Source organism: Leminorella grimontii (assembly GCF_039789245.1).
GTDB lineage: Bacteria > Pseudomonadota > Gammaproteobacteria > Enterobacterales > Enterobacteriaceae > Leminorella > Leminorella grimontii.
The window spans coordinates 3,383,357-3,440,816 of record NZ_CP146357.1; the positions used below are offsets into that span (position 1 = coordinate 3,383,357).

Here is a 57,460-nt window from a genome sequence, read left to right on the forward strand (position 1 = left end):
CTCGTTCGCCGAAGCGGAAATTTTCATGAGGCATTCGCTCAACGACAGACGCCGCGCCGTTTAAAGGAAAAACCACTGCGGGCCGTTCGGATTGAGCCGTCTGAACTATCTTGGCTCTCTCTTCGGCTGCGACTACCTTGGTTACCTTACCCACGTATTGCGCGCCTTTTCGAGGAATTGTACGTATCAGCGTTTCACGCAGGCCTACCTGGGAGAAGGCCTTTCTTAACGTATACAGCTGACCGTAGTAGCTACTTTCGCTGATAGCGCCGCTTTGCTCTTTCCAAACCTGATGAATCAGCTTTTCTTTTTCGGTTACGCCGTCCAACAGCAGGCTGAGAAAACGCAAGCTGTTCTCAGTCAGCTCTAGTATCGTTCCATCCGAAGCAATTAGGCATCGCTGTGAGGGAGAAAATTCAACGCCATTCTCCAGTTTAAATTTAGTATCCATAGGCCTGTCGTCCCTTGTTTTCATGCCTGAAACTATCTGTGTCTATATGCACACGCTTCCGTTCAAAAACAGTGTTAAACCGTTTTATTTATTCATTTATCAGAATTGTTATTGCGTATGCGTCCCCTTTTTACAAAGATAGAAAGGAATATCAGAATATTTATCCGAAATTTCTTAACAAGAATTAAGCCTGCCATATTGGTTAAAAACTAAACTCAATCTCAAAGTATAAGTGAAAACTATTTCCATCATCCTAATGGCGTTCTTCTATTAAAAGATTGTCAGTCCCTGACTCCTCCTCTTTCCCTTGAAACTTAGCCTATGCTTTTATCACTTTAATTTATATAGCATTCTATATATTAGCTTGTTAAGGCCTATACTATGTGAACTCTCTGTAACAATGAACTCTATTCTCCTCAATTAATCTCAATAATCCTCAAAAAGATATAATAACAACGTCAATGAAATAGAAAATTTATACATAAAAATCATATAATTAAAATAAATCCACACACATGAGAGTCAAGCCCTAAATGTCTTATGTGAAAATAAAAAAAGAGTTACTAATGCTTATAACAATAAATTATAACTATACGATAAGAAAGCTGTAGCCACCCTTATATAGAAAAGATAGTGTAATTTAATTTTAGTTTACCAATAAAGACGTTGTGATAAATATAATTGATTAATTATTAGTCATCACATGAAATTGACTATAGCATAGAGCATTAAACTGTAAAGAATGAAATTTTTATTAGAATACAAAAATCAAATCAGAATCACAGAATAATAAACAAAAAACTCAAATGCTCCATAAAGACATAAAATTCAATGCAAAAATGTGGGAGTCCGGATATTAAAATGTTTTATAAAAATAATATGATTTTTTAAGGATCCGCAAGGCATACGCTCTCGGTGCGCTAAGGAAAAAAGAGAGAAAAAGAACTGAAAAACGATGGTGGACGATCGCCGCTAATGAATCCGACCGAATGCCTAAAAGGCAAAACCTCACTTTTTGTTAATGAATACACAAGAATCAAACAATCAAGTAACAATAACCAACGGGGCATCGAGGCTGCCGGCAAAAGGCAGTGAGCAAAGAATGCAGATACGGTCATCATTCTCACGATGACTGTATCTGCAACGTTCCCAATTCACGTTTAGCGACGCTTCTTTTTACCCTGTTCGCTCGCCGAGCGCTGATGCGCCATCGGCGTGTGCTTGGTTAACGCCGGGCGCGTATTACGCTGGCTTCTGCGTGCGGCGCGCTGCTCTTCAATCGTCGCCGCTGGCACCAGGCACTCTCGACGGCTGCCGATCAGATGCTTAAGCCCCATCTCCTCAAGCGCGGTGCGAATCATCGGCCAGTTGGCGGGATCGTGATAGCGCAACAGGGCCTTTTGCAAACGACGCTGGCGATCGCCCTTAGGTACCGCCACCTCTTCGCTCTTGTAGTCCACCTTCCCCAGCGGGTTCTTGCCGGTGTAATACATGGTGGTCGAGTTGGCCAGCGGCGAAGGATAGAAGTTCTGCACCTGATCCAAACGGAAGCGGTGCCTTTTCAGCCACAGCGCCAGATTAACCATGTCCTCGTCGGTGGTGCCGGGATGCGCGGAGATAAAGTACGGGATCAGATATTGCTCTTTACCGGCCTGTCTGGAATAGGCGTCGAACAGCTCTTTAAACCTGTCATAGCTGCCCATGCCCGGCTTCATCATCTTAGACAGCGGCCCCTGCTCGGTATGCTCCGGCGCAATTTTCAGATAGCCGCCCACGTGGTGAGTCGCCAGCTCTTTAATGTAGCGCGGATCCTGCACCGCTAAGTCGTAACGCACGCCGGAGGCGATCAGGATTTTCTTGATGCCCTTCAGCGCCCTCGCCCGCCGGTAAAGCTTGATCGTCGGCTCATGGTTGGTATCCATGTGTTGGCAAATCTCTGGGTAAACGCAGGAGGCGCGTCGGCAGGTTTGTTCGGCTTTCGGCGACTGGCAGCGCAGCATGTACATGTTGGCCGTCGGCCCGCCGAGGTCGGAAATAATGCCGGTAAATCCGGGTACCGTGTCGCGAATGGCTTCGATCTCACGCACGATAGAGTCTTCAGAACGGCTTTGGATAATCCGCCCTTCGTGCTCGGTAATAGAACAGAACGCACAGCCGCCGTAGCAGCCGCGCATAATATTGACGGAAAAGCGGATCATCTCATAGGCCGGCAGCCGAGAGCCCTCATAGGCCGGATGCGGCACCCGCTGGTAGGGCAGCGCAAAAACGCTGTCCATCTCTTCCGTCGACAGCGGAATAGCCGGCGGATTAATCCAAACGTAGCGGTCGCCGTGCTTTTGCAGCAGCGCTCTGGCGCAGCCAGGGTTGGTTTCGTGGTGAAGGATGCGCGACGCGTGCGCGTACATCACCTTGTCGTTTTTGACCTTTTCATAGGAAGGCAGCAGCACGTAGGTTTTCTCCCACGGCTTGGGCTTGGCGGGCTGCACCACCACCTCTTTGGCCTTGGGCTGCTTTTCCGGCGCAAACGGGCTGTCTTCGTCAACGCAGGGCAAATCCTCGCCATAAGGATGTGGGATAGGGTCAATGCGCCCCGGTTTGTCCAGCCGGGTTGAATCGACGCCCGACCAGCCCGGCAGCGGCCCTTTGGTCATAATTGCCGTGTTGCGAATATCCCTGATAGCGTCAATCGGTTCACCGGCGGCCAGGCGGTGCGCCAGCTCCACCAGCGGACGCTCGCCGTTGCCGTAGATAAGCATATCGGCCTTGGCGTCCATCAGCACCGAGCGGCGTACGGTATCCGACCAATAGTCATAGTGTGCGATACGCCGAAGGCTGGCTTCAATACCGCCCAATACGACCGGCACGTCCTTATAGGCCTCTTTACAGCGCTGGCTGTAAACCAGCGTCGCGCGGTCGGGGCGCTTGCCGCCGACGTTATCGGGCGTATAGGCGTCGTCGTGGCGCAGGCGCCTGTCGGCGGTATAGCGGTTAATCATCGAATCCATGTTGCCCGCAGTCACGCCGAAAAACAGGTTCGGCTTGCCCAGGCGCATGAAGTCTTCTTTGTTTGTCCAGTCCGGCTGGGCGATGATGCCGACGCGAAATCCCTGCGCTTCCAGCATGCGGCCGATAATCGCCATGCCGAAGCTGGGATGATCGACGTACGCGTCCCCCGTTACGACAATCACATCGCAGCTGTCCCAGCCCAGCGCGTCCATTTCCTGTTTGGACATCGGTAAAAACGGCGCGGTGCCGAAACACTCCGCCCAATAGGGCGTATAGGAAAACAGCGAGCGTTCTGGCTGAATCAGGCTTACGGGGGTACTCATACGGGGTTCATCACTATTTTATCGGGTTATCTTGCAGGGCCGCGATTATACCCGTTTCCCCACGCGAAGAGCGAAGAAATTTTCAGCAACCGTTTTCTGAAGACTTCGATAAAAAGCAAAATCTTTGCTCTTCGTCAAACAAACGCGCTTTTCTTTGTAGCGAATACAATATATAGTGCCTACCATAAAAATACACGCCTATATGTAGTGATTTTATCCACCTTTCATCCACAAGATCTCCCCTGTGAAAAGGGGTTTTCTTGTGGATAACTTGGAATAATGCAGTAAAAACCGAGAACTTATTGAAGGAGCCAATAGTGAAACCTGTGGTGATTAAGCGAGATGGCTGCAAAGTGCCTTTTGATGAAGTACGCATCAAGGAAGCGATCGTACGGGCCGCCACCGCCGCAGAAATTAACGATGACGCCTACTGCGCCAGCGTAGCAAAAGCCGTCGCCGACCAAATGGAAGGCCGCACGGCGGTAGATATCAACGAAATTCAGCAGGCGGTTGAAAACCACCTGATGAGCGGTAACTACAAAACCTTGGCCCGTACCTACATTGAATATCGTCACGATCGCGATATCTCTCGCGAGAAGCGCGGTCGTTTGAATCAGGAAATTCAGGGTCTGGTAGAGCAAAGCGATCTTTCTCTGCTGAATGAAAACGCCAATAAAGACAGTAAAGTCATTCCAACCCAGCGCGACCTGCTGGCAGGGATCGTTGCCAAACACTACGCCAAGCAGCACCTGCTGCCTCGCGACGTGGTGCTGGCTCACGAACGCGGCGAGATCCACTACCACGATCTGGACTACTCCCCCTTCTTCCCGATGTTCAACTGTATGCTCATCGACCTTAAGGGCATGCTGACCAACGGCTTTAAGATGGGCAATGCGGAAATCGAGCCGCCGAAGTCCATTTCTACTGCGACGGCGGTAACGGCGCAAATCATCGCGCAGGTGGCCAGCCACATCTACGGCGGCACCACGATTAACCGCATTGACGAAGTGCTGGCGCCGTTCGTTACCGAAAGCTTCAAGAAGCACCGCAAGGTGGCCGAAGAGTGGCAAATCCCCGACGTTGAAGGCTACGCTCACGCCAGAACGGAAAAGGAGTGCTACGACGCGTTCCAATCGCTGGAATATGAAGTTAATACGCTGCACACCGCTAACGGCCAGACGCCGTTCGTCACCTTTGGCTTCGGGCTTGGCACCAGCTGGGAGTCTCGCCTTATCCAGCAGTCTATTTTGAAAAACCGCATTGCGGGCCTGGGCAAGAACCACAAAACCGCGGTGTTCCCGAAGCTGGTGTTCGCCATTAAAGACGGCGTAAACCACAAGTTCGGCGACGCCAACTACGACATCAAGCAGCTGGCGCTGGAGTGCGCGACCAAGCGCATGTATCCGGACATCCTGAACTACGATCAGGTCGTGAAGGTTACCGGCTCCTTTAAAACCCCGATGGGCTGCCGCAGCTTCCTCGGCGTCTATGAAGAAAACGGCGAACAGATTCACGACGGCCGCAACAACCTCGGCGTCATCAGCCTGAACCTGCCGCGCATCGCTATCGAAGCGCGCGGTGACGAAGCCCGCTTCTGGCAGATCCTTGAGCAGCGCCTGGCGCTTGCCAAGAAGGCGCTGATGACCCGCATCGCCCGTTTGGAAGGCGTGAAGGCTCGCGTCGCGCCCATCCTTTATATGGAAGGTGCCTGCGGCGTTCGCTTAAAGCCTGACGACAACGTGGCGGAAATCTTTAAAAACGGTCGCGCCTCTATCTCTCTGGGCTATATCGGCATCCATGAAACTATCAACGCGCTGTTTGGCAATAAGGAACATCCTTACGACAACCAAACGCTGCGTGAAAAAGGCGTCGAAATCGTTCAGCGCCTGAAGGTCGCAGTCGAAGAGTGGAAGAAAGAGACCGGCTACGGCTTTAGCCTGTACAGCACGCCGAGCGAGAACCTGTGTAACCGCTTCTGCCGTCTGGACACCGCCGAGTTCGGCGTCATCGAAGACGTGACCGACAAGGGCTATTACACCAACAGCTTCCACTTGGACGTGGAGAAAAAGGTTAACCCTTACGACAAGCTGGACTTTGAAGCGCCGTATCCTCCGCTCGCTAACGGCGGCTTCATCTGCTACGGAGAATATCCGAACCTTCAGCACAACGTGAAGGCGCTGGAAGACGTTTGGGACTACAGCTACACCCGCGTTCCGTACTATGGCACCAATACGCCGATTGACGAATGCTACGAGTGCGGCTTCTCCGGCGAGTTCGAATGCACCAGCAAAGGCTTTACCTGTCCGAAGTGCGGCAACCACGACTCGTCGAAGGTGTCCGTTACTCGCCGCGTGTGCGGCTACTTAGGCAGCCCGGACGCCAGGCCGTTTAACGCCGGCAAGCAGGAAGAAGTGAAGCGTCGGGTGAAACACCTGGGCGCAGGGCAGCTGGGTTAATCCCCTTTTGCCGCTGACCGAAAGCCGCTTGATGCGGCTTTCGGTATCTTTAAACGCTACACGACCAATCGAACCCGCTATGAATATCCACCAGTATTATCCCGTCGACGTCGTCAACGGCCCCGGCACCCGCTGTACGCTGTTCGTTTCCGGCTGCGTCCACCAGTGCCCCGGCTGCTACAACCAAAGCACCTGGCGTCTCAATTCCGGCGTGCTTTTTACGTCGGAAATGGAAGATAAAATCATTGCCGACCTTAACGACGCCCGCATCCCGCGCCAGGGGCTAACCCTGTCCGGCGGCGACCCTCTCCATCCGCAAAACGTGCCGGACGTACTCAAGCTGGTGCAGCGCGTGAAGCGCGAGTGTGAAGGAAAGGATATCTGGGTCTGGACCGGATATAAGCTGGATGAATTAACGCCGGAGCAAATGGAGGTCGTGGATCTCATTAACGTGCTGATTGACGGCAAGTTCGTTAAAGAGCTGGCCGACCCGGCCCTGCTGTGGCGCGGCAGCAGCAATCAGGTGGTTCACAGGCTGCGCTAGGCTATATGAAAACCCCATAATTCAGGAGGAAACATGGCGATTTACGTCACCGCACAGGATGAGCTTATCGTCGGCAACGAGCTGGTGGTAGAAAGCGAGGCCCCCGAAGGCGCTTTCGCCGCCGTTTTTGAAGACGACGGCCAGACCGGCTATTTCTACGCGCTAGACCACTCGATTGAAGGGAATCCTATTCAGGACGCCGTACACATCTATAACGTTGAAGACGTTACCGACGGCGATAAGCCGTCCGACGTACAGATTGGCTGGTCGGAAGACGGCCGCAAGTGCGTTCTGCTAATTAACGGCTATCCGCACGGCGCGTTCAACTTTGAAAGCCAGCGCGGCTACTGCCGAACCGGCTTTCCCGACGCTTTTGGCGAGTGGTCTAAAGAAGGACACCAGTGGGACGACGACGCCGTCGAGCGCTTTTTCTCTACTCCACACTAACGGGCCCGGACGCTTGCGGCGCGCGCCGCCACAGCCGCTTGGCGCCAAACCCCGCGCGGTTGTCGGTCATTTTTACTTCGTCGAGGCTCAGCCGCCAAAGCGGTGCCGACGCCATTCTGGCAATGGGGAAGCGCTTAAGATAGAGCGCTCGCGCCCGCTGGGCCTCTTCTCCTTCTAATAACGTCAACCGCCCACGGTACTGAATTCCCTGAATCAAAAGCACGTTGCGCGTTTGCGCAGTTATCGCTCCCGCCGTTCTTTCATCATTCAGCGCCGCCCGCCCGTGACGAGTCGTCGCTTCCGTCATTAAAAGCAGCGACATCGATTCCGCGTCAAACGCATAAAAGCAGCTGGCGCACCAGGGAAAGCCGTCGTCTTCAGTAACGCACAGCGTCACGACGTGCTGTTTGCTCAAATAGCGGCAGATGGCCTTCAGGGCCTGTTCGCTGTTTTCGTTCACGGGGCCTCAACGTCAAGGAAGAAAAGAGAGAAGGGTCATCACGTTATCACAACCGCTTTTGGTCAGAAAGCTGATAACATAGCGGCCAGCGCAACTTTACGGAATCACCGAGTGGAAAACGACTCTCCGGCCGCGCTAGCGGCCGTTTGGCATCTGTACATCATAGAAACGGACGACGGCAGGCTGTATACCGGCATCACCGTGGACGTCGAGCGGCGATTTAAGCAGCACCAGTGCGGCAAAGGCGCTAAGGCGCTGCGGGGAGCGGGGGAACTCAGACTGGTTTATCGGTGCCTCATCGGCGAACATTCGCTGGCGCTTCGGCTGGAATACCGCATCAAGCAGCTTAATCGCAGGCAAAAAGAGAGGCTGGTGCAAGACCAGCCTTCGCTTTCTGAACTTTCTAACCTATTAGGGTGTGTCGCGTAGTTCGCGCCTGAATTAAAAGCGATCGAACGGCGTAGAGTAGGACACCAGCCCGGACGCACTCGACAGCGCGTCGTCCGCCAAAGGATAGACCTGAAACGCCGCTTCGGTTCCAGGCCACTTGCAGTATAGCCCTGCTGCGGCGGCGTTTTTAAATCCCAGTCCGCCGTAGTAGCCAGGATCGCCCAGCGCCACGACGGCCGCATAGCCAAACTCGTTGAGCGAATCCAACCCTTCATACACCAGCTGCTTGCCGATCCCCTGCTTACGATAGCCTTCCGCTACCGCCAGCGGCCCCAGTCCGACCCACTGTAGCTCTTCGCCGTTTACCATCACCGGGCTAAACGCCGCGTAGCCAATTACGCCGCCCTCATCGTCGGTCGCAACCACGCCCAGCGTAATCAGGCCGTCTTCCCGAAGGCTATGCACCAGCTCGGCCTCTTCGCCGCCGGGAAATGATGCCTCAAGCAGCCGAGAAATACCGGCTGCGTCGACGGGGATCTCGACGCGGATCAGCATGATGCGGGCGCGTGCGAAGCCGCTTCGCCGCCCTCTTTCAGGCCGGCCTCAACGAAGTCGGCAAGCTGCAGCAGGCCAATGCGCAAAGGCGCGGGCATGCTGTCCAGATCGATAGAATCCATCAAGTTTTTAACGTAAAGCCCCAGCTCCGTATCGCCCTCAATCACCAGGCGGCGTTGGAAAAACAGCGTATCCGGATCCTGCTTGCGGGCGGCGATCAGGATTAAGTCATTGGCTTCACCGCTAAAGCTGACGTCCTCCTGCTGGTTCTCGCTCACCAGCAGCGCCCCGCCGCGCACGGTAACGAACCAACGCAGCTCCAGATCCCGCACTTCGACCTTCAGCCAGCGGCCTTCCAGAAAGTCCAGCTCCCCTTCCGCCAGCGCCTGCTTGAACTGCCAGCTCAGGAGCTGCTGCAACACCTGCTTTTGTAACGCAAACGGCGTCAGCCTGATGGGTAAACGAAGGAAGGACGGCCCCTGACGGACCAGACGTGCTCTTAACTGTGCTAACACGGGCTTACTCCTGCAAAAAACGATTGGTGCTATTGTGCCACAACGCAGGGGAAAATCGTGTGGGTAGCTCAAAAAATTGTCACTACCTTACCATAGCCGACGATGCGCCCCATTTCTCTCACTTCAAACTCATCTCCCACGTTCAAGCTCATTTTCATGTACTCCCAGCTGGCAAAAGTGATTGTGACAAAAAGATCTTCCCCAGGGTAATGGATCTCATCATCTTCATACTGGTGCCGGCCGCTAACCAAATACTCGACATTTTTAAACTTATGGTGTGGCGAATAGCTGCTCTTTATTCCCATTTCTTTAGGAAAAGGCACGTCATTAGAAATAGTGAATATCGCCAAAATATTCCCAGCCATCAATGCCCCCACTTACAGATAATAATGAGGCAATTAGCTAAAGGATTTTGAGTTATAAGCAATTTCCCAAACCTCATTTTTTACGCATTCATGCGTGAATGGCACAGGGCCAGTGACTTCAATCGCTCTATAGTCGTTTATTTCATACTTTTTTATCAGCATTTCTCTCATAACGTGGAGCGGCTGCGCGTAAAGGCCATTTCTGAGCAGATCGCAGCGGCAGTCGCTAATCATTCCCTCATTTTCCGATATATATCCCAAAAAAACGGTTCGGCCATCGCTTAGCTCAAAATAATCTATTATTTTCATTTTGAATTTCACCTGGCCATGTCTCCATAGAAATTACTGCCCTCGACTTAATACAAAATATCAAGCCTCGGAATTTTTTGTTATATTTTCCGGCACACTCCAGTAGGTCAGGGTGGAATAGTATAACTATTAACATTGGACACGGAACGTTATGGGAAATAATCTCTCTCGTGATGGCGACAACTCTAGAAATATCATCAATACGCCGGACATAAAAAAGGCTGCCCCTCAGTACAGCTGGCTGCATAACGACGGTGGAACCATTAAACAATGGCTCATCAACCATTTTTCTAAGATTTCCCTAATTACCTCAGCGGCCAGTTATACCTCCAGGTATTGCACCGAAAACTGGCAAAATACGCCGTGGAATGAATTTAACATTTTCGCCCCCCATTAACAGGACGGTTTATGGAACAGGATGCTCGCCTACATACGGCCATGCAGGCTATGTGCAATAATAAAATGACGGAAAACGGCCCGCAGCGCGAATGGTTTATCGCCGATATAGCGGGTTTTCTGCGCGATGAGCGTTATGACGAACTGGATGCGCTCTACAACCAGGCGCTGGCTGAAAGCTTCACCTGCCGCGAAGCGGAAAAGCGCTATTTCCGCTCCTGGTGGACGAACATGACCGATTTCTATGATATGGACGCTCCTGTTAAAGCTGGACCAGACGGTCTGGCGCTTATTAAAAACTGGCAGCGTGCACGTCCGCACTCCACTCACGCCTGGCTTGCCGAGGCGCAATACTGGAACAATTACGCATGGCTATATCGCAGCTACGGCTGGGCAAGAGAAACCACCCATGCGATGTGGATCTGCGCGGCGGCCTGTAATGAACAAATGGTGATTGCCGCCCTTAATGCCATTCACTGCGAGCCGCGCCAATGGATGGCCGCCGCGCTGACCAGCACCAACTCAAAAGTTTTTGGTCAACCGACGTGGCTGGTTGCGTTCTTGCAGGGTGAAGAAGTGACAGGACAGCCGATAATGCAAGAGCTTGCCCGCTATCGTCAGTCTTCACCGCAAGAAACGGACGCGCTGATGGCGCATTCCGGGCTGTCGTTCGATAACGCGATTTGCCCTTCTCTGCCTCGTCCTTCCTGGCTACCGGCTTGCAAAGGCGATGCCGGGCAGAAATACTGGCTCTCCGTCTGCCAGCGTATTTTCCCCACGGCGTTTTACGCGCTGGATGAATACATACCGTTTCGAATGCCGCGCTGGAGAGGCTCGCATGAAGAGATCCGCGAGTTTCTGGCCTCGTCCGTTTGCGCGCATCTGTCGCCGGAGGAACGGGAGCATCTGGAGCTACTTATCTGGTGGGATGACTACCGCGATCTGCGCATCAAGGAAATCGATTCCTCCGAAGAGCAGGAACGCGTCATTGCCAAAGCCAGAGAAATAGCCCTGCACGCACGCAGCCGAGAGGCTCGCCATAATGCGCTGGGGTGGCTCATGAACTGCTATGACGATCTGGAAAACGAAGACGCGCTGTGGCGCTGCATTCAGCTAGCCGTCATGGAAAAGAGAAAGCTGAATAACTATTTTACCTATCGAGCAGTGGCGTTTGCACTGCGTGATTTTCCCGACACGAACTGGATTTATAATTTTATCTGTCAGAACTCGCAGCAGACGTTATATTCAGGCGTGGAAATCTATCGCGGCTATTTTCAGTACGCCGGGCTGTTCGGCTTTGAGAAAAACGAGAAACGGGCTAAAGCGTGGTTGGACAAAGAGAGCGTTAATAGTATCGAGTGTAGCCCCACCTGGAACTGGACTATTCGCTCGTTGCACTGGCTCAAGCTCACGGAACACTGTGTGCCGCTAGCGGAGCTTGGCGCGCAGAGAAATATTCCCGGCGCAATGAAATGGTTGGGCCAGGAACACGAAAGCAGCGACGATAACAGTTTGTTGCCGTATGAACCCGCCACCGCGTTGGACTATTACCAGCGAGCGGCGGAAATCTTGCGTAAACAAATAAGCCTGCGTGACAGCATCGCATATCCGCTGGTGAGTAATGGCGAATACACACAGTACGAAGACGACCTGGGACATATTTATGTCAGAATAGCCATGTGTTACAAATGGTTAATTCGGGAGGAAACCTCTCAGCCCAAGCGCTTTGCCGATGAAAAAAAGATGCTCGATTACCTGTATCAGGCGCACCAACTCGGGCGTGAAGGCGCCTGGCGGTTATACCTGCTCAATATTTTTGAGGTGAAGGATTACACGTTGGCGCACGCACGACTGGATATGTTGCATGAGGAAGCTGACAAAGGCTCGATGGAAGCGATGGTTACGCTGTCGCGGCTGTATGGCAACAAGCAGGACAAAAAGCTGTTTAATATGAAACAAAGCGCGCGCTGGTATCATTTTGCCAAAACGCTCTATCCAGACAGTGACGTCGTGTGGGATTGTCTTGCCCATCTACACGGAGATGCTTTCTGGAAGCGATGCCGCTATGCCTGGCTAACGTTGAAACTCTCGGATGCAGAACTGCCTGGCCGGGCTACCCCTAAGCCCACGCGACATTAACTAACCTGAGAGCGGGTTAAGCCGTCATCAATATTGCCATGTCTGAACGGGACATATTGACTGACGGCTTATGCTCTTTAAGACAATACGCGAACAAACCACGCATCGTATTCAACATGAAGCTGTTAGTGGCTATCCCCCCAGATACGGTAGACAACGATTTTGTCGTCATAGCATACGCCGTACCGCAGTAACCAAACGATAAATCTGGCAGATACCTCGAACGCATAAGCCAGATAGATTATCCCAATCTACAAATAGCTGCCTCAAATCAAAATTCGTTATCAAAAGGTTAACTACAATCGGCACCAATCGTTTTATGTGATGATTTTTCAGGAACTCTTGATGGAACTGCTTTGCCCAGCCGGTAACCTGCCGGCGCTGAAGGCGGCCGTAGATAACGGCGCCGACGCGGTGTACATCGGTTTTAAAGACGACACCAACGCCCGCCACTTTGCGGGCCTTAACTTTACCGACAGCAAGCTTGCCGAAGCGGTGGACTACGTTCACCGGCGCGGGCGCAAGCTGCACGTGGCGATCAACACCTTCGCCCACCCGGACGGCTTTTCCCGCTGGCAGCGGGCGGTCGATCAGGCCGCGGACATCGGCGCGGATGCGCTTATTCTGGCGGACATCGCCATGCTGGAATACGCAAGCCTGCGCCACCCGCAGCTTGAGCGCCACGTTTCGGTGCAGGCGTCGACCACTAATGAAGAAGCCATTCGTTTCTACCACCGCAACTTTGACGTCGCCCGCGTGGTGCTGCCTCGCGTGCTCTCGATGCATCAGGTCAAGCAGCTTGCCCGCGTGAGCCCGGTTCCACTGGAGGTATTCGCCTTCGGCAGCCTGTGCATTATGTCGGAAGGACGCTGCTACCTTTCCTCCTACCTGACCGGCGAGTCGCCCAACACCGTCGGCGCCTGCTCGCCCGCCCGCTTCGTGCGCTGGCAACAGACGCCGCAGGGGCTGGAGTCGCGCCTTAACGACGTGCTGATTGACCGCTATCAGGACGGCGAAAACGCCGGCTATCCGACGCTGTGCAAAGGCCGCTACCGGGTTGACGGCGAGCTTTATCACCCGCTGGAAGAGCCCACCAGTCTCAATACCCTTGAGCTTTTGCCAGAGCTTTTGGCCGCCAACATCGCCTCGGTGAAAATCGAGGGCCGCCAGCGCAGCCCGGCCTACGTCAGTCAGGTCGCGAAGGTATGGCGACAGGCGATTGACCGCTGCCTGGCCAACCCGCAGGCGTTTACCGTTGAGCCGGCCTGGAGAGACGCGCTGGGCGCCGTCTCGGAGGGTACGCAGACTACCCTCGGCGCTTACCATCGTCAATGGCAGTAGCAGGAGAAAGAGATGAAATACGCACTGGGCCCGCTGCTGTACTATTGGCCTAAAACCGACACCGAAGCCTTCTATCGCGCGGCGATGGAGAGCAGCGCCGACGTGATTTATCTGGGCGAAACGGTGTGCAGCAAGCGCCGTGAGATGAAAGTAGCCGACTGGCTGGCGCTGGCGAAAGAGCTTGCGCAGTCGGGCAAGCAAATCGTGCTGTCCACGCTGACGCTCATTCAGGCGCCGTCGGAGCTGACCGAGCTTAAGCGCTACGTTGAAAACGGCGACTTTTTGATTGAAGCCAACGACTTCGCGGCGGTCAACATGGCCGCTGAAAACAACCTGCCCTTCGTCGCCGGCCCCGCGCTTAACTGCTATAACGCCTACGCGCTGCGCCTGCTGTTAAAGCAGGGCATGGCGCGCTGGTGCATGCCGGTCGAGCTTTCCCGCGACTGGCTGGCCAATCTGCTGATCCAATGCGAAGCGCTGGATATCCGCAATCGCTTTGAAGTTGAGGTCTTCAGCTACGGCAACCTGCCGCTGGCCTACTCCGCCCGCTGCTTTACCGCCCGTTCGGAAAACCGCGCCAAGGACGAATGCGAAACCTGCTGCATCAACTATCCCAACGGCAGGGAGGTGATTTCTCAGGAAGAGCAGCGCGTGTTCGTACTTAACGGCATCCAGACGCAGAGCGGCTACTGCTACAACCTCGGCAACAACCTGAAGGATATGGAAGGGCTGGTCGACGTAGTTCGCCTGTCGCCGATGGGGCTCGATACCCTGACGCTGCTTGACGACTTCCGCCGAAACGAACGCGGCGAAGCGCCGCTGGCGCTTAAAGGGCAGGCTGACTGCAACGGCTACTGGCTGCGCGTGGCGGGGCTGGAGCTGGTGACGGAATAGGCTTAACCGCACGCCGCCGCGATAGGCCTATCGCGGCGGCGATTTTATTTAAGGCCGCTGGCCAAAACCCAGCCTTCGGTAACCTCGTGCGTCACCGGATGGACGTAGCGTACAAACGTAAAGCCTGCGAACGACTTCCCGTTCAGCGCCTGCACGCTGTCGCCGTCAACGATGAACGTTTTATCTTCACGCACGCAAACGCCGTTCGGCGCATCGTAAAAATATAGCCGCTGGCGGTGATTCGCTACCCGGCGGGGGCTGAAGTTACTTTCCGGCCAGGTACTTACGTTGGTCTGTCGAAGGGCGTCATCACAAATATCATCCACCGAATCCAGCCTGTCGGCGCGCACCCAGCCCATCACGTCTCTAAACTGAACCAGCAGATAGCCGTTTTGCTCATCTCCCGCCTCTTTGTCTAAAAGACGCTGCGAAGCCTCATCGCGCACGCCCAATCCCACCACCTGAACGATATCGCCGGGAATAACGAAAACGGACTCGCTGCAACATTGTTCTACCGGTGCGGAATAAAACCCGGCGCGCGATTTCCCTTTCACGACCCAGCGGGGAGATTCAACCATAATGGCGTCAAGCTTTAGGCGACTAAACAATGACTGGCATTTTTTCGCCCGCTGAAGGCACTGCTGATAGCGCTTTCCCGCTTCCTGGTTAAACGTCAGCGGGCTGTCGTTGATGTCCGTCAACACGTTGCGCGTCGGATCGTAAGTCACCCAGCCCAAGTCCCCTGCGCCCGGCGTTTCCGGCGTTTGCGTTTTCCGTCGGTCATAGAGATGGAGCGCTATTTTACCGCCCTGCTCTTCGGCCTCAATGCGCAGGTCTTTCTCCGACACGCCTTCCGCCGCCATAAGCGCCTGATTGCTGCCGGCGACCATGCTTAATTGTGAAGCCGAACAGTCAAACAGCGGCGCCATCATGTCGTCCGCTGCCGATGCGCTGAAGAAGCACTGCGCCGCCAGCAGGATTAGTGCGGTCAGCCCCGCTCGTCCTTGATAAATATTCATCTACTCTACTCGGTCAATGGCCGAACTTCACATCGCCACGCTGGCGATATCCGGCCTCTCATGCACGCGATAAAGCGGCAGCCGCAGCGAATCATCTTTAGAAGCCTCTTTAGCGGCGCTCGCCTTGGCCTTTTTCCCCTTTTGCGCCTTTGGCGAAGCCGGCGTTTTCATCACGCCGCTCGCCAACATGCTGTCGGGCGCGTCCGGCTCCAGCAGCGTCACTACCAGGTTGGCCAGCGGCTGGTTCAGCGGCACGTAGTAGTACCCCGGCGCAAGCTCCAGCGACACGCTCTCCAGATGGCTTAACAGACGGCGAGCCGCTTCCGGCGCTTTTATTGTCTGCGCCGACTTGCTTAACGGAACCAGCGCATACTGCTGCGCCTTAATCGTCTGCTTTTCGCTGACCTGGTAAACGTCAACGCCCAGCGCCTTCAGTCGGGCGACCGACGCTTTCTCAGAGGGCGGCAGCAGATAGGCGTAAGGTCGTGGGCGGGTAAGCACCGGCATGACGTCCAACGCCGACTCCACCTGAACGTTGACCTTGACGTTGTCCGCCGTTTTAGCATCCATCATCGACAGCGTCATCGGGCTTGGCAGCGACTTCCCCCGCACGACGATCGCGCCCTGCCCGGCCTGAGCGTTAATCTCCTCGCGAACGCCGCGGCGCTGCGCAATAACGTCGTCATGGTTCTTCGCCGCCGCCTTCACCAGGCTTTGTATGGATAAATACTGGGTGTAAACCCGGCGAGCAAAATGCGCCTTTCCAAGCCCAACGCCGCGCGTCGCGAAAGAGAGCGAAACGGCGTTACGTAAGCCGGCCGCACTGCGAAAGGTATTGGCGTCAATGCTGCCCATATTGACGAGCCCCTTATCGGCGCCGTCACCGTCAAGAGTCAAGTAGCCGCTGTGGCTCAGCCCGTTCGACTCCAACGTGTTAATCAGGCTCTGGCGGAAAGTGCGTTCACTCAGCGTCGTCACCTTGATCGACAGGTTGGGCGCGGTGGCGTACTGAATCATCGCGTCATAGCGCGCAAGCGCGCCAAACTTTTCCAACCAGCGGCCCGCCGGCTGGTATTCACGGCTGTCCAGCACGACGTCCGGCTGATATTCGTTCATCACCGAGGCCAGCGCCCTACTTTCCGGCGAGCTTAACGCAAGGTGATCCTTATTCAGGTCTACCCCATTGGCCAAGGTTTCGGTAAACGCGTCGGCCCCGTCCGGGTTAGCCCTTGGCACAATCAGCACGTTAACCCACGAGAGCACGTCGCCCTCTTTTCCCTGTGCAAGGCTCTTGGCGTAAGCCAACGCGCCCTCGCCGGAAGCGGGTTCATCCCCGTGCTGCATCGCTACGATAAGCACCGTCGGCTTACCGTTCTTTATCAGCTGCTGGGCGGAAACGTCCTGCGTCTGGGAGAAAACCAGCATCGGGATATCTTTGCCCTTCTGCGATTTGCCGATAGTGGTCACGCGCAGATTGAGAGAGGTCTTGCTCAAGCCGGCGATAAACTCGGTCAGTTCGTCCTGGCTGGTGAAGTCCTTTTTATCCGCGGCAAAGGCCGGCGTTCCCAGATCGAGGCTGGGCGCGGGAAACTGCTTAACGATAGAAGGAACTTCCTGATAATCCCTGGCGGGATCGTACTTCGCATAGGTACTGGTCGAAAATAAAGACAGGCCAAACAGGCAGGGGAACAGCGCAACGGCCGCCGTTCTGGACAACTTTCTCATGACGCATCTCCAAAGAAACGCCGGCAAGGCTTCATCTTCTCGCCGGTAAACTGCGGCTATTATTCCACTAAGCGAGCACAGAATCTCTCCTCTCGTTGTAAATCCGCACGAAAAAGCGAGCGCTAAGGTTCTCCCTCTTACTTCATGCGCGCTTCACACGACGCGGATAGCATTAAAAAATAGACAATAGATTTCATAACAGGACGTTAGCCATGCCAACCGTTGTCACGCACGCCGCCGTTCCCCTATGTATCGGCCTTGGGCTGGGGAAAAGAGCGATTCCCCCCTCTTTACTGCTGGCCGGCGTCGCCTTTGCCGTCATTCCCGACCTTGACGTGCTCTCCTTTAAGTTCGGCGTTGCCTACGCCAACGCCTTTGGCCACCGGGGATTTACTCATTCACTGCTGTTCGCCTTTGCGCTGCCGACGCTGGCCCTGGCGCTCAAGCGGTGGTTTAAGGTTGGATACTGGAGAATATGGTGTTTTCTCACGTTGTCCTTACTGTCGCACAGCGCGCTGGATTCGTTGACCACCGGCGGCATGGGCGTCGGCTGGCTGTGGCCGTGGTCGCAGGAACGTTTTTTTGCGCCCGTTCAGGTCATCAAGGTGGCGCCGTTTAGCTTGGCAAAATATCTGGAACCAAGCGGCATCGCCGTCATCAAGTCAGAGCTCGTGTGGGTGTGGCTACCAGGGATCGTCATGATGCTGTCGATGATGGTCGCCAGAAGAATAGACCGGGCCGAAGTTCAACAACCCTCATAGAAATAATCGATTACAGCAATAATCCCTACCTTACGCCGGGATAGTGGGTTATTGCTGCGTTAACCGCTAAATATCCCGGTTTAGTCGCTGAATATCACACCAAAACGCCCTCCTTTAGCGATTTATGTCATTTTAACCAATATCCCTATCTGATTGATTTAGCGATTTATGACTGCAATTCGCCGCCCAAAATTTAAAAACCAGTCTATTCTTCTTATATCAATCGATTAAGCACCGTTATTCCCCTGAATTTTGGTTAACTTAAAAATCATCTTTTGATGACAATAAATTAATATTATTTACATTTTTGTAACTTTTAAATAAAATCAGCTCACAATCGGGCTATTCCCAAAAGCCCTGGATATAACAAAGCACTTGAGTCCTTTGTCACGAGGTCGACCGATGAGACTAAAACAATGTACGACGCTTTCTAAAGTGTTGATAGTCGGATTAACGGGATTACTCCTCAGCGGCTGCGATATGGCCCTGATGAACCCCAAGGGGCAGATCGGCATGGAGCAAAAGTCCCTGATCGTCACGGCAATTCTGCTGATGCTGATAGTCGTTATCCCCGCTATCTTTATGACTTTTCTCTTCGCATGGAAATACCGCGAATCCAATCAAAGCGCTAAATACACGCCTAACTGGGCCCACTCGAACAAGATAGAGCTGGTGGTTTGGGGCATTCCCTGCATCATCATTCTGATCCTCGGTACGCTGACGTGGAAAAGCACTCACGCGCTCGATCCAAGAACGCCTATCGAGAGCGACGCCAAGACGATCACCATTGAAGCGGTTTCTATGGACTGGAAGTGGCTGTTCATCTATCCGGATCTGGGCATCGCTACCGTTAACGAACTCTCTTTCCCCGAAAACGTGCCGGTCAAGTTCAAGATAACCTCCGACACGGTGATGAACTCGTTCTTTATTCCAAGGCTCGGCAGCCAGATTTACGCGATGGCCGGCATGCAAAACGTCGTGCACCTCATCGCCAATGAAAAAGGCGTTTATCCCGGCATGTCGGCCAACTACAGCGGCAAAGGCTTCTCCGGCATGAAGTTCAACGCGCTGGTGACCTCGGAAGAAGACTTCAACAAGTGGGTGGAAAAAGTCAAACAGTCGCCCAATCAGCTACAGTGGGCCGACTACGGCAAGCTCGCCAAGCCGAGCGAAAACAATCCGGTTGAATACTTCTCTACCGTTAAGCCCGGCCTGTATCTGGACATCATTAATCAATATATGGATATGGACAAGAGCAAGCACGCACATCACTCTGGAGCCGAGGAATAAACCATGTTAGGAAAATTAACCCTAGACGCCATTCCTTATCATGAGCCGATTATTATGGGCGCCGTCGGCATGATTATCGTGGGCGGCATCGCCGTGCTGGCGCTGCTGACCTATTTCGGAAAATGGAAGTGGCTATGGACCGAATGGCTGACCAGCGTCGACCATAAAAAGATCGGCGTCATGTACATCCTGGTCGCCATGGTGATGCTGCTGCGCGGCTTTGCCGACGCCATCATGATGCGCACCCAGCTAGCCGTCGCCGCCGCCACCTCGGGCGAAGGCTTCCTGCCGCCGCACCACTACGACCAAATCTTTACCGCGCACGGCGTTATCATGATCTTCTTTATGGCGATGCCGTTCGTCATCGGCCTGATGAACATCGTGGTGCCGCTGCAAATCGGCGCGCGCGACGTGGCCTTCCCATTCCTCAACTCCCTGAGCTTCTGGCTGTTCGTGGCGGGCGTGGTGCTTATCAACATTTCTCTCGGCGTCGGCGAATTCGCCCAAACCGGCTGGCTGGCCTATCCGCCGCTGTCGGGTAAGGTATATAACCCCGGCGTGGGGGTCGACTACTGGATATGGAGCCTACAGATATCCGGGGTCGGTACGCTGCTCACCGGGGTGAACTTCTTCGCGACCATCCTGAAGATGCGCGCGCCGGGCATGAAGATGATGGACATGCCGGTATTCACCTGGACCGCCCTGTGCGCCAACGTGCTTATCATCGCCGCGTTTCCCATCCTGACGGCGACCGTCGCGATGCTGACGCTCGACCGCTATCTGGACTTCCACTTCTTCACCAACGATCTCGGCGGCAACCAGATGATGTACGTCAACCTCATCTGGGCATGGGGCCACCCTGAAGTGTACATTCTGATCCTGCCCTGCTTTGGCATCTTCTCCGAAGTGGTGGCGACCTTCAGCAAAAAGCGGCTGTTCGGCTACACCTCGCTGGTGTGGGCGACGGTAGTTATCACCCTGCTGTCCTTTATCGTCTGGCTGCACCACTTCTTCACCATGGGCGCCGGGGCGAACGTCAACGCCTTCTTCGGCATAGCCACTATGATTATTTCCATCCCGACCGGGGTGAAGATTTTCAACTGGCTGTTCACCATGTATCAGGGGCGCATTCAGTTCTCTACGCCGATCCTGTGGACGCTGGGCTTCCTGGTAACCTTCACCGTCGGCGGGATGACCGGCGTGCTGCTGGCCGTGCCGGGCGCGAACTACGTGCTGCACAACAGCCTGTTCCTGATTGCCCACTTCCACAACGTGATTATCGGCGGCGTGGTGTTCGGCTGCCTGGCGGGCTTCAACTACTGGTTCCCGAAGGCCTTCGGCTTCAAGCTTAACGAGCGCCTGGGCAAGTACGCCTTCTGGTTCTGGATTATCGGCTTCTTCGTCGCCTTCATGCCGCTGTACGCGCTGGGCTTTATGGGCATGACCCGTCGCCTGAACTACAGCCTACAGCCTGAATGGACAACTCTGCTGCTGGTAGCCGCGTTCGGCGCCGTGCTGATTGCGCTGGGCATCGCCTGCCAAATCCTACAGCTTTTGGTCAGCATCAAGGACCGCAAGAAAAATCTGGACGTCACCGGCGACCCATGGGGCGGCCGCACGCTGGAGTGGGCAACCTCTTCTCCGGCGCCGTTCTATAACTTCGCCCACCTGCCGCACATTAACGGCATCGACGCCTTCGCAGACCAAAAGGAAAAGGGCATCGCCTACGCGCGCCCGGCCAAGTATGAGCCAATCCACATGCCGAGAAACACCGGCGTCGGCGTGATTATCGCCGCCTTCAGCGTGGTCTTCGGCTTCGCGATGGTGTGGGAAATCTGGTGGATGGCTATCGTGGGCCTTATTGGCATGGCGGTAACCTACATCGCCTACACCTTTAACGACAATACCGACTACTACGTGCCGGTAGATGAAATAGAAAAAATCGAACAGCAGCGTTTTGAACAACTGAGCAAAGCCGGGGTGAATCATGGTAACTGATACGCTAATCGCGCCAAACGCGCATGCTCACGAGCACGAGCATGAACACCACGACAGCGGCGCCAAAACCGTCTTCGGTTTTTGGATCTACCTGATGAGCGACTGCATTCTCTTTGCCTGCGTGTTCGCCACCTATGCGGTGCTGGTGACCGGCGTGGCCGACGGCCCGTCCGGCAAAGAGATTTTCGAGCTGCCCTACGTGCTTGGCGAAACGGCGCTGCTGCTGCTCAGTAGCTTCACCTACGGCATGGCGGTTATCGCGATGAACAAGGGGGTAAAGAGTCAGGTCATCGGCTGGCTTATCGTCACCTTCCTGTTCGGCTTCGGCTTTATCGTCATGGAGCTCAACGAGTTCCACCTTCTGATTAGCGAAGGCTACGGCCCCAGCGCCAGCGCCTTCCTATCCGGCTTCTTTACGCTGGTTGGCACTCACGGGCTGCACGTGACGCTGGGCCTAATCTGGATGGCGGTTATGATTATTCAGGTGGCCAAAAAGGGACTGACGCCGAAAAACAGCGCGCGCCTGATGTGCCTGAGCCTGTTCTGGCACTTCCTCGACGTAATCTGGATCTGCGTGTTCACCGTGGTTTATCTGATGGGGGCTATCTAAATGAAACATACTGACGTTTCCGGCGCCAGCCACGGCTCCGTAAAATCGTATCTGATAGGCTTCGTTCTGTCCGTCATTCTGACCGCCATTCCGTTTTGGATGGTGATGACGGGTGCGGCGGAACCGAAGACGCTGGTTGTCGCCATCTCGCTGTTTGCCGTCGTACAGATAGTGGTGCATCTGGTTTATTTCTTGCATATGAACACAAAGTCAGAGGGAGGTTGGAACTTCGTCGCTCTGGTTTTTACTGGACTTATCATCGCCATCGTCGTCGTGGGTTCGCTGTGGATTATGTACAACCTTAACGTCAACATGATGGCTCACTAAGCGCGGTATCTATGATGAAGAAATATCTGCTGGTCACCAAACCTGGCATCATCTTTGGCAACATGGTGTCCGTTATCGGCGGCTTTCTCCTGGCCGCCCAGGGGAACGTCGACGCTTTCCTGATGTTCGCCACCGTGGTCGGCGTCTCGCTCGTCGTGGCGTCCGGCTGTGTGTTCAATAACTACGTTGACCGCGATATTGACTGCCTGATGGAAAGGACCAAGAACCGCGTGTTGGTTCAGGGTTTGATTTCTCCCACCGTCACGCTCAGCTACGCTACCGCGCTAGGCGTTCTGGGCTTCGCGCTGCTCTACGTTTTCACAAACGCAGTAGCGGTCGGTTTCACCCTGCTCGGGTTTGTGGTTTACGTCGGCGTTTACAGCCTCTATATGAAGCGTAAGTCGGTTTACGGCACGCTGATCGGCAGCCTTTCCGGCGCTGCGCCGCCGGTTATCGGCTACTGCGCCGTCAGCGGCCAGTTTGACACCGGCGCCATGCTGCTGCTGGTTATCTTCAGCCTGTGGCAAATGCCGCACTCTTACGCCATCGCGATTTTCCGCTACAAGGACTATCTGGCGGCGAACATTCCGGTTCTTCCGGTCAAGCGCGGCATCTCGGTGACTAAAAACCACATCACGTTTTATATCATCGGCTTTATCGCCGCGACGCTGATGTTGGCCATTAGCGGCTATGCGGGCTACGGCTATCTGGCCGTCGCCGCCACCGTCGGCCTTTGCTGGCTGGTCATGGCGCTGACCGGCTATAAGACCAACGACAACCGCGTTTGGGCGAAAAAGGTGTTTATCTTCTCCATCGTGACGATAACCGCTCTGAGCGTCATGATGTCGGTCGACTACACCCAAACCGTTTCACCGGAAACTCTGCTGGCGCTGGTCAGGTCTTAAGCTCTGTCTCTCCCGTACGCCGCGTTAACCGCGCGGCGTACGCGCATAACCCCTTTGTTGATAAAGAAAACCGCGCATTAACCCACGCTTACGATTATGCTATACCCTAAATATTCGAGTTGTATGACGAATCCATTTAGACACACCGCTTGAGGCACTATGAACGATAACCGCATGACGCCACAGGAACGCCGCGCGACGGCGGGGCTGGGTTTGGTATTCTCTTTGCGCATGCTGGGCATGTTTATGGTACTGCCGGTGTTAACCACCTACGGCATGTCGCTGGCGGGAGCAACCGAGCAGCTTATCGGCATTGCTATCGGCATCTACGGCCTCACGCAGGCGGTGTTTCAAATCCCGTTTGGCCTGCTGTCGGACCGTGTGGGGCGCAAGCCGCTTATCGTTGGCGGCCTGCTGATTTTCGCCTGCGGCAGCCTTATCGCCGCGATGAGCGACTCGATTTGGGGCATTATCCTGGGCCGAGCGCTTCAGGGTTCGGGCGCTATCGCCGCCGCGGTCATGGCGCTGCTGTCGGACCTCACCCGCGAACAGCACCGCACCAAGGCCATGGCGTTTATCGGCGTAAGCTTTGGCATCACCTTCGCCATCGCTATGGTGCTGGGCCCTGTCGTGACGCACGCCTTTGGCCTTAACGCGCTGTTTTTCGCCATTACCGTTCTTAGCCTCTTAGCCATCGCGCTAACGCTGTTCGTTATTCCCAATACCAGCGAACACGTGCTGAACCGCGAATCGGGCATGGTTAAAGGCAGCTTTATCAAGGTGCTGCGCAACGAGCGGCTACTCAAGCTTAACGTCGGCATACTTTGCCTGCACGCTATTCTGATGACCACCTTCCTTGCCCTGCCCGTGGCGATGGAACACGCGGGCTTCATGCCGGCGGACCACTGGAAGCTTTATCTGGTGACCATGCTGGTTTCGTTTGTCGCCGTTGTGCCCTTCATCATAGTTGCGGAAAAAAAGCGTAAAATGAAGCAGGTATTTTTAACCTGCGTCGCACTGCTTTTTATTTCTGAAGCTATACTTTTTTCCAGCGACCAACGCTTGTGGCTTCTGTTTGCGGGCGTACAGCTATTCTTTATTGCCTTCAACACGATGGAAGCCATTCTGCCCTCGCTTATCAGTAAAGAGGCCCCTGCCGGCTACAAAGGAACGGCGATGGGCGTTTACTCCACCAGCCAGTTTATCGGCGTGGCGATAGGCGGCGGCATCGGCGGTTGGCTGTTTGGCCTAAACGGCGTCAGCGCGGTGTTTTTGGGCTCGGTCGTCCTGTGCGGGCTGTGGTTTTTGTTAAGCACCACCATGAAGCAGCCTCCTTACGTCAGCAGCCTGCGCATTAACGTGCCGGAAGCGGCCATAGGCGCAGGGCTGTCGGCAGCCGTTCTCAAAGCGTTTACCGGCGTTAACGAAGCGGCGTTCGTCCCCGAAGAGCGCGCCGCCTACGTTAAGATAGACTCTGCGAGAACCAATCGCGCGACGCTAGAACAGGCCATTGTTGAATTTATTCGTAAGTACGACAGCCGACACCAGGCTGGCGAGAAACCGGCGGCGAATGCCCAGTAACCCTCCGGCCGTGAAGTAAAATAGCAAACGGCGGGAAGCGCGGGGCATAATCCGAGACTTGGGGTCCGTATTAACAGGCCCTCAGCGATATTGGAGACATCTAGTATGACGCAGACTTCCCGCATACCTCTTTCAGTCCTCGATCTCTCACCGATTATTCAGGGCGGCTCCGTTTCCCAGTCCTTCGCTCACTCTCGTGAACTGGCCGTTCTGGCCGAGCGGCTCGGCTATCATCGCTACTGGCTGGCGGAACACCACAGCATGGAGGGCATCGCCAGTTCGGCAACGGCGGTGCTGATAGGCTACATCGCGGGCGTAACGGAAAAAATGCGCGTCGGCGCGGGCGGCATCATGCTGCCCAACCACGCGCCGCTGACTATCGCCGAACAGTTCGGCACGCTGGCGACGCTCTACCCCAATCGCATTGACCTCGGGCTTGGCCGTGCGCCGGGCACCAATCAGGAAACCGCGCTGGCGCTTCGGCGCGACGAACACGACAGCGCCAGAAACTATCAGGCCAACGTGCACGAACTACAGGGCTATTTCGATGATGAAAACCCTGCCAAGCCCATTAAGGCTATTCCCGGCCAGGGGCTAAAAGTGCCGCTTTGGCTGCTCGGCTCCAGCCTTTACAGCGCGCAGCTGGCGGCAAAAATGGGCCTTCCCTTCGCCTACGCCGCTCACTTCACGCCGGATCTGCTGATGCAGGCACTGGAGGTCTATCGCCGGGAGTTCGTCCCCTCGGCGGCGCTGTCCAAGCCCTATGCCATGGTTTGCCTCAACGTTATCGCCGCAGATAACCATCTGCAGGCAGAGCGGCTTTTCAGCTCCGTTCAGCTGCACTTCGCCAACATGATCCGCGGTAAGCCGGGGCCGCTGCCGCCTCCGGTAGACGACGTGACCAAGGAGCTTGCTAAACACGAGCTTTACAGCGTCAACCACACGCTAAGCCTGTCTATCGTCGGCGATAAAGAGGACGTTCGCGACGGATTGCAAAATCTGCTGCAAGAAACCGGCGTTGATGAGATTATGATTAACGGACAGATTTTTGACCATCAGGCGCGCCTGCGCTCGTTTGAGCTGATTGCCGACATCGCGCCTGAACTAGGCTCAGCCTAGCCCGCTCACGGCGGGCATTCGTATCGCCGCGCGCCTGTACCGGGCGCGGCAGTAACGTTTAACCCTCTGGACTCTCAGGTGAACGATGAAAATTGTGGTATTGGACGGGTATACGCTTAACCCCGGCGACATTTCCTGGAACGACCTTAAGCAGCTTGGCGACCTCACGGTTTACGACCGCACCCCGCAGGACCTTATCGTTGAACGCATCGGCGACGCAGAAATCGTACTGACCAACAAAACGCCCATCAGCGCCCAAACGCTTTCCGCCTGCCCTTCACTCAAGTTTATCGGCGTGCTGGCTACCGGCTATAACATCGTCGACGTTAAGGCGGCGCGCGAAAAAGGCGTTATCGTCTGCAACGTGCCGAGCTACAGCACCATCTCGGTTGCCCAGCTGAGCCTGGCGCTGCTGCTGGAGCTTTGCCACCACGTGGGCGACCACAGCAACGACGTACGCGCCGGCGGCTGGAGCAGCAGCATTGACTTCTGCTACTGGCGCTCGCCGCTCATCGAGCTGCAGGGCAAAACGCTGGGCCTTATCGGCTACGGCCAAATCGGTTCGGCCTTCGCCGCCGTCGCGACCGCGCTGGGTATGGAAATCCTGGTCTATACGCCGAGCCAAAACAAGAAGCACGAGCGCCCCGGCCTTCGCGTCGTGCAGTTGGAGGAGCTTCTGGCCGAGTCCGACGTGATTAGCCTGCACTGCCCGCTGACGGCGGAAAATACCGGCATGATTAACCGCGCGACGATTGCGAAAATGAAGGACGGCGTGCTGCTGCTCAACACCGCGCGCGGCGCGCTTATCGTCGAGCAAGACCTGGCCGACGCGCTCAACAGCGGCAAAGTCGGCGGCGCGGCGCTCGACGTGCTGTCCTCCGAGCCGCCCCCGGCCAGCAACCCGCTGCTGACGGCCAAAAACTGCGTACTCACGCCCCACATCGCCTGGGCGCCGAAAGAGGCGCGCCTGCGCCTGATGGCGATCACGGTGGAAAACCTTAAGCGCTATATGGCGGGGAACCCGCAGAACGTAGTGAATTAACGGCAGGGTTTTGAGTAAAAGCGCCGGGAAGATTGTCATTGACGCTTCCCGGCGCTTTATTGTTGTGTAACACCGATCGACTCATGGAGAAAAGGGATGTTTACGGACAGGGACGAGATTGAAGAAAGTTTATGCGACGCGGATATTAATGAAAAGGATGCGAGAATACTGGCGCAGCAGGCCAGACCGGCTATTCAAATATACAAGGCGCAGGTCTGTCAGCAGCACAATGCAGTTAAAGGAATGTACGCATGACAAAGTTATTGTCTGATATCGGTAAGACCCTGTTATCCGGTATGGCGGCTTTAGTGTTGTTCGGCTGTGATGATAAACAGGAAGAAATAACACTGGCAAACGAACAGTTGGCCGATATGGTGTTTGTGGCGGGCGGCAGTTTTATGATGGGGGATTTTGGCCCGACTATGGGGGAGCATTTACCTTTCAGCTTTGAGCAGGATGATAAGCCGCTGCATAAGGTGACGCTTGACAGTTTTAGTATGTCCAAATACCGAGTAACGTGGAAGCAGTATAACCGTTATCTGGACATTCAGGGGAAACCAAAATCAAAAGCCCATACAAGATTTAAATCATACAATGAGAGCGACTCCTTTTCTAAGTTTGCTGGTGATTCCTACCCCGCAGCGGTTCTCTAGCAGGAAGCAAAGGACTATTGCCTGTGGGTGGGTAAAGTAAGTGGCCGGAAAGTTGACTTACCAACCGAGGCGCAGTGGGAGTATGCGGCACGCAGCCGTGGACAGTTTCTTATTATGGCGAACAAAGATAACGTCTGGCATAAGGATGAGGAGGGTGAAAACGCAAGTTTTGCAGGAAGCATTGAACCTGTAGGCAGCTATCCGCCTAACCCCCTTGGATTATATGACATGATGGGAAATGGTTTTGACTGGGTCAACGACTGGTACGCTTCGGACTATTATCAATCTTCGCCGGAGAAGGATCCCGTCGGGCCGGAGAAAGGCGATAAAAAGGTGTTAAGAGGGTCTGGTGGCAAGGCCTACTGGAATAATCCGGTTATTTTGCGCTGGAGCGGCGATATAGATGGGGATAAAAAGGGGGCGAAGATTGGCTATGGGTTTCGCTGCGTAGTCAATGAAGTGAGTCCCTTATAGTTTTATGGCGAGAAAGAGTGGGTTGAGTCTTTTGTCAGTGTTACTCAATATAGGGGGATACAGTTGGATAGTATAGAAAAAGGATTTCAGTTAAAGCTTGCGTTATTTTGCATTATTTTAATAAGCCCTCTGGTTAATGCACAGACAACTTGGGAGAGTTATGTGTCTTACGACAAATGCCAGGTGAATGTACCAGTTTGCCAACAGGCAGCTAAACAGGGGGATATACAATCACAATATAATCTGGGGAAAATGTACTACACAGGTGAAGGTGTACAACAAGATTATCATATGGCAAAGAAATTGTGGGAGCAGGCATCTGAGAAAGGAAACCCTCAGGCTCAGAATGGGTTGGGCGTACTATATTATTCCAATAAGGGGGTGCAAACACGAAATATAGATTTTGCCAGAAATTTGTTCTTACAAGCAGCACTACAAGGTGAATATAAGGCATTGCTGAATTTGGGTAAAATGTATGATGATAAACATGCAACGGATCAGGATTTAAAAAAAGCGGCTGAGGGTTTTCGAAAATTTCGAGATGAGGATAAAAAACAGTTAGAGCAGCAATCTAATAGTGGAAATGCAGACGCCTCATATAAGCTGAGTCGGATGTATACTGACGACGAAGTGCTTAAATCCGACCTCAATCAGAAAATTTACTATCTAGAAAAAGCGGCTAAACAAGGGAGCGCCTCTGCGCAGTATGAAATCGGTTATATTTATTATAGAGGCGGGTACGGGTTAAGATCAGATCCTGAAAAAGGCCGTGACTATTTCATTCAGGCTTATAATCAGGGCAACAGTGACGCCGCCTACTCTTTGTATGAATATTACACATATCGTGATGAACCGAATACTGAAAAGGCACTAAAGTATTTACAAAAGGCAGCTGAACAGCGTCACTTTAGAGCTATTCATCAAATTGCCTATTATTACTATCATGGGGTGGAACCCTATCTTAAACAGGACTATAAAAAAGCATTTCAATTTTATGAAATACTTTCTACTACATTGTCGAATAGAGCTAAATACTATTTGGGGAACGATTATCAGTTAGCCGCTATGTATCAATTAGGCATAATGTACGAAAATGGTCAGGGAATAACTAAATCCAGAGAGAAGGCGTTAGAATTGTTTAAGACATCCTGCGATGGTGGTTATCAGAAAAGTTGTGATGTGTTAAATAATAAAAGGTGATGATGTCAACGCACTGCTTTATTTTTTATTATAACTAACTATCCTCATGATATTTTAAACTGTGAGTCGTTTTGCACAAACTATAATAAAAAAACCGCATCAAAGATCTCAATGACGATATTGCCGCCCCGGATAAAAGATGGCGATAGACGACACTAGAATAGCGGACTTCTTTATATATGGATTAAAAGAAGCGATTTAATTGACCGTTGGTTGGAATCTATTTCGGACGCCATGAGCTAGTATCTCAACCATCTTATGGAATTTTGCGAGGCGTATTCCGATATTGGTATTACGCCTTGTTTCTTCTAACAAAATCGCTTGCTGCCGGTTATCGATAGCGGTATCTTTTGCCTGCGCCTGCAAATTCAGGTGCCGGGCTTAGCATCCTGAAATTCTCTTGTTGGCGACATAGCGGCGCGTATGCGCTTTTCTTATGTCGTGCACACGGCTACACTCCTATGGCGAGCCGGACGGTGGCGTCGCAAGACGCGCCGGTGTCCAACAAGGCCGGTAATGCTAACTCCGTCCGGTTCCGCCACCCGTGAAATTAGCATTTCCGATGGCGGTATAATTGACGACTTGTTGGAGGTTGCCCCTATGGCTACGATCCCTACCCAGACTCAACCCTCATCCGAGAAACCCGCTAAAACCCAGCGCCGCTACACCGTCGGCTACGTCCCCAATCAGGGCGATACCAGCACGCCCGCCATAAACCTAGGCGGGAAATGGCTCAGAGAGGCCGGCTTCGACACCGGAATCGGCGTGACGGTCAAGATTGCCGACGACTGCATTGTGCTCATTCCCGACAACGAGGAAGTACACAGCTTAAGCAGGTGAAAGAAGCGGTGAAGGTGATGAAGGAGGGTGTGCTTAGCGAGTTGTGAGGAAAAAGGGAAATGCGTCTCCCCAAACGAGAAAAGCCACCCTGAAGGTGGCTTTTCCGGTACTAACTTTAGCGCGCGGGTCCGAAGAAATCCGCGCCTTGACGGGATGACATTATCGGTGTCTGGAGAGTCCGTCAACTGCCCCCTGATGTTTTATGCCCTCCAGAGCTAAAACATCAAAAAAATCTCACTGATTTTTCGGGAAATTGATTGTTCATTTCAGTATCAGATGGATAGGTTTTGCACCTTCTTTTATCTATAATCAGAAATAAAACGTCAGGAAAACGAAAATGGCAACGGCAAATATAAATACAGCAATGCTAACCTGGGCGCGTCAGCGTTCCGGCTATTCTTTGTCTGCATTTGCCGCCAAATGCGCCGTCAGCGAAGAACGGCTGATACAGTGGGAGTCTGGCGAACAGCCTATGACGTTTAATCAGGCTATGCTGCTCGCTGAAAAGGCCCATATTCCTTTCGGCTATCTGTTTCTGACGACCCCTCCCGTTGAAACGCTCCCCATTCCTGATTTAAGAACACAAGACAACCGCGCAGTCCATCAACCCAGCGCGGAATTACTGGATTTGGTAAAACTGATGCTCCAGCGTCAGGAATGGTACAGAGACTATCTTCGGCAACAGCTGACCGAGCCTAATCCGTTTGTCGGACGTTTATCTGTTCGCTGTCGCGTCGATGCCATCGTCGAAGATATCAGGCAGGCATTGCGAGTTGGGCTGTACCCTGAACGTGGCAACAGCGACGGTTACTATCGGGATCTGATTAATCGCATAGAATCCCTCGGTATTTTAGTCATGCGGCAGGCTAATCTGGGTCATTTCACTCGGCCTTTACAGGTGGAGGAGTTCCGCGGGTTCGCCATTACCGATGAATATGCCCCCATTGTTTTCATCAACCATGCCGATGCCCCCGGCGCCCGCCTGTTCACGCTAATTCACGAGCTGTGCCACATCTGGATCGGGCAGTCTGGTATTTCTGATGGAGATGCTCGCACCTCTCGTAAAGAAGAAGTTTTATGCAACGCCGTGGCTGCTGAGTTTTTGGTTCCAGCAGAGGAATTTGCCCAACGCTGGCAACCCGATTTAGAGCGCTGGCAGGACAATCTCGCCCCTCTGGAACTTCACTTTCGGGTCAGCCGGTGGGTACTGGCCCGGCGAGCATTAACGCTGAAATTTATCGGATATGATGACTATGCCCGCTATGTCGCAGGACTGAAAGCCGAATGGCAGGAGCGAGAAAAAAGCGGTAAAGGCGGCCCCGGTTACTTCCAGACAAAAAAAGCACAAATTAGTCTGCCCTTCTCCCGCGCCGTCGTCGGGCAAGCGCTGAGTGGTCAGCTTTTACTTCGGGAGGCAAGCGCGCTTCTTGATGGTATGAGACCGGCTAAAATTCCTGTTTTCGCGAAGGAGCTAGGGGTATGAGATACCTGCTGGATGCAAATACGTATATTCAAGCGAAAAATCAGTATTACGGCATGGATATCTGCCCCGCTTACTGGCACTGGTTGGATCTTCAGTTTGAGCAGGGACTCATAGGCAGCGTGGATATGATTGGCCGGGAACTAAAGGACGGTAACGACGAATTGGCAGACTGGGCAAAAGCGCGTCCCGGCCATTTTATCAAAAACGACGATGCAGATACGCAGGCCATTTTTACTCAAATTATTCAGACGGTAATGGCGGGTGACTACAACCCCGGCAATCGTGATAACTTTTTAGCAAAAGCCGATCCGTGGATTATTGCCAAGGCTAAGTCTATTGGTGCAGTGGTTGTGACACATGAGTCACTGGTTATTGAAGGTACCAAAAAGGTGAAGGTGCCAAATATCTGCCATCAATTCGGCGTTCCCTGCGTCAATACGTTTCAGTTTCTGCGTGAGTTAAAAGCGCGGTTTGTGCTTAGTTCTTAGGATTAAGCTATTTTCATCCAGCCTTCTCGTTCCTTTTCAAGAAAACGCGCCTGTATTTAACTTAGACAAACGACGGGCCAAGCCCGCCGTTTTCAATTCAACCTCAACCCTACACCACCAACCACAGCAGCCAGGTAAACGCAAACCCGCTAACCCCTAGCACCGTGGTCAACACCGTCCAGGTCTTCAGGCCGTCTGCGACGGAAAGCCCCAGGTACTTGGTGACGATCCAGAAACCGGAGTCGTTAATGTGCGACAGACCCAAGCCGCCGAAGCACATGGACAGCGTGACCAGCACCAGTTGAATATGGTTTAGTCCCACCACCGCCTCTGACAGCAGGCCGCCGGTGGTCAGAATAGCTACCGTCGCCGAGCCCTGCGACGCACGCAGCGCCAGAGAGATGATGAACGCGGCAGGAATCAGCGGCAGCCCGATGGTCATCAGCACGTCGGCCAGCGCCTTGCCCACGCCGGACTCCACCAGCACTTTACCAAACACGCCGCCCGCACCGGTCACCATGATAACCACCGCTGCCGTCGGCAGCGCGCCGCCCATGACGTCGCTGGCATGCTGCATGCTCCAGCCGCGGCGAACCGCCAGGAAGTAGAACGCGAGCACCAGCGCAATCATCAGCGCCAAGCCCGGAGAACCGACCAGCGTGAAGAAGTCTCTTATCGGCGAACCGGCCGGCATCACCGTAGCGGACACGGTACCCATCATAATAATGGCGATAGGAATGATGATAAGCGCAGAGATTAAAAACGCCCCCGGAGGATTCATGCGATCGGTAATCGGCGCGCTATTTTCCGGCGCAGGTTCCGGAGCCGCCAGCTGAAGCTGCTCCAGCACTTCGACCGACATCGCATAGTTTTTACGGTTAAGGCGCTGGGCGACAAAGTAGCCGATAACGCCTACCGGAATAGAAATCAGCAGCCCGATAATGGTGAGCCAGCCCACGTCGGCGCTCAAGAGCCCCGCGGCGGCGACCGGCCCCGGATGCGGCGGCAGCGCAACGTGCACCGTCAGCATGACGCCGGCCATCGGCAGGCCAAACTTCAGCGGAGAAACCTTGGCTACCTTGGCGAAACCGTAAATAATCGGCGCCAGAATGATAAAGCCAACGTCAAAGAATACCGGGATCCCGAGAATAAAGGCCGCGATAGTCAGCGCGGCGACGGTACGCTTTGGCCCTAATTTTTTGCTGAAATAGCTGGCCAGTGATTCAGCGCCGCCGGAGTGTTCGATCATTCGACCAAGCATCGCGCCCAGGCCGATAATGATGGTAATCGAGCCAAGAACGCCACCCATGCCCGCGGTCATGACCTTCATGACTTCGCCGGTAGGAATGCCGCTGGCCAGCGCAACGAACAGGCTGACCATCAGCAGCGCTACAAACGGTTGAACTTTCGCTTTAATCACCAGCAGCAGGAGCAAGAGCACGCCCAAGGCCGCTATCGTTAACAGTGCAATTGTCGACATGGTTAGACCCTTTAATAGGTAAAAGTAGGGTACCGCATCGATTTTTACATCGACGCGGTGGGTTTCTTTTTTTTATAAATTCGTTTCTATACGGACTTTACGAACTTTATTTCAGTGCTACATCTCAATATAAAAATCAGTACTATAAATAAGGCTTCACCCAGCCAAGCCCCGCCGTCGTTTCGCCGCGCGGCTTGTATTCACAGCCTACCCAGCCCTGATAGCCAACTTCATCCAACTTGTTGAAAATCCAGCCGTAGTCCAGCTCTCCGCTGTCCGGCTCGTGGCGCTCCGGCACTGAAGCGATCTGAATATGCCCGTAGCGGCCGGCCATCGACTGAATAATATCCGTTACGTTGCCGTCAACCAGTTGGGCGTGGAAAAAGTCCAGCTGAACGAAAGCGTTGGGCTTATTTATTTCCTCAATTAGCGCCAGCGCCTGATGCTGGCTGCTGAACAAATAGTTAGGCTTAATCGGCGGGCTAAGCGCTTCAATCAGCACGTTTATGCCGTGCGGCGCAAAGCGGTCCGCCGCGTAGCGAACGTTTTCAATAAACGTTTGGCGGCAGGCCAGGCGGTCTACGCCTTCGGGCACTACGCCCGCCATCACGTGTACGTTAGGGCAGCCGAGCGCGATAGCGTATTCCAGCGCGCAGTCAATATCTTCACGCGCCTCGCGCTCGCGGCCGGGCAGTGCGGTAAGCCCCCACTCGCCTGCGGCGACGTTGCCGGGCGCGGTATTGAACAGCACCTGCTTAAGCCCATTCTGCTTCAGCTTTTCGGCAAGCTGCTCCGCCGGGTATTCATAGGGAAACAGAAACTCGACCGCCTTGAAGCCGGCCTTGGCCGCCGCTTCAAACCTGTCCAGAAACGGCAGTTCGTTAAACATCATTGATAAATTGGCAGCAAACTTCGGCATGGTTTATCTCCGTAATTCGGCAAGTTGTTCTTCAGACAAATAGCGGATGCGACGATCGCCCAGCGTAAATATCAGCTTTGCCGTCTCTTCCAGCTCTTCATAGTTATCCGAGGCGTCGCGCAGGGAGCGCCCCAGCGTAACCGCGCCGTGGTTGGCTAACAGAAAGGCCCGGTTGCCGTTAGCCAGCTTGGCGAGATCTTCGCCAATCCGCCGATCGCCAGGGCGATAGTAAGGCACCACTGGGACTTTCCCCATTCTCATTACCACATAGGGGGTAAACGGGCGGATGGCGTTTTCCATATTGAGATCTTCCAAGCAGGACAGCGCCGTCAAATAGGTGCTGTGCAGGTGGACGACCGCCTTACACTCCGGATTGTTGAGATATAAGGACAGGTGAAAGCTGACCTCTTTTGACGGCTTGTCGCCTGAAATCAACGTTCCGTCCAGCCCCACCTTGGAAAGCCGGTCGGCGTTAAGCTCCCCCAGGCAGGAGCCGGTCGGCGTCGCCAGCAGCGTGTCGTCGGGCAGCAGCATGGAAAGGTTGCCGGCAGAGCCCGTCGCGTAGCCGCGTTGGAACAAAGAGGCGCCCAGGCGGACCATGGCTTCGCGCGCCTCAAGCTCTGCTTGAATTAACGTCTTTTCACTCATACGGGAAACTCCAGCTGTGCTCTGGCAAAGAAGTTTTCATCTCCGAAGTTACCGGACTTCAGCGCCAGAGAGACGGGCTGCTCCGTCGCCCGCACCCAAGGCACGCCGGGAGAAATGCAGGGGCCAATGTGAAAACCGTGAATGTTTAAAGACTGGGTAACAACCCCTGACGTTTCTCCGCCCGCAACGATAAAGCGGCTAAAGCCAGCCTTGTGAAGCAGGGAGACGACGTCGGAAAACAGATGCTCAACCGCATGGCTTGACGCCTGCGCGCCGTACTTCTGCTGGATAAGCTTCAGCGTTTCCGGCTGTGCCGTAGCGTAAAGCATCGGCGCAAGCTTGCCGTCAGCATTCTCTTCAACCCAGCGGGCCAGCTCCGCAGCGTAAGCCGCTCGCTCCGAATCCGACGCGACGCAACGCTCCACGTCAATCGCCTTTGACGCCGCCTGCTGGCGATAGCGCTCAACCTGAAGGTTGGTCATCGTCGAACAGGAACCGGACAGCACCACCGCCTTTTTGCCCTGCGGCGCACCGGCGAGCTTGGCGTTAGACGCTCCCTGCCCAGCCTCTTCTACCACCGCCCACTGCCTGGCGATGCCGATAGCCAGACCGGAACCGCCGGTCACAAGCTTCATCGACTTGACCGCCTCGCCTTGCACCAGCAGGTGCCGTTCGCTCAGCGCGTCCAGCACCACGTAGCGCTTTCCTTCTTCTGCCAACGCGGCCAGCTTTTGCTTCACCGCCTGCGCGCCGAGGTCGAGATCCGACGCCGTCACCAGGCCGCACTTGCCCTGAGCCTGCGCTTCCATCAGGCGCAGCAGGCTGCTGTCCGTCATCGGCGTCACCGGATGGTTGCGCATGCCGGACTCCGACAACAGCTGCCCCATCACGAACAGGTAGCCTTGATAAACCGTACGCCCGTTAACCGGCAGTGCGGGAGATATGACCGTCTGCGTCTCGCCCAGCGCGTTTAACAGGGCGTCCGTTACTGGCCCGATGTTGCCCTTCGGCGTACTGTCGAAGGTTGAGCAGTATTTGAAATAGAACTGACGGCAGCCCTGACGCTTAAGCCACGACAGCGCGGCCAGCGATTGCTCCACCGCCTCTTCAACCGGGCAGGAGCGGGACTTCAGGCTGATAACCACCGCCTGCGTGTCGACGGTTACGTCGTCTGCGGGAACGCCGTTAAGCTGAACGGTGGACAGGCCGTTCTCCACCAGGAAGCTGGCGATATCGGTCGCTCCCGTGAAGTCGTCTGCAATAACGCCTAGCAACATTATGCGTTCTCCTTACCCTTCGGCAGCTCGATGCCGGAGAAAATCTTGATAACGGCGCTGTCGTCTTCTCTGCCAAAGCCGGCGTTGCTGGCCTCGGTAAACATGTTTAGCGCAGTGGAGGCTAAAGGCAGCGGGAAGTGCAGAGATTTGGCGGTGTCGGCCACCAGCCCCAGATCCTTAACAAAAATGTCTACCGCCGACTTGGGCGAGTAATCGCCGTCGACCACGTGACGCATGCGGTTTTCAAACATCCAGGAGTTGCCGGCGGCGTTGGTGACCACGTCGTACATGACGTCCAGCGGAATGCCCGCCCGCGCGGCCAGCGCCATTGCCTCAGCGCCAGCGGCGATGTGAACCCCGGCCAGCAGCTGGTGAACGATTTTCACCGTTGCGCCCAGGCCAATCTCTTCACCAACGCGATACACCTTGCCCGCAACGGCGTCCAGCACCGGCGCCAGCTGGCTGAAAGTCTGTTCGGCTCCGGAAGCCATCACGGTCATTTCACCCGCAGCGGCCTTCACTGCGCCGCCGGAAACCGGCGCGTCCAGCATGTTTAACCCGAATTCGGCCAGGCCTTTCTCAATTTCCTTGGCGTCCGCAGCGGAAATGGTAGAAGAAACCATCACCGGCGTACCGGCCTTCAGGTGCTGAGCCAGACCGCTCTCGCCAAACAGGATCTTTTTCACCTGTACGGCATTGACGACCAGCAGCAGCACGGCGTCCAGCTTATCGGCAAACGCCTGAGCGCTGGCCGCCGTCTCTTTTGCGCCCTGCTGCTTAAGCTGCTCCAGCGCAACCGGATTAATATCGGCGCCGTAGGTCGTTAGCCCCGCGCGAATACAGGACTGCGCCGCACCCATGCCCATTGAACCCAGCCCTACGATACAAACGGAATAGTCTTTATTCTGCATACCAATCTCCAATATCAAAGCGCAATGTTAAAATTAGTTAATCTTTGTTCTCTTGTGTTAATTATAGGGAATTGAAAAAACAATATCGCGATCCAATTCACAGATATTAACATCATCATAGGTTTCAACAATTGCATAGAAATCATAGGATTTATTTTTTCTTTATTTATTTTAGCAAGTTATGTTTTGTTAATGCGCTTCACACTCTAGGGGGCCTGTGATAACTTATAACAAAAATTAACGCCATATATACCCGTCATACTTCAAGTTGCATGTGCGTTGGCTGCACTCGTTCACCCCAGTCACTTACTTATGTAAGCTCCTGGGGATTCACTCCCTTGCCGCCTTCATGCAACTCGAATTATTTTGGGTATAGTCCACTCGGAGCGAAATCATCGTGATACCCGTAGAACGACATCAACAGATTTTAGAACTGGTTGCCGAACGCGGCGTCGTCAGCATCGCCGAGTTGACGGAGCGCTTTGGCGTCTCTCATATGACCATTAGAAGGGATCTTCATAAGCTTGAACAGCAGGGTACCGTTATCCCCGTGTCGGGCGGCGTTCAGGCGCAGGAAAGGCTTATCAGCGAGCCTTCGCACATGGATAAAGAGACGATGTTTAGCCAGCAGAAGGCCAGCATCGGCAGGCTCGCCGCGGAAATCATCCCCGCCGACAGCTGTATTTATCTGGATGCAGGCACCACGACGCTGGCGCTTGCCAAAGAGATAGGCGATCGCAGCGATTTGACCGTCGTCACCAACGACTTTGTCATCGCCAGCTATTTAATCGAATTCGGCAGCTGTGCGCTTATCCACACCGGCGGCACGGTCTGTCGGGAAAACCGCTCCTGCGTCGGAGAGGCCGCCGCTCACGCCCTGCGCAACCTGCTTATCGACATTGCGTTTATCTCCGCCTCGTCGTGGAGCATGCGCGGGCTGTCGACCCCCAGCGAAAACAAGGTGTCGGTAAAAAGAGCCATCGTCGACGCCAGCCACCGCTGCATCCTGCTGTGCGACACCTCAAAGTACGGCAAAATCGCCACCTATATGGCGCTGCCTATCTCGGTGTTCGACACCATTATTACCGACAGCGCCCTGCCTGAGGCGGCAAAAGAGGCCATTCGCCTGTCGGAAATCACGCTTATGCTGGCCAACCCCTAAGCATAAAAAAGCCCCGGCGTTTCCGTCGGGGCCTTCCACATTAAAAAGGAGATTACTTCAGCAGTTCCAGCGTTGCATCGTTGAAGTAGTCAACCTGTACCTCATAGTCTTTGCCCAGCAGCTGGCCGCGGCCGTACCAGTTAATGCCGCCCAGCTGCAGCGACAGGCCCTGTACGTCAAAGTTGAACAGGTAACCGGTAGAGCTGACGAAGGTAAACTGGTTGTTCTGCATTTGCAGCAGGTTGAAGCTCAACCCTTTCAGATAGTGCGACTGTACGCGGCCCAGATAGGCAGGAGCCAGTTTACCGAACAGGCGGACAACTTCGGCGCGGTAAGCGTCGACGGTCAAACCTTTCGGCAGCTCGCGCGCGATCAGCGCAAAAATGTCTGCGTTGGCCAGCGCAATCGCAAGCTTGGTGGTCAGAGAGGTCGTCAACTTCTCCTGATTGACGGAGAATTCCGGCTGCTTGCTGTTTCCGCTCTTTTTTACCGGCTCAAGGAATTCGCCAAGGTTAGGCTGAATCAGTACGGTTGTCGCGATATAGGCCGCTGCGGCGGTGTCCTGCTCCGGGCGGCGCTCGCCGATAAACAGCGCAAATTCGTTATCCGCCGTGGCTTCAATTTTGTTAGCTTTCAGATACTCTACGACCGCTTCCGGCGTCTTTTCACCGCGAACCAGCTCGCACAGCACGTTCATGTGACCGTCATGGCGGCCGCCGTTGAACGTTGGCGCCAGCGACATTACTGCGCTTTGAACGATAGGAAGGGCGGGAATAGCTAAAAGATTTTTTGCTGTGCTCATGTCATTACGATCCGTCAATAAAATAAACTCTGGCGCCCGACTTCAGAGCGCCGCTTTATGGTCCAGCAATCCTTACCATACGCGCGGGCGTACGCCGGACTTGGCTAAGTAAAATATCATACTCACATAAGGCAAAAAGCACCAGATGAAGACTCACCGGGCGCTTTTAGATTTGTTACGGACGGTTTCTCGTCAAGACAAAAAAACAATGTTGAAATATTTACTAAAAAATCGTCGTCTAAACAACCATCGCCAGCCCCAACGTAGCCAAAAGCCCGAGCACGGAGGCGATGCAGGTCGCCACCGTATAGGTGGCGTACATCGTCCCGACCGAAATGCCCAAACACTCCTTCACGAACCAGAAGCCGGAGTCGGTGACGTGAGAACCGCCGATAGCGCCGGTGCCGATAGCGATAGCCACCAGCGCCGGGTCAAGAGACGGATAGCCGCTGAGGACCGGCAGGATAAAGCCCGCCGAAGCCATCATGGCGACGGTCGCGCTCCCCAGAGCGGTGCGCATAACGATAGCAATAACCCACGCCATGATGAGCGGGCTTATCTGAATGCTGGTCAGCACCTCCTTCAGCGCTTCGCCGACGCCGCTGTCGATAATGATTTTGTTAAATGCGCCCGCGGCGCCGATAACCAAAAGAATAGACGCCATCGGCGCCATCGCGCTTTCGCTGAACTTACCCAGTTGGTTCAGCGTAAAGCCTTGTCCCGTGCCGAGCACGAAATAAGCCACAACGGCTGAGATAAACAGCGCAATCATCGGCGTGCCGATAAAGTCGACGTAAACCATATAGGCGGGAGGATTGGCCTTGTCGATCGTCAGTTCAACCAGCGTTTTGCCAATCATCAGCAGCAGCGGAAGCAGGATGACAAACAGCGTCTTGCCGAAAGAAGGCAGCTCGGAATCCGGACGCGACTCGGCATTGGCGTAGGCGCCGGTTACCTCCACCGGGAAACGCCTGGAGATATATTTACCGTAAATCGGCCCGGCAATCGCCGCGGCGGGTATGCCCACCAGCAGGCCGTAGAAAATGACTTTCCCCACGTCGGCATTGAGCGACCCGGCAATCGCCATCGCCGCAGGATGTGGCGGAATGACGCAGTGGACGATGAGCAGCCCCATTATCATTGACAGCGCAACCTGAATCACCGGCAGGTTTGACTCTTTCGTCACCGAGAACATCAGGGCGATAAGCAGGATGATCCCCACCTGGAAGAACACCGGAATACCGCAAATATAGCCGACAACCAGCATCGCCCAGTGGGCGTGCGTTTTGCCGAGGAGGTTAATCAGGGTTCTCGCCAGCCGCTCTGCGGCGCCCGATATCTCCATCAGCTTGCCGAGTATCGCCCCCAGCGCCAGGATGGGCGCCAAAAAGCCAAGCGTCCCTCCCAGCCCCGACTCAAACGCCGAGACGATTTTCGCCAAGGGCATTTCCATTGTTAATGCCAAAAACAGGCACGCCGTCATTAAAGAAACGAAGGCATGTATTTTGAAATAAACGCATAACACCACCACGATGATAATGGCGAGTATCAGCATCGACATCGCAAATCCAACACTCATAGTTCGTCCCCGTTATTGTATTTATACCGGCCTATGGCCGAACGACGGGTGCAGTCGTCCGGACGCATAGCGCCGCGAATAAATGATGTTGATATTTTTATTTAATAACGCGGTCGGCGTTCCGGCCTGCGTTTATTATTTAAGGCATCGCTTTGGGTCTTATTTTTTGAAATAAGGCGCGTACAGCGCGGCCAGGCGAACGGCCTCAATCAGGCTCACCGCGTTGGCGACGCCTTTACCCGCAATGTCATTCGCCGTACCGTGGTCGACCGAGGTTCTTAAAATCGGCATTCCGTTGGTAATAGAAATCGTGCGGTGAAAGTCCACCATCTTGGTCGCGATATGCCCCTGGTCGTGATAAGGGGAAAGCACCGCATCATAAGCGCCCAGCAGCGCAAAGTGGAAAACGCTGTCCGCAGGCTTAGGCCCGACAATGTTGACGCCCGCTTTTCTTGCCATTTCAACGCCCGGCGCCAGAACGTCGTCGTCCTCAGAGCCAAAGAGGCCGTGTTCCCCACAGTGCGGGTTGATACCCGCCACCGATAGCCTGGGATTTTTAAGGCCCAGCTTGTGCAGCGCTTCGGTGCAGCGAATGGCGTAGTCACACACCCGCTCCGGCGTTAAGGATTCAATAGCCTGCACCAGCGACATGTGGCGCGTCAGGAAAAACACCCTCAGCTCTTTGACCTGAAACATCGTCAGCGGATCTTGAGTGCCGGTCAGATCCGCCAATATTTCGGTATGGCCGATGTAGTTAATATTTCCCGCTTTGAGGGACTCTTTATTAATCGGCGTTGTCGCCAGCGCGTCTATTTTATGGGCCATCGTTAATTCGGTGGCCGTCTTAATATATTCAAAAGCGGCTTTACCGCACTGCCCTTGAATAAGTCCGGGTTTAAACGACGCATAGTCCAGTTCTCCGCGCTGGAGAAGGTTTAACACGCCTTCCCGGAATTCGGCGTCTCGAAGAGAGTCAATCACGCGAACGTCGAGATTGACGTTGGAAAACGCCGCCGCCTCTTCCAGTATGCGCCGGTCGCCGATAACGACCATGTTTCCATATTCATGCGCTTCCCTGCTGGCCAGGGTTTTCACGACAATCTCCGGCCCGATGCCGGCGGGATCGCCCATAGGTATGCCGATTAGCGGTTTTACGTTCATTTAAGCTCCTGAGGTTGGTTAGATAATTCTTTCTCTGTGGCGTATACGCCGCTGGAAATTTTGGTGCTCAGATAGTCGACGCAGTGCACGAGCGTACTGTCGTTACCGACAAAGCCGCCTTTCGTCACGATGGACAGGCCGTTGCACCTGTCTCCCAGCAGGTGGCCATAAACCGCCAGCGGCTCAACTTCATCTTTCAGGATGAATCCCTTACTGCCCAAGCGGTTGGTAACGGCGAGCGTCACGTCACCGCCGCTGGTGTAAATTCCCCGAAACATCGACTTCTCGTTGAGCAAAACCTGAGACGTCACTTCGGCTATCCCTTTGTTTATCAAGCAGCTCACCTCCGACTTGTCGACGCCGTACTCCTGCGCCAGTTCGCCCAGCTCGCAGACGTGCTCTGGCGTTTCCACCGTATCGATGCCCACGACGTCATACCGTTCAGACTTACGCAGCAGCATCTGAACCAGCGGCCCCGCCTTACCGGGATGTTTTGAGATATCAATCAGCTGACGCGGAGGGACGACCTCCAGCCAGACGTTGCGGTCGTACTTGAGCTTCTCGATCTGCCGCTGGGTGAGCGCTGAGACGCTGCCAATGGCGATAAACACTTTATTGGTCTTCACGTTAGCGCTGGAATAACGCAGGTGGGCAAGCTGCGCGGTAAAAGGCCCTGGGTCGACGCAGAACACCGGCAGGCCGGTTTTCTCAACCGCTTTTGCGATAGCGGCGATGTCCAGATCCGTCGTTGCGTCAAAGATCGCAATTCGTCCCCCCTGTCGGTAGACCGTCGCTATCTTCTCCGACAGCGCGTCAACGCCTGCCAGAACGTCGCGCAGCGGGATGTGATGAGGCTCGTAGCGCGACTGCTGGCGAAACAGCTCAAGGACGGAAGACTCCGTCATCGGGTTCTTCGGGTCGTCTCTCATCATGGTGTTTTGCAAAGGAATGCCGGAAACCAGCAGCGAACCGCCGACGCAAATCCGCCCGCTGGAGGGGTAAACCGGAACAACTACGGCCATAAGCTCCGGATAGTTATCCAATACGGCATCCACTTCGGCACCCATATTTCCCCTCAGCGTTGAGTCGATACGCTTACTGATTAAGGGCGCCTGGGCTCTAAACTGTTCGATACACTCGCTGACGCGGCTATAGGCCTCTTCGGGCGAAATAGATCGGGAGTCGGTAGAAAAAGAGACAATCTCAAAATGGCTCAAAGACTGATGAAACGCCTCCAGACAGGTTATGGTAGTAAACCCCTTCTTGCTTAACAGGGCGCTGGTAGCGTTCGCACCGGTTAAATCGTCCGCGACAATCGCAACTTTCATCGCATTCTCCTTGGTTTTATTATGATTTTTTCTCTAATGGGCGATGAGCCAACTCGGCGCACTGAGAAAACTCAGGCTGCGCCCCGTCGGTAATCACGCGGTGAAACGTAGACAGGTCGGCAATCTTGTAGCGGCAGCGGATGTTCAGCTTGCTTTCGTCCACGAGAAGAACGGGCTGTACGGAGCGCCGGATAGCCATCCACTTGCAGTCGGCCTTGATTTGGCTGGTGGTTAGCGCGCCATACTCTTCGCTATAGCCATCCGCGCCGATAAAGGCAATATCGGTAATACGCTCAGACAGATAGCGAACCGTTTCTGAGTTATAGCAGGCGCGGCTTCTGGGTATGACCTCTCCCGGACACAGGATAAGCTTGACCTCGGGCTTGCTGTTGAGCGCCATCGCGATAGAGAGATCCAGCGTAATCACGGTGATCGGCAGCTGGATATACGGGATCATCTCCCGTACCGTCGTTCCACCGTCCATGAAGACCACCATATCCGGCTGTAACAGCTCGCAGGCCCTCTGGCCGATGATTCTCTTGCTTTCAAAACAGCGGCCCTCTTTGACGTCATAGCCGGGGCTATGGTCCAAAAAGCGCTTCTTGACCAGACCGCCGTAGGCCAGCTGAACCAGCCCGCGCTCCTGCAGCTGCTTGAGATCGCGCCGGATGCTCATGTGGGACACGGCCAGCAGCCTGGCCAGATCGTTGATGCTGCAAGAGTCGTAGTTATCTAGGATATTTAGGATTTTTTTGTATCTTGGTACATCAGGCATGGGCTTTCCTCACTTCAGAACGCGCGTGAAAACCGCGCGTAAAAATTGAGGCTAGTATGGGGGGGCAAATACTTTCATCTGTGAATCTATTAACACTTTCACAAATTAAAATCGCAGATGTTAGGCGCGTCTAATTTCTTAATCTTCATCCGGTAATACCTGTTAACTTCCCTTGGGAGGCATGGAAGTCGTTGGCGCAGAGCGCTATGTTGCAGGCCGTTAAACCGATTTAACGGAGAACGTATGGAAGAACATGAGAAATATCTGGGGCAGGCCAAACGCGTTTTGCTCAGCGAATCGCAGGCCATTGAGCGTGCGGCGACGAAGGTCGGCTCGGAGTTTATCGAGGCAATTAAGATAATAACGTCGGCAAAGGGCCGGCTCATCGTCACCGGAATGGGCAAGCCGGGCTATATTGCCCATAAGATTGCCGCCACGCTGATGAGCACCGGCACGCCCGCCTACTATCTTCATCCGGCGGAAGGCAGCCACGGCGATCTGGGCATGATCGCTAAAAACGACGTCGTCATTGCTATCTCCAACAGCGGAGAAACGCCGGAAATCCTAAATCTTCTTCCCGCCATACGCCGTATCGGCGCCAGAATCATCGCGCTGTGCGGTAACGAAAGGTCAACGTTGGCCAAACTCGCCGACGTTACCCTAGACGCTTCGGTAGAAAAAGAGGCCTGCCCGTTGGATCTCGCCCCTACCTGCAGCACGACCGTCGCACTGGCGCTGGGCGACGCTATCGCGGTAGTTCTCATGCAGGCGCGCCAGTTCACCGCCGACGACTTTGCGCTTTACCATCCCGGCGGCGCGCTGGGGCGCAGGCTGCTTCTAAAGGTGGAGCACGTAATGCGCAGCGATGGAAGAAATCCGGTCGTATCGCAGGAAAACAACGTCGAGCACGCGCTGTTTATCATGACGGAAAAAGGCGTAGGCGCAACGTCAGTCATTGACGAGCAGGGAAAGCTGGTTGGGCTGATTACCGACGGCGACGTTCGCCGACGTCTGGCGCAGGACGTACAAATTCTCTACCTGCCGGTACATGAGCTAATGACCCGCAGCCCGCTGACCATACGTCGGGATAAGCTGGCCTCGGAGGCCATCTACCTGATGGAAAGCCACCATCCCAGGCCCGTCACCGTCCTGCCCGTGGTCGACGATGACGGGAACGCGGTAGGCATCGTGCACATTACGGACGTGCTGAAAAACTTTTGAGCTGCGCCAAAACGCAGGCAAAAAAATACCCCGCCTTTCGGGCGGGGTATGGCGTTTACGCATTCGCGATATCGATATTACTCACCGTCAGAGTAAGAACGGCGGCGCGGAGCGCGAGGCGCACTGTCGCGATCCGACGGCTTGCGATCGCGCCCGCCGAAGGAGCGGCGATCGCCGCCTGAAGGACGACGATCGTTAAAACCGCCTTCGCGACCACCTTCACGACGGCCGCTTGGACGACGAGAGTCCCCTGCGGTGGCAGGCCCCATCAGCTGCATATTCAACGGCTTGTTGAGCACGCGCGTTTTGGTGAAGTGCGAAAGCAGCTCGGTCGGCATCCCTCTGGGCAGCTCGATCGTCGAGTGGGTAGCGTACAGCTTGATGTTGCCGATATAGCGGCTGCTGATGTCCCCTTCGTTAGCGATCGCGCCGACCAGATGGCGAACTTCAACGCCGTCGTCGCGGCCAACTTCCACGCGGTACATGTCCATTTCGCCAACGTCACGACGCTCGCGCTTGGGCGCGCCATCGCGATCGCGTTCGCCACGCTCACGGCGACCAAAGCGATCGTTATTGCGATCGTCACGTTCGCGAGGCTCGCGACGCGGACGACGGTCAACAGGCGCTTCCGGCGGCAGAATCAGCGGGCGTTCGCCCTGCGCCATTTTCAGCAGCGCTGCGGCCAGCGTCTCGATATCCTGCTCTTCCGCAGGCTGTAGTTTGGCCAGCAGAGCGCGATACTGATCCAGATCGCTGCTTTCCAGCTGCTGATTGACGCGCGCAGAGAACTTCTCCAGGCGACGCTTGCTCAGAAGCTCGTTGGCCGGCAGATCCACCTCAGGAATGGTAATCTTCATCGTACGCTCGATGTTACGCAGCAGCCGGCGTTCGCGGTTTTCCACAAACAGCAGCGCGCGACCGGCGCGACCGGCACGACCGGTACGGCCAATGCGGTGAACGTAGGATTCAGAATCCATCGGGATATCGTAGTTGACTACCAGGCTAATGCGCTCAACGTCCAAACCGCGAGCGGCGACGTCGGTTGCGATCAGAATATCCAGGCGGCCGTTCTTCAGCCTGTCCAGCGTTTGCTCGCGCAGCGTCTGGTTCATGTCGCCGTTGAGCGCGGCGCTGTTATAGCCGCTGCGCTCCAGCGCTTCGGCCACTTCCAGCGTGGCGTTTTTAGTGCGCACGAAGATGATGGCGGCGTCAAAGTCTTCCGCTTCCAGGAAGCGCACCAGCGCTTCGTTTTTACGCATGCCGTACACCGTCCAGTAGCTCTGGCTGATGTCAGGGCGGGTCACCACGTTAGACTGGATGCGGATCTCCTGCGGATCTTTCATGAAGCGGCGAGTAATGCGGCGAATCGCTTCCGGCATCGTCGCTGAGAACAGCGCGGTCTGATGCTCGGCCGGGATCTGCGCCATGATGGTCTCAACGTCTTCAATAAAGCCCATGCGCAGCATTTCGTCGGCTTCGTCCAGCACCAGCCCTTTCAGTTGGGACAGGTCCAGCGTGCCGCGCTTAAGGTGGTCTAAAAGACGCCCGGGCGTACCAACGACGATCTGCGGCCCCTGACGCAAAGCGCGCAGCTGTACGTCATAGCGCTGGCCGCCGTAAAGCGCAACCACGCGTACGCCGGACAGATGTTTAGCATAGTCGGTGCAGGCTTCCGCCACCTGAACCGCCAGCTCGCGGGTCGGGGCCAGTACAAGCACCTGCGGGCAAGACTGCTTAGGGTCAATGTTGTTTAAAAACGGCAGCGAAAAAGCGGCCGTTTTACCGCTGCCGGTCTGCGCCATGCCAAGCACGTCGCGACCTTCCAGCATGTGAGGAATACAGGCAGCCTGAATGGGGGAAGGTTTCTCAAACCCCAAATCCGCCAGCGCTTTTAATAACGGTTCTGATAAGCCTAAATCGGCAAAAGAGATTTCAATCTCAGACATATAAACAAGCCTCGTTGACAATAGCGGCCAGTCTACATACCTCATTGAAATGATACTCAGTCATTTTCATTTAAAAGTGTGAACCAGCTCAAATTGGATTAAAAAACGAACGGAAACGCCGCCCCGTGCACCATGTGCCGCCAGGCCGCGTTAACGCATTCGCCAGTCTATTTTTTATCCGATTCTGATAGGTCGTCTTGTTCTAACCCTAAAAGGGCTAATTCCAACAGCGCATAGCGGTTCTCAACAAAGTTGTGAACGTTGTTGGCTACCGCCAATTTGAACAACGCAATTGCGTTATTCTCATCCCCCAGACTTAGGTAGTGCTTACCTAAATAGAAGTCAGTTTCACTGAGATGCTCAGCGAGCGAAGTGTTATCCGTCGCTTCTTCCTGCAGGCGAGAGAGTAGCGTTTTTTCGCTAATCTTGCCGAGGTAGAATTCCACTATATTCCAGCCCCACGCTTTTCCGCGCTCAGCGTTGGCGTATCGCTCAGAGAGCGCTTTCATCGCCTTCGATGAGTTCAGTTCCCGCTCGATGAGGTAAAGCCACAGCGTGCGGAAAGGATCGTTGGGGTCGTCATGATAAAACGCCAGCAGATCATCTTGCGCCAACTCGTAACGACCGCCGTAATACAGGGCGATCCCACGGTTTAAACGCGCATAACTGTAAGTTGGATCAAGCTCTAAAACAGAATCAAACGCATCATAGGCGGCGTCGAAATTACCGCCCTGCGTCAGATATATCCCTAAGTAGTTAAACGCCTCTGGAATATCGGGACGAATCAGCAATGCCTGAGAAAAGTCATTGCGCGCCAGAGCCCGAAGGCCCAGGCTGTCAAACAGCACGCCGCGCTCATAAAGCAGCTGCGCGCGCTCGTCGCCCGATAGCACCTGACTCGCAAGGATCTGCTCCATGCGCGCCAGCATCACTTCCTGCTGCAGCGTAGGCTGCAGTGGAATTGCCAAAACGCCATATTTACGCCCTTCAAGGCTGCCGCATCCTGCAAGCAGGAGAGCCGTGGCAACGATGTAGCACCAGCGCAAAAGAGGCTTCATTTCAACTCCCGGAGACAAACATGGGATAGGCATCCTGCCTTCCACTTGCTTTTACACAAGAACACCCTGTCCCAGTCATACAACTCGACGCCCGTTAACGTTACCGCCAACCGACGCCGCGTCATCATTTTTTGCGGCCCGAAGGCCGCCGCGTTACGACTACTCAGCAGCAGCCGGCGCGTCAGAAGCGGCCATCGCTTCTTTAATGCTCAGGCGAATACGGCCCTGGCGATCGACTTCCATCACCTTGATCTGTACTTCCTGACCCAGCTGCAGATAGTCGGACACTTTCTCTACGCGCTTGTCGGCGATTTGAGAAATGTGAACCAGGCCTTCTTTGCCACCGACGATGGAAACGAATGCGCCGAAGTCAACGATGCGAGTAACCTTACCGGTATAGATACGGTTAACTTCTACGTCAGCCGTGATCTCTTCGATGCGGCGGATAGCATGCTTCGCCTTGTCGCCGTCGGTCGCCGCGATCTTCACTGTGCCATCGTCTTCGATCTCGATAGTCGTACCGGTTTCTTCCGTCAGCGCGCGGATAACGGCGCCGCCCTTACCGATAACGTCTTTGATCTTCTCAGGATTGATCTTAATAGTGTGGATACGCGGGGCGAACTCGGAAATATCGCCGCGCGGCGCAGAGATAGCCTGCTCCATTACGCTCAGAATGTGCAGACGCGCACCTTTGGCCTGATTCAGCGCGATCTTCATGATTTCGCGAGTGATGCCTTCGATCTTGATATCCATCTGCAGCGCGGAGATACCGTCACGGCTACCGGCAACTTTAAAGTCCATGTCGCCCAGGTGGTCTTCGTCACCCAAAATGTCTGACAGAACGACAAAGTTATCGCCTTCTTTTACCAGACCCATCGCGATACCGGCAACGGCCGCCTTAACGGGAACGCCTGCATCCATCAGCGCCAGAGAGGCGCCGCACACGGAGGCCATGGAAGAAGAACCGTTGGATTCGGTGATTTCAGACACAACGCGTACGGTGTACGGGAACTCTTCCTGACTCGGCATCACGGCCAGAACGCCGCGCTTAGCCAAACGGCCGTGACCAATTTCACGACGCTTCGGAGAACCCACCATACCGGTTTCCCCTACGGAGTACGGAGGGAAGTTGTAGTGGAACAGGAAGCTGTCGGTGCGTTCGCCGGTCAGTTCGTCGATGTTTTGCGCGTCGCGAGCGGTACCCAGCGTCGCGACGACCAGCGCCTGAGTTTCACCGCGGGTGAACAGCGCAGAACCGTGAGTGCGAGGCAGTACGCCGGTGCGAACGTCCAGGCCGCGGATCATGTCTTTTTCACGACCGTCAATGCGCGGTTCACCGCGAAGCACGCGGCTGCGAACGATGTTTTTCTCAATGCTGCCCAGCATATCGCCGATTTCGTCGCCGTTAAGGGTCGCATCTTCAGCCAGCAGCGCCGCAATAACGTCAGCTTTGATAACGTCGATTTGCGCATAGCGCTCTTGCTTGTCGGTAATGCGGTAAGCGTCGCTCAGGCGGCCGTTAGCCAGCGCGTCAACGCGAGCGTACAGCGCCTGGTTGGTTTGCGGCGCCTGCCAGTTCCACTTAGGCTTGCCGGCTTCGGCCACCAGCGCTTTGATATTGTTGATAACGACCTGCTGCTGCTCGTGACCGAACATTACGGCACCCAGCATTTGTTCTTCGCTCAGAAGCGCGGCTTCTGATTCAACCATCAGCACTGCGCTTTCGGTACCGGCAACAACCAGATCCAGCTGGCTTTCTTTCAGCTCGTCCATCGTCGGGTTCAGCACGTAGCTGCCGTTGATGTAGCCAACGCGAGCGGCGCCGATCGGGCCGTTGAACGGAACGCCGGACAGGCTCAGCGCGGCAGAGGCGCCAATCATGGCGACGATGTCAGGGCCAACCTGAGGGTTAACGGATACAACCGTCGCAATAACCTGAACTTCATTCAGGAAGCCGTCGGCGAACAGAGGGCGGATTGGGCGGTCGATAAGGCGGGCAATCAGCGTTTCGCCTTCGCTTGGACGACCTTCACGACGGAAGAAGCCGCCAGGGATGCGGCCAGCCGCGTAAGTACGCTCCTGATAGTTAACGGTCAGAGGGAAGAAGTCCTGACCTTCTTTCATTTTTTTCGCCGCTACGACGGTAACAAACACCGCCGTACCTTCGATATTAACCATAACTGCGGCAGTAGCCTGACGGGCCATCATGCCGGTTTCTAACGTAACGGTATGTTGACCGTACTGAAATTGACGAACAATCGGATTTAACAAACTGTGTTCCTTTTTTAATCTGAAGCTCGGAGTTCATTACCTGCGAGCGACTATTAACAACATCTTCCGAGTGCATCCTCACGACTAATGAAAGCGCTATCGCGCCTTTAAAGTACAGTTCTTGAGATAAGGTGGAAGAAACTGACTTAAACAACGCTTTCATTAGCCGCGCAACGCTGCACCGGAAAAACCCAAAATCGAACTATTATGATACTGCTTATTACTATCTAATCATAGAAGAAAGGGGCCAAATCGGCCCCTTTCCCCTGAAACTCGTCGGACTTAGCGACGCAGGCCTAGGCTTGCGATCAGTTGAGCGTAACGAGCGTTGTCTTTACGCTTCAGGTAGTCCAGCAGCTTACGACGCTGAGATACCATACGCAGCAGACCACGACGGCTGTGGTGATCTTTCTTGTGCTCGGCAAAGTGACCCTGCAGGTGGTTAATTTGTGCGGTCAGCAGGGCAACCTGAACTTCCGGTGAACCACTGTCGTTCGCGCCACGACCATACTCTGCAACGATTTTAGCTTTTGCTTCAACGCTTAGAGACATTCTAAACTCCACTTCTATTTTGACTATAAAAAACAGGCGCCGATCTCTAATTCAGCCACCCAATACATAAGCCGACGTATTCTACTCCTCTCCCTTTAAAATCGCAAGTAACAAGCTATTGATGTAAGGAATAAACAGCTAAACAGTTAAAAAATTGCTAAAGGAAGAAGAGTGCTGCGCTAAGCCGTTTTTTCTTAACTTATTAACTATAGACAATATATAAAAACGCGGCGTAAAAGTGGGGAAAAATATCCGTAAACTACTTTCCATTATAAAGAGAAGTCAGTATCATCAACCCTTCGAAGCCCTATGGCAGAAGGATGCCATCTTAATTCAGGCTTCTACCATTGGATAAAATTCAAATAAATAAAGGACGCGGATGAACCACCTTGGTTCCTCCTAATATCTCCCCTAAGGAAAGAGAAACATACCATGACCGATCAACAAGAGCCCCGTAACCCCTATACTCCCCCTGAAGCAAGCGTTAGCGACGTTTCGGTCGTTCTGGACGAAGGCAATGAATCCTTTGTTCCTGGCGGTCAGGCCGTACCCGCTGGCGTTGGCGTAAACTGGATTAGCGACGCTTGGAATCTGATTAAGCCTAAGTTAGGCATGTGGATCCTAATGGGCATCATTCTGCTTGGCATCCTGATGGTTATTCAGTTCATTCCGCTGGTTAGCCTGCTGTCTTCCGTTATCATGCCTATTTTCGTTGGCGGCATTATCACCCTGTGTGAAAAGCAACGTACAACGGGTGAATTTGACCTCGGCCTGATGTTCTCCGGCTTCCAGAACAACCTTGGTAGCCTGATCGGCGTCGGCGCCGTGATGTTCGGCATCACCATTCTTGCCGTTATCGTTATGTTTATCGTCGGCGGCAGCGCGATGCTGGGCCTGGCGATGGCTGGCAACGGCGGAGATCCGTCAATGGCGCTGGCTGGCGCGAGCGGCGGTATGATGTTCCTTTCTTTCATACTGATGTTCGCTATTATCATGTTCGGCTATGCGCTGACCTGGTTTGCTCCTGCGCTTATCGTTGTTCACAAGCTGCCTTTGGGCCAGGCTCTCTCCATGAGCCTTTCCGCCGTGAAGAAAAACCTGCTGCCTGGCTTGGTGTATTTCATCGTCATCAGCATCATCATGATTGTCGCCTCAATTCCGTTCTTCCTGGGGCTGCTGGTCGCCATGCCGCTGATGCTGGCCACTTACCACTCCAGCTATCGCAGTCTGTTTATCGTTAAAAGCTAATTATTCAGGAACAAAGCCGGGCCTAGCCCGGCTTTTTTAAAGCAATAGTTATGCTTGATACCGTACGTGACGTTACCACGCCTGAGCTGATTGAAATTCAGCTCCATCCTGCGGGCTTTTTGTCCCGCGGCTTCGCCTTTTTTATCGACACGCTTATTCGCTGGGCCATTATCGCCGTTTTGTCTATTCCTGCCCTGTTCATGGGTAAAATGGGGATCGGCATCGGCCTTATCGTTTTATTCCTTATTGAATGGTTCTATCCGGTATTCTTTGAGGTGCTGTTTAACGGCAGAACGCCGGGCAAGCGCCTGGCCGGACTCAAGGTTTTACACGACAACGGTACGCCGGTAGGACTCAGCGCGTCGATTATTCGCAACTTTCTGCGCTTCGCCGACTTTCTGCCGCTGTGTTACCTGTTTGGCCTGCTGTCAATGCTTATCAATAAGGAGTTCCGCCGTCTGGGAGACATCGTAGCCGGAACTATTGTTGTCTACAGCGTGCCGCCGACCTCCTATTTCAACGTTCCTCAGGCGCCGCCGCTTCAGCCGGACCTTCCGCTATCCAGAGAAACGCAAAAGGCCGTGGTCTCTTTTGCCGGACGCTCCTCAAGCCTGACCGGGCCGCGTCAGGAGGAGCTCGCATCGCTTCTACCCACGCTTTCCAAGCCGGAGGGCAGTGAGGTTCAGGGAGCAGCCAGGCTGATTGGCATCGCCAACTTTCTAATAGGCCGGAAACCATGAAGCAGACAAGTTTTGAAGCTATTCATGAAGCCGAGTGGGCAGAATTCGAAGGCTGGCTGGCCCGTAAACTGGCAAATGCATCCAGCGCCAACCGCACGGCAACATCGGCGTTTCCCGACTATGACATGCCGTCCCGATACCGCAATATCTGCCAGCACTTGGCGATTGCCCGCGATCGCGGCTATAGCCTGCTTCTTATCGACCGGCTTCACGCTATGGTGCAGCAGGGGCACGACGTGCTTTATCGCGCCAACAGCGGCATCAGCCAGAGAATGTATGACTACGCCGTCGGCGGATTCGCCGCTGACCTGCGCGCTAACCTGCGCTGGGTAATGCTGTCATTTATGCTGATTGCGCTGCCCTGGATAGCCATGATGGTGATAATTCGAATTTGGCCGGATTTCGTCTTCGTCGTCATGCCTCAGGACACCGTATACTCGCTGGACGCCATGTACAGCGATGAAGACGCGTTTGACTATGGTTCCAGCATCTTCCGAGAAGCGGGCTCCAACTGGATGATGTTCGGCTTTTATATTTACAACAACATCAGCATCGCCTTTCGCGCCTTCGCCGGAGGCGTTTTGGCCGGCATCGGTACGGTGTATACGCTTATATTTAACGGCATTCACATGGGCGCAGCGGAAGCGCGGTTGATTAATATCGGCGCAGGCCGCAACTTCTACTCTTTCGTCAGCGGGCATTCGGCCTTTGAAATAGGCGGCATCATTATTGCCGGCGCCACTGGCCTAAAGCTCGGCTGGAGCCTGATTGCCCCCGGCAGACTAACGCGCCTGGACGCGCTGCGGATAGCCGGGCGCTCGGTGCTTGGGCTTATCTGCGGCAGCGGCGTCATGCTGCTTATCGCCGCCATGATTGAGGCCTTTTGGTCGCCGCACAACTTCCCCTTCGCCTTAAAGATTGGCGTCGGCATTTTCAACCTGCTGCTGATCCTGGCCTACTTTACCTTTACGGGGCGACGTCATGCAGCTTGAAAAACTCGCTATTTCGCTTCGCCCTCGCCACCCGAACGAGGCGATAGACCTGGGCATCCGCATGGCGATGCACTGGTTCAAACCGCTGTACGGCGCCTGGTTTTGCCTGGCCCTGCCGACGGCGCTCCTGCTGTTCGCTCTGGGCCGCTGGCTAGACATGAGCTATTGGGCTATCAGCTTTATGATTTGGTGGATAAAGCCCGCGTGGGACAGAATGGCGGTTTTCGTCATGGCTCGCGTCGTCTTTGGCGAAGCGCCTACGCTCTATCAGTGCGTAAAGGCGATCCCCACCCTGCTGTTTAAAACCAAGCTGATTCGCGCCTTAACCTGGGCTCGCTTCACGCCCTATCGCTCTTTGACGCTGCCGATAGACGTTCTGGAGGGCGTTAAAGGGCCGGTAGCCCGCGCGCGCAGGCGAGCCGTCTCAAGCTATATCGGCTTTAACGCCATGGTGCTGACGTTCGCCGGGGTGATAATAGAGACGCTGTTCCCGATTTGCGTTATGGCCCTGTTGGTCATGCTCTCTGTGGACGGCAGCACGCTCGCTCCGGACGTTTCGCTTAATATCTGGGATTATCTGACAAACGATTTTTCTCTCATGGACCTGTGCATCTATTCTCTGGGCATGCTGCTGTGGGAACCAGTCTACGTCACTGCCGGGTTCGCGCTTTATTTAAAGCGCAGAAGCGACATCGAGGCCTGGGATCTGGAGCTGCGCTTTCGCAATATTGAGAAGAAGCACCGCGCAACGCCTACCGCACTGTTTGGCCTGATATTGGCCGTGGCTTCCGTCGGGCTGTTTGGCTATGCCGACGGCGCCGTCGCGGCAACGACAGCGGACGCTTCGCGCCAACAGGCCATCGAGAAAGCGCCGCAAACGCTGCAAGACATACTCAAACAGCCGGAATACGGCGGCAAAACCACCAAGAGAACGCCCAAGCTGCCTGAGTTTAGTGCTAAAGAAAAAAAGAAGGAAAAGCCGAAAGAGAAGCCCCGTAAGGACTACTCGTCGTCGACCTCCTCCGGCTTTGCCGGCGTTAGTCAGGGCGCACTGTGGATCCTGCTTGCCCTGACGGTAGCCGCGCTGCTTTACGTCATCATCGTGCGCCTGCCGGTGATAAGAGGGCGGTCCAAGGTAGACTACCAGCCGCCGATTCAAATCGCCGGCCTCGACATTCAGCCTGAATCATTACCGAAAAACATCGCTGAAGTGGCGCTGAAGATGATCCGTGAAGGCGATCTTCGCGCGGCGCTCAGCCTGCTGTTTAGAGGCTCGCTGTCGGTACTGGCGCACCGGGACCGCATCGTCTTTCGCTCATCGGATACCGAGCAGGACTGCATTCGGCGCGTCAAGCGCAGCGAACACCCCAGCGGCGAATTCTTTGTCCGACTGACTCGCCTGTGGCTGGCCCAGGCCTACGCCCACAGAGCGCCGGACGTCATGGAATTGGAACGGCTGTGCCTTGAGTGGCCAACGCACTACGATCACCAGTCTCAGTGGGAGGCCAGCTAACCTATGTCCGCTGAAAAAAATCCTGTTGGAAAAAGTAAAGTCGGTGCGTCCCTTGGCGTTATTCTCGCCATCGTGCTGGGATTTCTGGTGACTATCTCCGTACTCCTGTATCAAAAGCTTGAGTGGGTAGAGCAGGAGGTTGACCTTCCTCCCAGCCTCAAGGTGTTGACCAACCGCTACTACACGGCGGAGCAGCTTCTGGTGAAGTCCGACTATAAGGTCCGCCACGCTAACGACGGCTTCGTGTTGGACAAGCTGCCGCCGCAGGCGACGCTGGTGCTGTTCAATACGTCGGTGCTTAAAGACAAAGGCCAGAGAAGCAAGCTTGTCTCTTGGGTAGAAAAAGGCGGCCATCTGGTGCTGTCCCCCCGCGTGGATGAAAACAGCACCGAGCTGTTTGACCTGATATACGTTTACGTCAAGGGCGCCTACTGTGAGGATGACGACAAGTCGTGTCAGCGCAAGCTAAAGGCCAAGCGAGAAGCGCTGGAAGAGAGCGATGCCTCTTCGGATGGCGCATTGGATACGCCGAAAGAAACCAAGTCCGCATCAACCGCCGGCATGACTATCCAATTTGAGGGCGATAGCCTGAACGCCGATCTGGCGAGCACCCAGCGTTTCTACGTGGACAGGGGCTCAGAGGAAAGCGTCGTCGAAGCCGACAACAGCGACTGGGAAGTCATCAGTCGGTTTAAGGTTAAAAAGGGCAAGGTAACGATAGTGCCGCTGGAGCTTTTCTCCAACTCCGCCATCAAGCGCTACGACCACGGCAAGCTCTGGCTGCACGTGACGACGCTGCCCGGCAGAGACGACACCGTTTATCTGGTGCGCTATATCTCATTTCCCAACCTGATTCACTGGCTGTCGGACAAAGCGCCGTACACGCTGCTGGCGCTGATACTGTGTATTTTGCTTATCCTTTGGCGACACGTTCCCCGCTTCGGCGCGCTGATTCCAACGCCGCCGCCGGTACGCCCGAGCCTGACGGAGCACCTGAAGGCGGTCGCCGCCTTCCTGCTCAGAAACCGTAACTATAACCGGCTGTTAGGCAATCTTCGGGAAGAAACGCTGCAGCTGTTGCAGCCGCTCAAGATCCACTATCCCGGCAGCCGCAGCGATGCCGAACTGCTTGCGCAGCTCACGCAGTACGACATTGACCTTATCACTCAGGCTTTTGAAACCAACGTTCAACAGCTCAATGAATTTACCCAGCACGCTCAAACGCTTTGCGGGCTTATCGATCGTTTAAACGCACTGCAGCGCAGCGCGAGTAGGAGATTTAACTATGGAATATAGCTCTACCGACAGTTTCTTTAGCGACGCAACGCTTCCTGTAGCTTCCACGCCCGCTGTTCCAACCACGCCGCAGGAAGCGGGCGAAGTCGTACAGCAAATTAAAAGCCAGATCCACCGCGTGTTTGTCGGTCAGGAGCAGGTAGTAGAGCAGATACTCTGCGCACTGCTGGCCGGCGGTCACGTTCTGCTGGAAGGCGTACCCGGACTGGGAAAGACGCTGTTGGCCAAGGCGCTGGCTCAGGCGTGCGGCTGTCAGTCATCGCGCATTCAGTTTACGCCGGACCTGATGCCGGCGGACGTCACCGGCCACATGTTCTACGACACCAAGGCAACGGAGTTCATCATTCGCCGGGGCCCGGTATTCGCAAACCTGGTACTGGCGGACGAAATCAACCGCGCACCGGCAAAAACTCAGGCAGCCCTGCTGGAAGTGATGCAGGAAGGCCAGGTTACCATTGAGGGCGAAACGCTGATG

53 protein-coding genes and 2 pseudogenes (2 of these 55 cut by a window edge) are annotated in these 57,460 nt (G+C 54.5%); 31 read left to right on the forward strand and 24 right to left on the reverse strand.

Going from position 1 to position 57,460, the window contains the following annotated elements:
• Positions 1–451, reverse strand: the 5' portion of a protein-coding gene (locus V8L73_RS15650) for a winged helix-turn-helix domain-containing protein (RefSeq protein WP_027274814.1). Its footprint begins 152 nt before the window's first position; the window shows 451 of its 603 coding nt (coding positions 1–451); the start codon lies at positions 449–451; the stop codon falls past the left edge of the window.
• A gap of 1,160 nt (positions 452–1,611) precedes the next feature.
• A complete protein-coding gene (locus V8L73_RS15655; RefSeq protein ID WP_051155716.1) occupies positions 1,612–3,780 on the reverse strand; it encodes a YgiQ family radical SAM protein in 2,169 nt (722 codons plus the stop codon).
• 317 nt (positions 3,781–4,097) lie between these two features.
• Between V8L73_RS15655 and nrdD the strand changes: the two genes are divergently transcribed.
• The 3 genes from nrdD to V8L73_RS15670 all read left to right on the forward strand — a co-directional run bounded on the left by nrdD (position 4,098) and on the right by V8L73_RS15670 (position 7,227).
• A complete protein-coding gene (nrdD, locus tag V8L73_RS15660) occupies positions 4,098–6,236 on the forward strand; it encodes an anaerobic ribonucleoside-triphosphate reductase (protein WP_027274813.1) in 2,139 nt (712 codons plus the stop codon).
• A 79-nt stretch (positions 6,237–6,315) separates the two neighbouring features.
• Entirely contained in the window at positions 6,316–6,780 is a 465-nt protein-coding gene (nrdG, locus tag V8L73_RS15665) for an anaerobic ribonucleoside-triphosphate reductase-activating protein (protein WP_027274812.1), read from the forward strand.
• A 33-nt stretch (positions 6,781–6,813) separates the two neighbouring features.
• Positions 6,814–7,227, forward strand: coding sequence for a DUF2251 domain-containing protein (locus V8L73_RS15670; protein ID WP_347253399.1), 414 nt, complete (start codon positions 6,814–6,816; stop codon positions 7,225–7,227).
• On the opposite strand, the gene V8L73_RS15675 is transcribed toward V8L73_RS15670, so the two are convergent.
• Positions 7,214–7,687: a YhbP family protein gene (locus V8L73_RS15675; RefSeq protein WP_347253400.1), complete on the reverse strand. Its 474-nt coding sequence runs from the start codon at positions 7,685–7,687 to the stop codon at positions 7,214–7,216. The two genes, V8L73_RS15670 and V8L73_RS15675, sit on opposite strands and share 14 nt — an antisense overlap.
• Before the next feature lie 111 nt (positions 7,688–7,798).
• Between V8L73_RS15675 and V8L73_RS15680 the strand changes: the two genes are divergently transcribed.
• Positions 7,799–8,116, forward strand: coding sequence for a GIY-YIG nuclease family protein (locus V8L73_RS15680; protein ID WP_347253401.1), 318 nt, complete (start codon positions 7,799–7,801; stop codon positions 8,114–8,116).
• 12 nt (positions 8,117–8,128) lie between these two features.
• Here V8L73_RS15680 and V8L73_RS15685 read toward each other — a convergent pair whose 3' ends face one another.
• The 4 genes from V8L73_RS15685 to V8L73_RS15700 all read right to left on the reverse strand — a co-directional run bounded on the left by V8L73_RS15685 (position 8,129) and on the right by V8L73_RS15700 (position 9,821).
• Positions 8,129–8,632 (reverse strand): GNAT family N-acetyltransferase, encoded by a 504-nt coding sequence (locus V8L73_RS15685; RefSeq protein WP_261831993.1) that lies wholly within the window; start codon positions 8,630–8,632, stop codon positions 8,129–8,131.
• Positions 8,626–9,147 (reverse strand): ubiquinone anaerobic biosynthesis accessory factor UbiT, encoded by a 522-nt coding sequence (gene ubiT, locus V8L73_RS15690; RefSeq protein ID WP_027274808.1) that lies wholly within the window; start codon positions 9,145–9,147, stop codon positions 8,626–8,628. The genes V8L73_RS15685 and ubiT overlap by 7 nt, the downstream gene beginning before the upstream one ends.
• Before the next feature lie 68 nt (positions 9,148–9,215).
• Positions 9,216–9,512, reverse strand: a complete 297-nt coding sequence (locus V8L73_RS15695; RefSeq protein ID WP_347253402.1) for a hypothetical protein — start codon at positions 9,510–9,512, stop codon at positions 9,216–9,218.
• A gap of 33 nt (positions 9,513–9,545) precedes the next feature.
• Positions 9,546–9,821 carry a hypothetical protein gene (locus tag V8L73_RS15700; RefSeq protein WP_347253403.1) on the reverse strand — a complete coding sequence of 92 codons (276 nt, stop codon included), beginning with the start codon at positions 9,819–9,821 and terminating at the stop codon, positions 9,546–9,548.
• 151 nt (positions 9,822–9,972) lie between these two features.
• Here V8L73_RS15700 and V8L73_RS15705 point away from each other — a divergent pair, with 151 nt between their 5' ends.
• The 4 genes from V8L73_RS15705 (at position 9,973) to V8L73_RS15720 (ending at position 14,591) form a co-directional block, all read left to right on the forward strand.
• Complete coding sequence (locus V8L73_RS15705; protein ID WP_347253404.1) at positions 9,973–10,218, forward strand: hypothetical protein; 246 nt, start codon at positions 9,973–9,975, stop codon at positions 10,216–10,218.
• Positions 10,219–10,229: 11 nt separating this feature from the next.
• Positions 10,230–12,356, forward strand: a complete 2,127-nt coding sequence (locus V8L73_RS15710) for a DUF4034 domain-containing protein (RefSeq protein WP_347253405.1) — start codon at positions 10,230–10,232, stop codon at positions 12,354–12,356.
• Positions 12,357–12,701: 345 nt separating this feature from the next.
• Positions 12,702–13,697 carry a ubiquinone anaerobic biosynthesis protein UbiU gene (gene ubiU / locus V8L73_RS15715; RefSeq protein WP_027274803.1) on the forward strand — a complete coding sequence of 332 codons (996 nt, stop codon included), beginning with the start codon at positions 12,702–12,704 and terminating at the stop codon, positions 13,695–13,697.
• A 12-nt stretch (positions 13,698–13,709) separates the two neighbouring features.
• Positions 13,710–14,591, forward strand: a complete 882-nt coding sequence (locus tag V8L73_RS15720; RefSeq protein ID WP_347253406.1) for a U32 family peptidase — start codon at positions 13,710–13,712, stop codon at positions 14,589–14,591.
• Positions 14,592–14,635: 44 nt separating this feature from the next.
• Here V8L73_RS15720 and V8L73_RS15725 read toward each other — a convergent pair whose 3' ends face one another.
• Together V8L73_RS15725 and V8L73_RS15730 are read right to left on the reverse strand one after the other, a co-directional pair.
• A complete protein-coding gene (locus V8L73_RS15725; RefSeq protein ID WP_347253407.1) occupies positions 14,636–15,610 on the reverse strand; it encodes a hypothetical protein in 975 nt (324 codons plus the stop codon).
• A gap of 27 nt (positions 15,611–15,637) precedes the next feature.
• Positions 15,638–17,335 (reverse strand): M14 family metallocarboxypeptidase, encoded by a 1,698-nt coding sequence (locus tag V8L73_RS15730; RefSeq protein WP_347253408.1) that lies wholly within the window; start codon positions 17,333–17,335, stop codon positions 15,638–15,640.
• Positions 17,336–17,547: 212 nt separating this feature from the next.
• On the opposite strand from V8L73_RS15730, the gene V8L73_RS15735 reads away from it, so the two are divergent.
• The 15 genes and pseudogenes from V8L73_RS15735 (at position 17,548) to V8L73_RS15805 (ending at position 32,106) form a co-directional block, all read left to right on the forward strand.
• Positions 17,548–18,096 (forward strand): metal-dependent hydrolase, encoded by a 549-nt coding sequence (locus V8L73_RS15735; protein WP_027274799.1) that lies wholly within the window; start codon positions 17,548–17,550, stop codon positions 18,094–18,096.
• A 402-nt stretch (positions 18,097–18,498) separates the two neighbouring features.
• Positions 18,499–19,386 (forward strand): ubiquinol oxidase subunit II, encoded by an 888-nt coding sequence (gene cyoA, locus V8L73_RS15740; protein WP_051155715.1) that lies wholly within the window; start codon positions 18,499–18,501, stop codon positions 19,384–19,386.
• 3 nt (positions 19,387–19,389) lie between these two features.
• Positions 19,390–21,384: a cytochrome o ubiquinol oxidase subunit I gene (gene cyoB / locus V8L73_RS15745; RefSeq protein ID WP_027274798.1), complete on the forward strand. Its 1,995-nt coding sequence runs from the start codon at positions 19,390–19,392 to the stop codon at positions 21,382–21,384.
• Entirely contained in the window at positions 21,374–21,994 is a 621-nt protein-coding gene (locus V8L73_RS15750) for a cytochrome o ubiquinol oxidase subunit III (RefSeq protein WP_027274797.1), read from the forward strand. The genes cyoB and V8L73_RS15750 overlap by 11 nt, the downstream gene beginning before the upstream one ends.
• Positions 21,995–22,321, forward strand: coding sequence for a cytochrome o ubiquinol oxidase subunit IV (locus V8L73_RS15755; RefSeq protein ID WP_027274796.1), 327 nt, complete (start codon positions 21,995–21,997; stop codon positions 22,319–22,321). It begins immediately after the preceding gene.
• An 11-nt stretch (positions 22,322–22,332) separates the two neighbouring features.
• On the forward strand, positions 22,333–23,226 hold the full coding sequence (cyoE, locus tag V8L73_RS15760) for a heme o synthase (RefSeq protein WP_347253409.1): 894 nt from the start codon (positions 22,333–22,335) through the stop codon (positions 23,224–23,226).
• 159 nt (positions 23,227–23,385) lie between these two features.
• Positions 23,386–24,738: pseudogene (locus V8L73_RS15765) on the forward strand (MFS transporter); the annotation flags it as partial.
• 174 nt (positions 24,739–24,912) lie between these two features.
• Positions 24,913–25,926 (forward strand): LLM class flavin-dependent oxidoreductase, encoded by a 1,014-nt coding sequence (locus V8L73_RS15770; RefSeq protein WP_347253411.1) that lies wholly within the window; start codon positions 24,913–24,915, stop codon positions 25,924–25,926.
• Between the two features lie 85 nt (positions 25,927–26,011).
• Positions 26,012–26,968, forward strand: a complete 957-nt coding sequence (locus V8L73_RS15775; RefSeq protein ID WP_347253412.1) for a D-2-hydroxyacid dehydrogenase — start codon at positions 26,012–26,014, stop codon at positions 26,966–26,968.
• Positions 26,969–27,064: 96 nt separating this feature from the next.
• Positions 27,065–27,223 (forward strand): hypothetical protein, encoded by a 159-nt coding sequence (locus V8L73_RS15780; RefSeq protein WP_347253413.1) that lies wholly within the window; start codon positions 27,065–27,067, stop codon positions 27,221–27,223.
• A pseudogene (locus tag V8L73_RS15785) lies at positions 27,220–28,095 on the forward strand (formylglycine-generating enzyme family protein). The gene V8L73_RS15780 and the pseudogene V8L73_RS15785 overlap by 4 nt, the downstream one beginning before the upstream one ends.
• A gap of 63 nt (positions 28,096–28,158) precedes the next feature.
• Positions 28,159–29,295 carry a tetratricopeptide repeat protein gene (locus V8L73_RS15790; protein ID WP_347253414.1) on the forward strand — a complete coding sequence of 379 codons (1,137 nt, stop codon included), beginning with the start codon at positions 28,159–28,161 and terminating at the stop codon, positions 29,293–29,295.
• Positions 29,296–29,895: 600 nt separating this feature from the next.
• A complete protein-coding gene (locus V8L73_RS15795; RefSeq protein WP_347253415.1) occupies positions 29,896–30,135 on the forward strand; it encodes a SymE family type I addiction module toxin in 240 nt (79 codons plus the stop codon).
• 337 nt (positions 30,136–30,472) lie between these two features.
• Positions 30,473–31,618, forward strand: a complete 1,146-nt coding sequence (locus tag V8L73_RS15800; RefSeq protein WP_347253416.1) for an XRE family transcriptional regulator — start codon at positions 30,473–30,475, stop codon at positions 31,616–31,618.
• Complete coding sequence (locus V8L73_RS15805) at positions 31,615–32,106, forward strand: DUF4411 family protein (RefSeq protein WP_347253417.1); 492 nt, start codon at positions 31,615–31,617, stop codon at positions 32,104–32,106. Before V8L73_RS15800 ends, V8L73_RS15805 begins: the two co-directional genes overlap by 4 nt.
• A gap of 109 nt (positions 32,107–32,215) precedes the next feature.
• Here the strand turns inward: V8L73_RS15805 and V8L73_RS15810 are convergent, their stop codons facing one another.
• From V8L73_RS15810 to ltnD, 5 genes are all read right to left on the reverse strand, one after another.
• Positions 32,216–33,586, reverse strand: coding sequence for a GntP family transporter (locus V8L73_RS15810; protein ID WP_027274788.1), 1,371 nt, complete (start codon positions 33,584–33,586; stop codon positions 32,216–32,218).
• Positions 33,587–33,728: 142 nt separating this feature from the next.
• A complete protein-coding gene (locus V8L73_RS15815; RefSeq protein ID WP_347253418.1) occupies positions 33,729–34,505 on the reverse strand; it encodes an HPr family phosphocarrier protein in 777 nt (258 codons plus the stop codon).
• 3 nt (positions 34,506–34,508) lie between these two features.
• Positions 34,509–35,153, reverse strand: coding sequence for a 3-oxo-tetronate 4-phosphate decarboxylase (otnC, locus tag V8L73_RS15820; RefSeq protein WP_027274786.1), 645 nt, complete (start codon positions 35,151–35,153; stop codon positions 34,509–34,511).
• Positions 35,150–36,430, reverse strand: a complete 1,281-nt coding sequence (otnK, locus tag V8L73_RS15825) for a 3-oxo-tetronate kinase (protein ID WP_347253419.1) — start codon at positions 36,428–36,430, stop codon at positions 35,150–35,152. Before otnK ends, otnC begins: the two co-directional genes overlap by 4 nt.
• On the reverse strand, positions 36,430–37,341 hold the full coding sequence (gene ltnD / locus V8L73_RS15830) for an L-threonate dehydrogenase (protein WP_347253420.1): 912 nt from the start codon (positions 37,339–37,341) through the stop codon (positions 36,430–36,432). The genes otnK and ltnD overlap by 1 nt, the downstream gene beginning before the upstream one ends.
• A gap of 397 nt (positions 37,342–37,738) precedes the next feature.
• Between ltnD and ygbI the strand changes: the two genes are divergently transcribed.
• The gene (gene ygbI, locus V8L73_RS15835) at positions 37,739–38,503 is read left to right on the forward strand and encodes a DNA-binding transcriptional repressor YgbI (protein WP_347253421.1); all 765 of its coding nucleotides are present in this window, start codon (positions 37,739–37,741) and stop codon (positions 38,501–38,503) included.
• Between the two features lie 52 nt (positions 38,504–38,555).
• Here ygbI and V8L73_RS15840 read toward each other — a convergent pair whose 3' ends face one another.
• The 5 genes from V8L73_RS15840 to V8L73_RS15860 all read right to left on the reverse strand — a co-directional run bounded on the left by V8L73_RS15840 (position 38,556) and on the right by V8L73_RS15860 (position 44,148).
• Positions 38,556–39,305: a hypothetical protein gene (locus V8L73_RS15840; RefSeq protein ID WP_134389196.1), complete on the reverse strand. Its 750-nt coding sequence runs from the start codon at positions 39,303–39,305 to the stop codon at positions 38,556–38,558.
• A gap of 238 nt (positions 39,306–39,543) precedes the next feature.
• Positions 39,544–40,884 carry a gluconate:H+ symporter gene (locus tag V8L73_RS15845; RefSeq protein ID WP_347253422.1) on the reverse strand — a complete coding sequence of 447 codons (1,341 nt, stop codon included), beginning with the start codon at positions 40,882–40,884 and terminating at the stop codon, positions 39,544–39,546.
• A gap of 159 nt (positions 40,885–41,043) precedes the next feature.
• A complete protein-coding gene (pdxA, locus tag V8L73_RS15850) occupies positions 41,044–42,045 on the reverse strand; it encodes a 4-hydroxythreonine-4-phosphate dehydrogenase PdxA (protein ID WP_027274780.1) in 1,002 nt (333 codons plus the stop codon).
• Positions 42,042–43,373, reverse strand: coding sequence for a four-carbon acid sugar kinase family protein (locus tag V8L73_RS15855; protein ID WP_051155714.1), 1,332 nt, complete (start codon positions 43,371–43,373; stop codon positions 42,042–42,044). The genes pdxA and V8L73_RS15855 overlap by 4 nt, the downstream gene beginning before the upstream one ends.
• A 19-nt stretch (positions 43,374–43,392) precedes the next feature.
• The gene (locus tag V8L73_RS15860) at positions 43,393–44,148 is read right to left on the reverse strand and encodes a DeoR/GlpR family DNA-binding transcription regulator (RefSeq protein WP_051155713.1); all 756 of its coding nucleotides are present in this window, start codon (positions 44,146–44,148) and stop codon (positions 43,393–43,395) included.
• Positions 44,149–44,391: 243 nt separating this feature from the next.
• On the opposite strand from V8L73_RS15860, the gene V8L73_RS15865 reads away from it, so the two are divergent.
• The gene (locus tag V8L73_RS15865; protein WP_027274779.1) at positions 44,392–45,369 is read left to right on the forward strand and encodes a KpsF/GutQ family sugar-phosphate isomerase; all 978 of its coding nucleotides are present in this window, start codon (positions 44,392–44,394) and stop codon (positions 45,367–45,369) included.
• A 77-nt stretch (positions 45,370–45,446) separates the two neighbouring features.
• Here V8L73_RS15865 and V8L73_RS15870 read toward each other — a convergent pair whose 3' ends face one another.
• From V8L73_RS15870 to rpsO, 5 genes are all read right to left on the reverse strand, one after another.
• On the reverse strand, positions 45,447–47,315 hold the full coding sequence (locus V8L73_RS15870) for a DEAD/DEAH family ATP-dependent RNA helicase (protein ID WP_347253423.1): 1,869 nt from the start codon (positions 47,313–47,315) through the stop codon (positions 45,447–45,449).
• On the reverse strand, positions 47,308–47,385 hold the full coding sequence (gene yrbN, locus V8L73_RS19915; protein WP_134389279.1) for a protein YrbN: 78 nt from the start codon (positions 47,383–47,385) through the stop codon (positions 47,308–47,310). Before yrbN ends, V8L73_RS15870 begins: the two co-directional genes overlap by 8 nt.
• Before the next feature lie 97 nt (positions 47,386–47,482).
• Positions 47,483–48,373, reverse strand: coding sequence for a lipoprotein NlpI (gene nlpI / locus V8L73_RS15875; protein WP_347253424.1), 891 nt, complete (start codon positions 48,371–48,373; stop codon positions 47,483–47,485).
• Positions 48,374–48,532: 159 nt separating this feature from the next.
• The gene (pnp, locus tag V8L73_RS15880; RefSeq protein ID WP_347253425.1) at positions 48,533–50,644 is read right to left on the reverse strand and encodes a polyribonucleotide nucleotidyltransferase; all 2,112 of its coding nucleotides are present in this window, start codon (positions 50,642–50,644) and stop codon (positions 48,533–48,535) included.
• Positions 50,645–50,926: 282 nt separating this feature from the next.
• Positions 50,927–51,196, reverse strand: a complete 270-nt coding sequence (gene rpsO, locus V8L73_RS15885) for a 30S ribosomal protein S15 (RefSeq protein WP_027276025.1) — start codon at positions 51,194–51,196, stop codon at positions 50,927–50,929.
• A 432-nt stretch (positions 51,197–51,628) separates the two neighbouring features.
• On the opposite strand from rpsO, the gene V8L73_RS15890 reads away from it, so the two are divergent.
• The 6 genes in view from V8L73_RS15890 to V8L73_RS15915 are tightly spaced (at most 50 nt apart) and all read left to right on the forward strand, a layout consistent with a single transcriptional unit that may run on beyond the window.
• The gene (locus V8L73_RS15890; RefSeq protein WP_071783431.1) at positions 51,629–52,444 is read left to right on the forward strand and encodes a BPSS1780 family membrane protein; all 816 of its coding nucleotides are present in this window, start codon (positions 51,629–51,631) and stop codon (positions 52,442–52,444) included.
• A 50-nt stretch (positions 52,445–52,494) separates the two neighbouring features.
• Positions 52,495–53,184: an RDD family protein gene (locus V8L73_RS15895; RefSeq protein ID WP_261831978.1), complete on the forward strand. Its 690-nt coding sequence runs from the start codon at positions 52,495–52,497 to the stop codon at positions 53,182–53,184.
• A complete protein-coding gene (locus tag V8L73_RS15900) occupies positions 53,181–54,176 on the forward strand; it encodes a stage II sporulation protein M (protein ID WP_027276027.1) in 996 nt (331 codons plus the stop codon). The genes V8L73_RS15895 and V8L73_RS15900 overlap by 4 nt, the downstream gene beginning before the upstream one ends.
• On the forward strand, positions 54,166–55,689 hold the full coding sequence (locus V8L73_RS15905) for a DUF4129 domain-containing protein (RefSeq protein WP_347253426.1): 1,524 nt from the start codon (positions 54,166–54,168) through the stop codon (positions 55,687–55,689). The genes V8L73_RS15900 and V8L73_RS15905 overlap by 11 nt, the downstream gene beginning before the upstream one ends.
• Positions 55,690–55,692: 3 nt before the next feature.
• Positions 55,693–56,985, forward strand: a complete 1,293-nt coding sequence (locus V8L73_RS15910; protein ID WP_347253427.1) for a DUF4350 domain-containing protein — start codon at positions 55,693–55,695, stop codon at positions 56,983–56,985.
• Positions 56,975–57,460 carry the beginning of an AAA family ATPase gene (locus tag V8L73_RS15915; protein WP_051155841.1) on the forward strand. 546 nt of this gene lie beyond the right edge of the window, so 486 of the gene's 1,032 nt are visible here — the first part of the coding sequence; its start codon is at positions 56,975–56,977; its stop codon lies off the right edge, out of view. The genes V8L73_RS15910 and V8L73_RS15915 overlap by 11 nt, the downstream gene beginning before the upstream one ends.

What these genes read in the sequence shown, in the direction of transcription:
- V8L73_RS15710 (WP_347253405.1), top strand. Translation starts at nt 10,230, where the DNA reads ATGGAACAGGATGCTCGCCTACATACGGCCATGCAGGCTATGTGCAAT.
- V8L73_RS15705 (WP_347253404.1), top strand. Translation starts at nt 9,973, where the DNA reads ATGGGAAATAATCTCTCTCGTGATGGCGACAACTCTAGAAATATCATC.
- V8L73_RS15900 (WP_027276027.1), top strand. Translation starts at nt 53,181, where the DNA reads ATGAAGCAGACAAGTTTTGAAGCTATTCATGAAGCCGAGTGGGCAGAA.
- nlpI (WP_347253424.1), bottom strand. Translation starts at nt 48,373, where the DNA reads ATGAAGCCTCTTTTGCGCTGGTGCTACATCGTTGCCACGGCTCTCCTG.
- otnK (WP_347253419.1), bottom strand. Translation starts at nt 36,430, where the DNA reads ATGTTGCTAGGCGTTATTGCAGACGACTTCACGGGAGCGACCGATATC.
- V8L73_RS15840 (WP_134389196.1), bottom strand. Translation starts at nt 39,305, where the DNA reads ATGAGCACAGCAAAAAATCTTTTAGCTATTCCCGCCCTTCCTATCGTT.
- V8L73_RS15730 (WP_347253408.1), bottom strand. Translation starts at nt 17,335, where the DNA reads ATGAGAAAGTTGTCCAGAACGGCGGCCGTTGCGCTGTTCCCCTGCCTG.
- pdxA (WP_027274780.1), bottom strand. Translation starts at nt 42,045, where the DNA reads ATGAACGTAAAACCGCTAATCGGCATACCTATGGGCGATCCCGCCGGC.
- V8L73_RS15775 (WP_347253412.1), top strand. Translation starts at nt 26,012, where the DNA reads ATGAAAATTGTGGTATTGGACGGGTATACGCTTAACCCCGGCGACATT.
- ubiU (WP_027274803.1), top strand. Translation starts at nt 12,702, where the DNA reads ATGGAACTGCTTTGCCCAGCCGGTAACCTGCCGGCGCTGAAGGCGGCC.
- V8L73_RS15655 (WP_051155716.1), bottom strand. Translation starts at nt 3,780, where the DNA reads ATGAGTACCCCCGTAAGCCTGATTCAGCCAGAACGCTCGCTGTTTTCC.
- V8L73_RS15895 (WP_261831978.1), top strand. Translation starts at nt 52,495, where the DNA reads ATGCTTGATACCGTACGTGACGTTACCACGCCTGAGCTGATTGAAATT.
- otnC (WP_027274786.1), bottom strand. Translation starts at nt 35,153, where the DNA reads ATGAGTGAAAAGACGTTAATTCAAGCAGAGCTTGAGGCGCGCGAAGCC.
- V8L73_RS15750 (WP_027274797.1), top strand. Translation starts at nt 21,374, where the DNA reads ATGGTAACTGATACGCTAATCGCGCCAAACGCGCATGCTCACGAGCAC.
- V8L73_RS15810 (WP_027274788.1), bottom strand. Translation starts at nt 33,586, where the DNA reads ATGTCGACAATTGCACTGTTAACGATAGCGGCCTTGGGCGTGCTCTTG.
- V8L73_RS15735 (WP_027274799.1), top strand. Translation starts at nt 17,548, where the DNA reads ATGCCAACCGTTGTCACGCACGCCGCCGTTCCCCTATGTATCGGCCTT.
- cyoA (WP_051155715.1), top strand. Translation starts at nt 18,499, where the DNA reads ATGAGACTAAAACAATGTACGACGCTTTCTAAAGTGTTGATAGTCGGA.
- V8L73_RS15805 (WP_347253417.1), top strand. Translation starts at nt 31,615, where the DNA reads ATGAGATACCTGCTGGATGCAAATACGTATATTCAAGCGAAAAATCAG.
- V8L73_RS15670 (WP_347253399.1), top strand. Translation starts at nt 6,814, where the DNA reads ATGGCGATTTACGTCACCGCACAGGATGAGCTTATCGTCGGCAACGAG.
- yrbN (WP_134389279.1), bottom strand. Translation starts at nt 47,385, where the DNA reads ATGAAAATGACTGAGTATCATTTCAATGAGGTATGTAGACTGGCCGCT.
- cyoB (WP_027274798.1), top strand. Translation starts at nt 19,390, where the DNA reads ATGTTAGGAAAATTAACCCTAGACGCCATTCCTTATCATGAGCCGATT.
- V8L73_RS15870 (WP_347253423.1), bottom strand. Translation starts at nt 47,315, where the DNA reads ATGTCTGAGATTGAAATCTCTTTTGCCGATTTAGGCTTATCAGAACCG.
- V8L73_RS15815 (WP_347253418.1), bottom strand. Translation starts at nt 34,505, where the DNA reads ATGCCGAAGTTTGCTGCCAATTTATCAATGATGTTTAACGAACTGCCG.
- V8L73_RS15795 (WP_347253415.1), top strand. Translation starts at nt 29,896, where the DNA reads ATGGCTACGATCCCTACCCAGACTCAACCCTCATCCGAGAAACCCGCT.
- V8L73_RS15695 (WP_347253402.1), bottom strand. Translation starts at nt 9,512, where the DNA reads ATGGCTGGGAATATTTTGGCGATATTCACTATTTCTAATGACGTGCCT.
- V8L73_RS15890 (WP_071783431.1), top strand. Translation starts at nt 51,629, where the DNA reads ATGACCGATCAACAAGAGCCCCGTAACCCCTATACTCCCCCTGAAGCA.
- rpsO (WP_027276025.1), bottom strand. Translation starts at nt 51,196, where the DNA reads ATGTCTCTAAGCGTTGAAGCAAAAGCTAAAATCGTTGCAGAGTATGGT.
- V8L73_RS15685 (WP_261831993.1), bottom strand. Translation starts at nt 8,632, where the DNA reads ATGCTGATCCGCGTCGAGATCCCCGTCGACGCAGCCGGTATTTCTCGG.
- V8L73_RS15770 (WP_347253411.1), top strand. Translation starts at nt 24,913, where the DNA reads ATGACGCAGACTTCCCGCATACCTCTTTCAGTCCTCGATCTCTCACCG.
- cyoE (WP_347253409.1), top strand. Translation starts at nt 22,333, where the DNA reads ATGATGAAGAAATATCTGCTGGTCACCAAACCTGGCATCATCTTTGGC.
- V8L73_RS15780 (WP_347253413.1), top strand. Translation starts at nt 27,065, where the DNA reads ATGTTTACGGACAGGGACGAGATTGAAGAAAGTTTATGCGACGCGGAT.
- V8L73_RS15700 (WP_347253403.1), bottom strand. Translation starts at nt 9,821, where the DNA reads ATGAAAATAATAGATTATTTTGAGCTAAGCGATGGCCGAACCGTTTTT.
- V8L73_RS15865 (WP_027274779.1), top strand. Translation starts at nt 44,392, where the DNA reads ATGGAAGAACATGAGAAATATCTGGGGCAGGCCAAACGCGTTTTGCTC.
- V8L73_RS15725 (WP_347253407.1), bottom strand. Translation starts at nt 15,610, where the DNA reads ATGAATATTTATCAAGGACGAGCGGGGCTGACCGCACTAATCCTGCTG.
- V8L73_RS15755 (WP_027274796.1), top strand. Translation starts at nt 21,995, where the DNA reads ATGAAACATACTGACGTTTCCGGCGCCAGCCACGGCTCCGTAAAATCG.
- V8L73_RS15845 (WP_347253422.1), bottom strand. Translation starts at nt 40,884, where the DNA reads ATGAGTGTTGGATTTGCGATGTCGATGCTGATACTCGCCATTATCATC.
- V8L73_RS15910 (WP_347253427.1), top strand. Translation starts at nt 55,693, where the DNA reads ATGTCCGCTGAAAAAAATCCTGTTGGAAAAAGTAAAGTCGGTGCGTCC.
- V8L73_RS15720 (WP_347253406.1), top strand. Translation starts at nt 13,710, where the DNA reads ATGAAATACGCACTGGGCCCGCTGCTGTACTATTGGCCTAAAACCGAC.
- V8L73_RS15860 (WP_051155713.1), bottom strand. Translation starts at nt 44,148, where the DNA reads ATGCCTGATGTACCAAGATACAAAAAAATCCTAAATATCCTAGATAAC.
- V8L73_RS15905 (WP_347253426.1), top strand. Translation starts at nt 54,166, where the DNA reads ATGCAGCTTGAAAAACTCGCTATTTCGCTTCGCCCTCGCCACCCGAAC.
- V8L73_RS15855 (WP_051155714.1), bottom strand. Translation starts at nt 43,373, where the DNA reads ATGAAAGTTGCGATTGTCGCGGACGATTTAACCGGTGCGAACGCTACC.
- V8L73_RS15800 (WP_347253416.1), top strand. Translation starts at nt 30,473, where the DNA reads ATGGCAACGGCAAATATAAATACAGCAATGCTAACCTGGGCGCGTCAG.
- nrdG (WP_027274812.1), top strand. Translation starts at nt 6,316, where the DNA reads ATGAATATCCACCAGTATTATCCCGTCGACGTCGTCAACGGCCCCGGC.
- ltnD (WP_347253420.1), bottom strand. Translation starts at nt 37,341, where the DNA reads ATGCAGAATAAAGACTATTCCGTTTGTATCGTAGGGCTGGGTTCAATG.